59 protein-coding genes (1 of these 59 running past the window's edge) are annotated in these 57,671 nt (G+C 31.9%); 2 read left to right on the top strand and 57 right to left on the bottom strand.

The window, feature by feature from the left end:
* On the top strand, positions 1-1,202 hold the 3' portion of the coding sequence (murC, locus tag HNR33_RS16680; protein WP_429085380.1) for a UDP-N-acetylmuramate--L-alanine ligase. The gene continues 196 nt to the left of window position 1, outside the view; 1,202 of the gene's 1,398 nt are visible here — the last part of the coding sequence; its start codon lies off the left edge, out of view; its stop codon occupies positions 1,200-1,202.
* 11 nt (positions 1,203-1,213) lie between these two features.
* Here the strand turns inward: murC and HNR33_RS16675 are convergent, their stop codons facing one another.
* The 15 genes from HNR33_RS16675 to HNR33_RS16605 form a co-directional block, all read right to left on the bottom strand.
* Positions 1,214-2,203, bottom strand: a complete 990-nt coding sequence (locus HNR33_RS16675; protein ID WP_429085378.1) for an LCP family protein — start codon at positions 2,201-2,203, stop codon at positions 1,214-1,216.
* Positions 2,204-2,450: 247 nt separating this feature from the next.
* Positions 2,451-3,803, bottom strand: a complete 1,353-nt coding sequence (locus HNR33_RS16670) for a chloride channel protein (RefSeq protein WP_429085376.1) — start codon at positions 3,801-3,803, stop codon at positions 2,451-2,453.
* Between the two features lie 271 nt (positions 3,804-4,074).
* The gene (locus tag HNR33_RS16665; RefSeq protein WP_429085374.1) at positions 4,075-4,767 is read right to left on the bottom strand and encodes a hypothetical protein; all 693 of its coding nucleotides are present in this window, start codon (positions 4,765-4,767) and stop codon (positions 4,075-4,077) included.
* A 558-nt stretch (positions 4,768-5,325) separates the two neighbouring features.
* Positions 5,326-6,000 carry an AAA family ATPase gene (locus HNR33_RS16660; RefSeq protein ID WP_429085372.1) on the bottom strand — a complete coding sequence of 225 codons (675 nt, stop codon included), beginning with the start codon at positions 5,998-6,000 and terminating at the stop codon, positions 5,326-5,328.
* A 40-nt stretch (positions 6,001-6,040) separates the two neighbouring features.
* Positions 6,041-6,244 carry a GNAT family N-acetyltransferase gene (locus HNR33_RS16655; RefSeq protein ID WP_429085459.1) on the bottom strand — a complete coding sequence of 68 codons (204 nt, stop codon included), beginning with the start codon at positions 6,242-6,244 and terminating at the stop codon, positions 6,041-6,043.
* A 133-nt stretch (positions 6,245-6,377) separates the two neighbouring features.
* Positions 6,378-7,898 (bottom strand): serine hydrolase domain-containing protein, encoded by a 1,521-nt coding sequence (locus HNR33_RS16650; RefSeq protein ID WP_429085370.1) that lies wholly within the window; start codon positions 7,896-7,898, stop codon positions 6,378-6,380.
* 512 nt (positions 7,899-8,410) lie between these two features.
* Entirely contained in the window at positions 8,411-8,872 is a 462-nt protein-coding gene (locus tag HNR33_RS16645; RefSeq protein ID WP_429085368.1) for a pyridoxamine 5'-phosphate oxidase family protein, read from the bottom strand.
* Between the two features lie 81 nt (positions 8,873-8,953).
* The gene (locus HNR33_RS16640; RefSeq protein ID WP_429085366.1) at positions 8,954-9,907 is read right to left on the bottom strand and encodes a MerR family transcriptional regulator; all 954 of its coding nucleotides are present in this window, start codon (positions 9,905-9,907) and stop codon (positions 8,954-8,956) included.
* A 139-nt stretch (positions 9,908-10,046) separates the two neighbouring features.
* Positions 10,047-11,060 carry a phosphotransferase gene (locus HNR33_RS16635; RefSeq protein ID WP_429085365.1) on the bottom strand — a complete coding sequence of 338 codons (1,014 nt, stop codon included), beginning with the start codon at positions 11,058-11,060 and terminating at the stop codon, positions 10,047-10,049.
* Positions 11,061-11,311: 251 nt separating this feature from the next.
* Positions 11,312-11,503, bottom strand: a complete 192-nt coding sequence (locus HNR33_RS16630) for a hypothetical protein (RefSeq protein WP_429085363.1) — start codon at positions 11,501-11,503, stop codon at positions 11,312-11,314.
* A 98-nt stretch (positions 11,504-11,601) separates the two neighbouring features.
* A complete protein-coding gene (locus HNR33_RS16625; protein ID WP_429085361.1) occupies positions 11,602-12,087 on the bottom strand; it encodes a GNAT family N-acetyltransferase in 486 nt (161 codons plus the stop codon).
* Between the two features lie 160 nt (positions 12,088-12,247).
* Positions 12,248-13,363: a helix-turn-helix domain-containing protein gene (locus tag HNR33_RS16620; protein WP_429085359.1), complete on the bottom strand. Its 1,116-nt coding sequence runs from the start codon at positions 13,361-13,363 to the stop codon at positions 12,248-12,250.
* A 149-nt stretch (positions 13,364-13,512) separates the two neighbouring features.
* Entirely contained in the window at positions 13,513-14,139 is a 627-nt protein-coding gene (locus tag HNR33_RS16615) for a histidine phosphatase family protein (RefSeq protein ID WP_429085357.1), read from the bottom strand.
* Positions 14,140-14,347: 208 nt separating this feature from the next.
* The gene (locus HNR33_RS16610; RefSeq protein ID WP_429085356.1) at positions 14,348-14,725 is read right to left on the bottom strand and encodes a hypothetical protein; all 378 of its coding nucleotides are present in this window, start codon (positions 14,723-14,725) and stop codon (positions 14,348-14,350) included.
* A 94-nt stretch (positions 14,726-14,819) separates the two neighbouring features.
* Positions 14,820-16,010: a hypothetical protein gene (locus HNR33_RS16605; protein WP_429085354.1), complete on the bottom strand. Its 1,191-nt coding sequence runs from the start codon at positions 16,008-16,010 to the stop codon at positions 14,820-14,822.
* A 242-nt stretch (positions 16,011-16,252) separates the two neighbouring features.
* Between HNR33_RS16605 and HNR33_RS16600 the strand changes: the two genes are divergently transcribed.
* Positions 16,253-16,423: a hypothetical protein gene (locus HNR33_RS16600; RefSeq protein WP_429085353.1), complete on the top strand. Its 171-nt coding sequence runs from the start codon at positions 16,253-16,255 to the stop codon at positions 16,421-16,423.
* A 121-nt stretch (positions 16,424-16,544) separates the two neighbouring features.
* On the opposite strand, the gene HNR33_RS16595 is transcribed toward HNR33_RS16600, so the two are convergent.
* From HNR33_RS16595 to HNR33_RS16390, 42 genes are all read right to left on the bottom strand, one after another.
* Positions 16,545-17,423, bottom strand: coding sequence for a hypothetical protein (locus tag HNR33_RS16595; RefSeq protein WP_429085351.1), 879 nt, complete (start codon positions 17,421-17,423; stop codon positions 16,545-16,547).
* Positions 17,424-17,470: 47 nt separating this feature from the next.
* Positions 17,471-18,340 carry an NAD-dependent epimerase/dehydratase family protein gene (locus tag HNR33_RS16590; protein ID WP_429085349.1) on the bottom strand — a complete coding sequence of 290 codons (870 nt, stop codon included), beginning with the start codon at positions 18,338-18,340 and terminating at the stop codon, positions 17,471-17,473.
* 140 nt (positions 18,341-18,480) lie between these two features.
* On the bottom strand, positions 18,481-19,356 hold the full coding sequence (locus HNR33_RS16585; protein WP_429085347.1) for an aminoglycoside 6-adenylyltransferase: 876 nt from the start codon (positions 19,354-19,356) through the stop codon (positions 18,481-18,483).
* An 80-nt stretch (positions 19,357-19,436) separates the two neighbouring features.
* Positions 19,437-20,240 (bottom strand): APH(3') family aminoglycoside O-phosphotransferase, encoded by an 804-nt coding sequence (locus HNR33_RS16580; protein WP_429085345.1) that lies wholly within the window; start codon positions 20,238-20,240, stop codon positions 19,437-19,439.
* A 301-nt stretch (positions 20,241-20,541) separates the two neighbouring features.
* On the bottom strand, positions 20,542-21,288 hold the full coding sequence (locus HNR33_RS16575; RefSeq protein WP_429085344.1) for a hypothetical protein: 747 nt from the start codon (positions 21,286-21,288) through the stop codon (positions 20,542-20,544).
* A 309-nt stretch (positions 21,289-21,597) separates the two neighbouring features.
* Positions 21,598-22,440, bottom strand: a complete 843-nt coding sequence (locus HNR33_RS16570) for an AraC family transcriptional regulator (RefSeq protein WP_429085342.1) — start codon at positions 22,438-22,440, stop codon at positions 21,598-21,600.
* 338 nt (positions 22,441-22,778) lie between these two features.
* A complete protein-coding gene (locus HNR33_RS16565; RefSeq protein WP_429085340.1) occupies positions 22,779-23,186 on the bottom strand; it encodes a VOC family protein in 408 nt (135 codons plus the stop codon).
* Positions 23,187-23,334: 148 nt separating this feature from the next.
* Positions 23,335-24,231: a carbon-nitrogen hydrolase family protein gene (locus HNR33_RS16560; protein ID WP_429085338.1), complete on the bottom strand. Its 897-nt coding sequence runs from the start codon at positions 24,229-24,231 to the stop codon at positions 23,335-23,337.
* A 184-nt stretch (positions 24,232-24,415) separates the two neighbouring features.
* Complete coding sequence (locus HNR33_RS16555) at positions 24,416-24,925, bottom strand: HD domain-containing protein (protein ID WP_429085336.1); 510 nt, start codon at positions 24,923-24,925, stop codon at positions 24,416-24,418.
* 63 nt (positions 24,926-24,988) lie between these two features.
* The gene (locus tag HNR33_RS16550; RefSeq protein ID WP_429085334.1) at positions 24,989-25,324 is read right to left on the bottom strand and encodes a DUF6054 family protein; all 336 of its coding nucleotides are present in this window, start codon (positions 25,322-25,324) and stop codon (positions 24,989-24,991) included.
* Between the two features lie 669 nt (positions 25,325-25,993).
* On the bottom strand, positions 25,994-26,401 hold the full coding sequence (locus HNR33_RS16545; protein ID WP_429085332.1) for a hypothetical protein: 408 nt from the start codon (positions 26,399-26,401) through the stop codon (positions 25,994-25,996).
* Between the two features lie 265 nt (positions 26,402-26,666).
* The gene (locus HNR33_RS16540; RefSeq protein WP_429085330.1) at positions 26,667-27,113 is read right to left on the bottom strand and encodes a GNAT family N-acetyltransferase; all 447 of its coding nucleotides are present in this window, start codon (positions 27,111-27,113) and stop codon (positions 26,667-26,669) included.
* A 249-nt stretch (positions 27,114-27,362) separates the two neighbouring features.
* Entirely contained in the window at positions 27,363-27,911 is a 549-nt protein-coding gene (locus tag HNR33_RS16535) for a GNAT family N-acetyltransferase (RefSeq protein ID WP_429085328.1), read from the bottom strand.
* Positions 27,912-28,519: 608 nt separating this feature from the next.
* Positions 28,520-29,026, bottom strand: a complete 507-nt coding sequence (locus HNR33_RS16530; protein WP_429085326.1) for a GNAT family N-acetyltransferase — start codon at positions 29,024-29,026, stop codon at positions 28,520-28,522.
* Between the two features lie 224 nt (positions 29,027-29,250).
* Positions 29,251-30,222, bottom strand: a complete 972-nt coding sequence (locus HNR33_RS16525; protein WP_429085324.1) for an alpha/beta hydrolase family protein — start codon at positions 30,220-30,222, stop codon at positions 29,251-29,253.
* Positions 30,223-30,376: 154 nt separating this feature from the next.
* The gene (locus HNR33_RS16520) at positions 30,377-30,883 is read right to left on the bottom strand and encodes a hypothetical protein (RefSeq protein WP_429085322.1); all 507 of its coding nucleotides are present in this window, start codon (positions 30,881-30,883) and stop codon (positions 30,377-30,379) included.
* 319 nt (positions 30,884-31,202) lie between these two features.
* Positions 31,203-32,135, bottom strand: coding sequence for an amidohydrolase family protein (locus HNR33_RS16515; protein WP_429085321.1), 933 nt, complete (start codon positions 32,133-32,135; stop codon positions 31,203-31,205).
* Positions 32,136-32,492: 357 nt separating this feature from the next.
* Positions 32,493-33,389, bottom strand: coding sequence for a DUF3658 domain-containing protein (locus HNR33_RS16510; RefSeq protein WP_429085320.1), 897 nt, complete (start codon positions 33,387-33,389; stop codon positions 32,493-32,495).
* 487 nt (positions 33,390-33,876) lie between these two features.
* A complete protein-coding gene (locus tag HNR33_RS16505) occupies positions 33,877-34,710 on the bottom strand; it encodes an alpha/beta fold hydrolase (RefSeq protein ID WP_429085318.1) in 834 nt (277 codons plus the stop codon).
* A 542-nt stretch (positions 34,711-35,252) separates the two neighbouring features.
* Positions 35,253-35,765, bottom strand: a complete 513-nt coding sequence (locus HNR33_RS16500) for a cupin domain-containing protein (protein WP_429085316.1) — start codon at positions 35,763-35,765, stop codon at positions 35,253-35,255.
* A 254-nt stretch (positions 35,766-36,019) separates the two neighbouring features.
* On the bottom strand, positions 36,020-37,285 hold the full coding sequence (locus HNR33_RS16495) for an MFS transporter (RefSeq protein WP_429085314.1): 1,266 nt from the start codon (positions 37,283-37,285) through the stop codon (positions 36,020-36,022).
* Positions 37,286-37,551: 266 nt separating this feature from the next.
* Positions 37,552-38,757 (bottom strand): GNAT family N-acetyltransferase, encoded by a 1,206-nt coding sequence (locus tag HNR33_RS16490; RefSeq protein ID WP_429085312.1) that lies wholly within the window; start codon positions 38,755-38,757, stop codon positions 37,552-37,554.
* A gap of 371 nt (positions 38,758-39,128) precedes the next feature.
* Entirely contained in the window at positions 39,129-39,938 is an 810-nt protein-coding gene (gene nudC / locus HNR33_RS16485; RefSeq protein ID WP_429085311.1) for an NAD(+) diphosphatase, read from the bottom strand.
* A gap of 194 nt (positions 39,939-40,132) precedes the next feature.
* Positions 40,133-40,366 (bottom strand): hypothetical protein, encoded by a 234-nt coding sequence (locus HNR33_RS16480; protein WP_429085309.1) that lies wholly within the window; start codon positions 40,364-40,366, stop codon positions 40,133-40,135.
* A 418-nt stretch (positions 40,367-40,784) separates the two neighbouring features.
* Complete coding sequence (locus tag HNR33_RS16475) at positions 40,785-41,336, bottom strand: hypothetical protein (protein ID WP_429085307.1); 552 nt, start codon at positions 41,334-41,336, stop codon at positions 40,785-40,787.
* 222 nt (positions 41,337-41,558) lie between these two features.
* On the bottom strand, positions 41,559-42,632 hold the full coding sequence (locus HNR33_RS16470; protein ID WP_429085306.1) for a serine hydrolase domain-containing protein: 1,074 nt from the start codon (positions 42,630-42,632) through the stop codon (positions 41,559-41,561).
* A 415-nt stretch (positions 42,633-43,047) separates the two neighbouring features.
* A complete protein-coding gene (locus HNR33_RS16465) occupies positions 43,048-43,545 on the bottom strand; it encodes a hypothetical protein (RefSeq protein ID WP_429085305.1) in 498 nt (165 codons plus the stop codon).
* A 417-nt stretch (positions 43,546-43,962) separates the two neighbouring features.
* The gene (locus tag HNR33_RS16460; protein ID WP_429085303.1) at positions 43,963-44,916 is read right to left on the bottom strand and encodes an alpha/beta hydrolase; all 954 of its coding nucleotides are present in this window, start codon (positions 44,914-44,916) and stop codon (positions 43,963-43,965) included.
* Between the two features lie 198 nt (positions 44,917-45,114).
* Positions 45,115-45,771: a zinc dependent phospholipase C family protein gene (locus HNR33_RS16455; RefSeq protein ID WP_429085301.1), complete on the bottom strand. Its 657-nt coding sequence runs from the start codon at positions 45,769-45,771 to the stop codon at positions 45,115-45,117.
* A 261-nt stretch (positions 45,772-46,032) separates the two neighbouring features.
* Positions 46,033-46,971: an alpha/beta hydrolase gene (locus HNR33_RS16450; RefSeq protein ID WP_429085299.1), complete on the bottom strand. Its 939-nt coding sequence runs from the start codon at positions 46,969-46,971 to the stop codon at positions 46,033-46,035.
* 273 nt (positions 46,972-47,244) lie between these two features.
* Entirely contained in the window at positions 47,245-48,189 is a 945-nt protein-coding gene (locus HNR33_RS16445; RefSeq protein ID WP_429085297.1) for a hypothetical protein, read from the bottom strand.
* A gap of 159 nt (positions 48,190-48,348) precedes the next feature.
* On the bottom strand, positions 48,349-48,945 hold the full coding sequence (locus HNR33_RS16440) for a hypothetical protein (protein WP_429085296.1): 597 nt from the start codon (positions 48,943-48,945) through the stop codon (positions 48,349-48,351).
* Between the two features lie 262 nt (positions 48,946-49,207).
* Positions 49,208-49,627: a DUF3795 domain-containing protein gene (locus tag HNR33_RS16435; protein WP_429085294.1), complete on the bottom strand. Its 420-nt coding sequence runs from the start codon at positions 49,625-49,627 to the stop codon at positions 49,208-49,210.
* Positions 49,628-49,704: 77 nt separating this feature from the next.
* Positions 49,705-49,962 (bottom strand): DUF3788 family protein, encoded by a 258-nt coding sequence (locus tag HNR33_RS16430; protein WP_429085457.1) that lies wholly within the window; start codon positions 49,960-49,962, stop codon positions 49,705-49,707.
* A 585-nt stretch (positions 49,963-50,547) separates the two neighbouring features.
* Positions 50,548-50,757: a hypothetical protein gene (locus HNR33_RS16425; protein WP_429085292.1), complete on the bottom strand. Its 210-nt coding sequence runs from the start codon at positions 50,755-50,757 to the stop codon at positions 50,548-50,550.
* Between the two features lie 335 nt (positions 50,758-51,092).
* Positions 51,093-51,677, bottom strand: a complete 585-nt coding sequence (locus HNR33_RS16420; protein WP_429085290.1) for a type 1 glutamine amidotransferase family protein — start codon at positions 51,675-51,677, stop codon at positions 51,093-51,095.
* 485 nt (positions 51,678-52,162) lie between these two features.
* Positions 52,163-52,588 (bottom strand): DUF3795 domain-containing protein, encoded by a 426-nt coding sequence (locus tag HNR33_RS16415; protein ID WP_429085288.1) that lies wholly within the window; start codon positions 52,586-52,588, stop codon positions 52,163-52,165.
* A gap of 350 nt (positions 52,589-52,938) precedes the next feature.
* Positions 52,939-53,382, bottom strand: a complete 444-nt coding sequence (locus HNR33_RS16410) for an aminoacyl-tRNA deacylase (protein ID WP_429085286.1) — start codon at positions 53,380-53,382, stop codon at positions 52,939-52,941.
* A gap of 298 nt (positions 53,383-53,680) precedes the next feature.
* Entirely contained in the window at positions 53,681-54,736 is a 1,056-nt protein-coding gene (locus HNR33_RS16405) for an alpha/beta fold hydrolase (protein ID WP_429085284.1), read from the bottom strand.
* Between the two features lie 189 nt (positions 54,737-54,925).
* Complete coding sequence (locus HNR33_RS16400) at positions 54,926-55,549, bottom strand: HAD-IA family hydrolase (protein ID WP_429085282.1); 624 nt, start codon at positions 55,547-55,549, stop codon at positions 54,926-54,928.
* Positions 55,550-55,853: 304 nt separating this feature from the next.
* Complete coding sequence (locus HNR33_RS16395) at positions 55,854-56,690, bottom strand: hypothetical protein (RefSeq protein WP_429085280.1); 837 nt, start codon at positions 56,688-56,690, stop codon at positions 55,854-55,856.
* 396 nt (positions 56,691-57,086) lie between these two features.
* The coding region (locus tag HNR33_RS16390; RefSeq protein ID WP_429085278.1) for a hypothetical protein at positions 57,087-57,671 on the bottom strand (585 nt) is incomplete at its 5' end.

Here is a 57,671-nt window from a genome sequence, read left to right as displayed (position 1 = left end):
AAAATATATTAGGAGCAGACTTAATAGTTTACACTGATGCTATTAGTAAAGATAATCCTGAGTTTATTGAGGCAACTAGCAAAAATATTACTACAGTCGACAGAGGTACCTTTTTAGGTCAGTTAATGAAAGGCTATAAAAACTCAGTTGCTGTGTCTGGAACTCATGGAAAGACAACAACTACAGGAATGATATCCGTTATATTAGATGAGTCACCATTGCAGCCAACGATTCTACTAGGTGGTGAATTAGATCAAATTGGTGGCAATATTAAAATTGGAGATGGTGAATTATTAATTACAGAAGCATGTGAATACAAAGGTAATATCCTTAAGTTTTATGCAACAATAGGAGTTGTATTAAATATTGAAGCAGATCATTTGGATTATTATAAAAATCTTGATCATATTATAAGTACGTTCTCCGACTTTTCTAAGCTGATACCAAAAGATGGTTATATAATTGCTAATAGCGATGATACGAATGTTAAAAAAGCAATAGAAAGCTCAAATTGCAATATAGTTACTTTTGGTGTAGATAACAACAGTAATTATCAGGCTAGTAATATAAAGTTTATGACAAATGGCCTTCCATATTTCAAACTCACAATCAATGGCAATGAAACATACGATGTACAATTGGGTGTGATGGGCATGCACAATATATATAATTCACTAGCTGCTATTGCAACTACTCATATTTGTGGAGTACCTATAGAAAGTATTTTACAGTCTATTCAACACTACACTGGTACTCATCGAAGACAAGAATATAAAGGTATGATAAATGGTGTAAAAATAATTGATGATTATGCACATCATCCAACTGCGGTTAAGGCAACACTTTCTGCCATTAAAAATCTAACAACAAAAAAAGTTTGGTGCGTATTTCAACCTCATACTTATACTAGAACAAAGGCACTTCTAGAGGATTTTGGAGAGTCTTTTTATGATGCCGATAAGGTATTGGTTGCAGATATATATGCTGCTAGAGAAAAAGATACTGGACTTATTCACTCTAAACAACTTGTAGATATCCTAATAAAAAATGGTATTGATGCTACTTATTTTGAAAGTTTTAATTTGATTAGTGAATATTTAAAAAGTCATGTTACGGAAGGTGACATAGTACTTACAATGGGTGCTGGAGATATATACACAGTTGGAGAAATGATGTTAGAAAACAAAAATGCGGCCTGCTAGGCCGCATTTTTTTAGTTTTCAGTATTCTCTTCTATCTTCACATCATATAACTCCATCATCATATCTTTTATCTTATCAGGATTATGAGTAAAATATGACAACCTAGTTCCTTTTATCGTCTTGTACTCTCCATCTCCAGGTAAGGTAGTCATGCTTATATTTTCCATATCTATCCCCAAAGCGTTGGCTGCATAAACTAGTGCATCACTTAATCCAACATCTGTTTTTACGTAAGTAAAGCAAGCTTTTATTACATTAGGTAACTTTAAACTAAGAGATTTCTTTATAGCTGAAGCTACAAATTGTTGCTGAGCCTTTATTCTTCCTAAATCACCATCAGGATATCCTACTGTCATATCGTTATTATGTCTCCATCTTAGAAACTTTACAGCCTGTTTCCCATCTAGCACCTGTTTTCCCTTTGGAATGTCAATATATAATGGTGGTTGTCCAGCAGTTGTATCTCTATATTCCATATGGAATGGTACATTTACTTCTACCCCTCCAAGTGCATCAACAATCTTTGCTACTCCTTTATAGTCTACCATTACATAATGCTCAATAGGCACGTCCCCTAAAACTTTCTGCACTGCATTTTTAATACCATCTATACCATCATTTCCATAGACTGCATTGATCTTTCTAGCATCTGCACTTTCATGACCTTTTCTGTAATAATAAGTGTCTCTAGGTATTGATATCATATCCACCTTCTTAGACTTTGTATCAAAGCTAGCAAACATTATCGTGTCAGTTCTTGGTCCTTCCATACCAAGCAGCAAAAAGTTAACTCGCTTGCTTTTGCTTATTGCTCGCTGAAGCGGATCTTTGATTTCCTCTTCATCAGACTTGTTATCATCTTCTTTCCCACTAGCTGTATCTGCTGGATCTTTTTCAGCAGCTTCAGCATTATAAAATTTGACATAAGTAAACACTCCTGCACCAACTGCTAATATAAAGCATAAAAGTGCAACCGAAAAAACCTTTAAAAAATGCTTCAAAGCATACACCTACTTTCTACGTAAAGAATCATTACAAAAAACTTTTTAACACATAAGTCACCTATTATAATCATAATTTCATCTTAATCTAAGTTTTTGCTTTTCCAGTATTAATCATTATTATAACAAAACAGCAGGTAATAAAAGGTTAAAATTATATTACATTTTGGAGAATAATTATAAGAATTATATCATTTAATGGCTTTATTTTCAATAAAATAAAGAGTACTGTAAAGTACTCTCATCTTTATTCTGATTTATTAGCTATTCTATTTATATATTTCTTTGCCAAAATTCCTTTTCTAACAAGCCTAACCTTACCTACATCCTTTATCTCTTTATCTGTCTCAAAATCAATTGAAGGTGTCTTGCCTAATGCTAATATCTGACTTGGGTATACGCTTCTGTGTCCTACGGTTAAGTAGCTTACCACACATGCTATAGATGCAAGTGAAGCAACCTCTACACCAAAAAGCTCCATTGCCATAATGATTGCTGCAATTGGTGTATTTGCTGTAGCAGCCAAAAATGCAACCATTCCAATAGCAGAAAATAAGGCTATGTTGTTATTAATCAGCGTCCCCCATAGGTTACCAAATGTAGAACCTATATAAAATATTGGAGTTAATATCCCCCCACTACCTCCAGATCCCAATGTTACAGAAGTAGTAAACATCTTAGCTATAAAGGACATTGGTCTTACTTGCGTTCCTGCTAGTGAGTGGTCAATCACACCAGTACCTAATCCTATATAATCCTTTGTTCCTGTTAATATTACAACTAATACTAATATAATTCCTCCTATTATACCTTTTAGAGGTTTGTAAATTTTTATGTTCTTAATAAACTCTTCTATTATGTGAAGTACTCTAATAAATATCATAGCAACTAATCCAATAACTAGTCCAAATAAAACCATTCCTAAGAAACCTTTTATACTATTTTCATTATTAAAGTTAATTATATACTCAGGATATCCACCTAAGATAGCCTTATTTATCATTAGACTAACATATGAAGATATTAAAGATGGTAAAAATGCTAAGTACGAAAATCTGCCTACATATAATACTTCTGCTGCAAATATTGCTCCAGCTATTGGCGTACCAAAAACACCAGCAAAGCCAGCGCTAACACCGCATACTACGAATCTTTTTTTATCCATACCTGACAATTTGAACATATTTGCAAATGATGATGCTATTCCTGCTCCAATTTGAGCACAAGGGCCTTCTTTACCAGCAGAACCTCCTGATATCAGAGTTACAAGAGTTGCCATAAGCTTTACTGGTATAACTTTGATATCTATTTCTCCTGATTTCTTGTGCACTGCTTCTATAACTTTTTCTGTTCCGTGACCTTCAGCATCTGGAGCAAGCTTAATTATAAGATATGAACTTATAAAGAATGCTATAGGAATAAATAGATAGTAGTAGTCAATCTTAGTAAAGTTATTCTCTCCTATGTGTAATAAATAAAGGAAAAATGCTGTTGCGATACCGACCACGCCTCCAGCAAATACAGCTAGTACAGTCCACTTAGCTAAGCTACATAAAAGTATGCTGTACTCAAAAAAGTCTTGTTTGATCTTGTTCTTCATTAAACACCCTCCACACAAAGATAATTTTTTAACAATGTCCCACCTGTAATACGGCATAGCAAAACCTTTATCTAAACTATCTGTGTTTAAATAAAGGTTCTTTTTTTCAAGGTAAGAGCAAACGAACTATTCATATGTATACATTGTACCTTATTTATTTATTGTTTTCAATAATTTTCTATCTATTTCGACAATATTAATGTAAAAAAATAACTTGTTCCTATATATTTTATATATACTTATTGATGAAATTTTAATTTCATATAAAAAGCTAATCATGAAAATATAAAGATTTTAGTTCATTTTTAACCTTTTCAGTTCTTGTTTCTTTAGCCAACTTAGTAAATAGACTATGTAATTCTTCATAGTCTAAATCTTCGATTTGTATTATATCATCGTAGTCCATATTTGCATAAACAGAAAATTCATTTGCTATAGCCGTCAAATCACTGATATAGTCTTTAATTTCTTCTTCACTAGGTATATTATTCTTATCACTTCTTTGAAATGCTATAGTCCATTCTTGTAAAACACGTATATACGCCTCAAAAAAACTACTCGCATATCCATTTCCTATATAGTAATCATTGCTTGTTGATTTAAAATTATAGTATATAGAATAAGATCTTATACAAGACCTAGCTGCATCCAAGTTTTCTTCGGTTTTAATTAGAAATCTTATCTTTGAATTAATATCATCCGATCGTTCAACTACTTTCATATTAGTATGTGCGCCAGCTATATGATGCTTTGATAGTGAAACGATATTATGAAAGTAAGCATCTATTACTTTATTTCTTTTAACAAGTCCAGATGCTAAATAAACATTAATCGAAATTAATAATATTAATGCTATGATTAACATTCTATTCCTTCTGCTTAATTTATAATTGAGGTGAAAATAATAGTTTTCACTTTCACTGAATTTTGACGTTCCTAAGAATTCTTCGTTCTTATCTTCCATACAATAATCACCCCTATTGAATAGGTTCGCCATCCTTGGCTATGCCGAATATTAAATCAAACATTTCTCCTTGGCTTCTCATTTTTTACCTCATAAAGCATAAGTACCTTTTGTATCTATTTATTGAACACCTGCAATTTTATTCTTAGAGTCTAATAACTTATAACTGAAAGTTATTACTTAGCAATTTAATAAAAAAATATATCCAGCAGATAATCAATAAAACGAAAACTATTTTGTATGCTTTTTTACTTTTGAATTTCTCTACTGAATCTAAATACTTCTTCTTGAGCGAGAAAAAATAGTAGACATAAGCCACGTATTTTTTCAGAAAACCTAAGATTATCAAAAAACCTAAGATATAAGCCCAAAGAACAACTGCACTTAAGTAAATATAATTTGAGTTATGGGTATCTGAAATGATCAGGAAAAGCGTTACAGGTATTAACATAAATCCATAAAAAATCTGTAAAAATCCAAAGATGATTTCTTTCTTCATATTTTGAAACAGGTCATCATTTAGTCGTTTTAAAATTCCCATAACCTCATACTCTCCCCTTAATTCCTATGTGGTTTATTATAAATCCCTAAAAACCACTTTGTAAGCATTCTCTTTTGTCTGAAGAAATATAATATATCACTTAAATAATCTAATGTGCTTACACCATATCTAAATCTATCAACCTTCCTCATCATCCAGTTTCTATTATCAGGTACTAAATCAATACCACAAGCAGCAGCTATATGTTCAACAACTTCATCTATAGTCATGCTATCAGTAATGATATGTTCTTCAAACAAATCATCACTTAAACTATTAATACATCTCTCTATTTGTTGAGCTGCCCATGAATCCCTTCCATCCCCTCTTTTCTTCAATCTCTTCAACAAAGTTTCTTTGCTAGCCAATAATGAGAAATGCTTAATATTAATCCCTTTACGCTTTAGTTTTCCAATTACTTCATCGAAGTAAGCCTTATCAGTAATTGTCATAGGAACTATTACAATCCCGTCGTGCTCTCTACCGATATATTCAAGCATTTTATAATTAAATTCCCTCCACATAGGAAAATCTTGAAAATCACTTAACTTTAATTTAGAAGGAATGTTATCTCGAATAAAAAATCCAACCTCTTCAGGATCATAGACGTATGAATTTGGAATTCGTCTCATCAGTTCATGTGTAGTATGCGTTTTTCCACTTCCGAATGCTCCATTAACCCAAATTATCATTCAGTACCCCCCAAAATTCTGTCTTTACTAGCTCTTAAAATTAGTCTTGTCCATAGGTATGTTCTGCAAAACTGGCAACCTCAACAAAATTATTCTTTTCATATAATATTCTGGCATCAATATTTGATTTAACAACTCGAAGTCTTACATTTTTAATCGATTTGCTTTCAATCATATTTATAATACAGTGTGCTAATATATAAGTTCCATATCCCTTATTCTGAAATACCGGCTTGACATCAATATCAGCTATATAGTTCTATCCATTTATTATACAGTTAGAAATATAATAAAGCTATAATAATTGTTCCACATGAGTCGACCTTACTCAATTGAGATACACCTAATCTTCTGTTATATGAAGTCATCAGTTATCTTTATTTTACCTCTGTGTAGGGAAACAATGCTGAAAATAATAAAGTCAAGGCAAAAACAAAAACTGAAAGTCCAAGCCATTTATAAGCTATTGGAAATACTGAAGATATAAATAGATAATCTTGACTAATACACCATAAAAGAACTGACACCAGGATAATAGATAAACTACTTTGCAATATATGTAAGAAACGAGACTTCTTCGATAGTGGTGCAAACTTACGTCTGTCAGAAATAAGACCCTGTACTAATCTCCAAAGCTGCCACAATACAATAAACAAAATTATGCCTATCAAAGTCCATAGTACCTTTTGTCCCCAAATAATTTTACTCATTCCAACTGAAGAAAACCCATTCCATTTCGCCCAATCATTTAATATATAAGCAAAAAATGGCCAACTTCGCTGGCTATTAGTCAAAATAGCAATACCATCACCTGTTTCAGGAACAGCGTGAAAATGAGTCATTACGCCCCCGCCCTGACCCCCATTAGCAACTGCTTGCTTACCATTAGATAGAGTCTCAATGTAATACCCTAGTCCATATGAATCAAAGGCAAGACCATAGCCACCAATTTTTTTGACCATTGGAGTGTAGAGTTTATTTATATTTTGAGAAGTAAGCACCTCATGATCTGTATAAAAATAGTTTGACATTCCGGCACTAACAAAAGTAGCTATATCCTCTACACATGCAAAAAGCCCTCCGGAAGCTTTTTCAGGGTAAACATATACCTGTATAGGATTACCTTTTAAATCATAACCAACTGGTACTTCAGGTTTCAATTCTTCATTCCAAGTAAAACTAGATTTGTGCATCCCAAGTGGTATAAAAACCTCTTCTTCCATGTATTCTGCAAAATCACGACCTGTAACCTCTTCTATCAGTAACTCAAGTAAATTATATCCCGTATTTGAATATGAAAATGATAAACCAGGTTCTTGTACAAGAATAGCTTCTTCAGATAAACTTTCTTCTAAAGAAGGTACTTTTCCCTTTGGAGAATAACGTTCAAAAATATCCCCTAAAGGCATACCTGCGGTATGAATAAGCAACTGCCTTACTGTTATATTTTCCTCTGAAAATTCAGTTTCTGGGAATTCCCAGTTTCTTATGTGTTTCTCCACTGGGTCATCTAAACCTATCTTACCCTGTTCAACTAACTTCATTACTCCCCAAACAGTTACCGACTTAGAAATAGACTCTACCCGACAATAAGTATCAGTGGTCATCTTTCGCCCTTCTTCAAGATCAGCATAGCCATAAGCCTTAGACCACATGGTTTCACCCTTTTGAATAAGAGCAATATTGACTCCTGGAATACCATAATCTTTCATCAAAGTAGGAATACGTTCATCAAGATAGGTAGTGAACTCTTCTAAAGAAGCATATTTCTTAACATTCTCTGTTATATGATTTTTTAAAAGAGATATTACCAGTACAAAAGAGATTATTAGTACAACTAGTACTCTAACCCATAGTCTATTAATAAGATTTAATGAACCTACATTTTTAGTTCTCATATTATTCACACTCCACTAAATTACTAACTTTCTATAAATGCCACCTTACTCTATTTCTAGTCGTTCCCAATTTATCTTTGAACTCTTTTGTCCATAGCTTTATCACCTATAAAAAGTGCTGTTTCCTAAGACGATGTAAAATCAAATTACTGTATCACCACGTGGATTTCTTCAAGTCTTTATTGTTAGAAAAATACATAATTGTTCCTTTCTTTCCTCTATCTTTATTTCGTATCTCCTAAATAGACTTGCCTTTACATCTTTTCCTATCAATATAATATTCAACAGTATTTTCCAAATACCTTCTAGATGACTGCATTTAAATCTGCCATATAAAAAAGTCTTTGAACAATGTAATTTTACACTCTCAAAGACTGTACTAATCTTATTATTTTTTAACGATTCCAGTATTCACAGTTTTAACAAATATTTTCAAATCACCTTATTGAATAAATTAGTAACTTCTTTTATATCTATAATCTTTTGCATAATATGAATATCACTTCTTAATATTAGTGAGCTTTATACTTGCAAGTTCTAAATTTGCCTTCAATCCAAAATGTTGCCTCAATGGCTCTAAACCTTAATAAGTAACATTTAGGATCTTCAATCCCTTTCTTGAAGAAATTTCGATCGCAATCATCATCAAATTTTCTTTTCTCATCCATGTCAGTTACTATTTCAATATCACCAATTAGTGTGACGCTGTCACCACCAAGATAATAACAAACACTTGCTTTAGTATTATTTTCAAAATGAGTCGATTTCCCATTTAGATGAGACCTTTTTGACGTCATAAAATAAATTTCGGAAAATCCATTATTTCTTATTTTTGTTATAGCACATATACGTGGATATCCTTTTTCATTAACAGAAGCAAGTGTTACAACCGTACACTTTTCTAATAATTGAGAAGCCTTTTCTTCGATTTCTTTAATTCTTTCTTTTTGAATTTGGCTAGCTGTTTTTCCCATAGTTCTCCTCCCTTTGTTAAGTAGACTATATCTGTTTTCTTTAACACACTTAATATAGATATTTTGAAGTGCTACAATATTTTATTTTCGCTTTATAGGAGCTAATAAATCTAGTTGTTTATCTTCTACTCTTGTTTCACTTGAATTAAAGCTGTTATAGTCTATACATTCTTCGAGCAACCTACGGTCTGCTGCGGGATTCCAATCAATCTCATACTTTTGATTATTCTTTACCCATTCCCAGAGCTGCTGCCATCGTTCTTCAATTATTGGCAATTGAGTTGGAACTGCTGCAAACAGACCCCCTTCATATTCTTTTCTATAAAAAGGATTTGGTACTAATAAATTATTAGGTATTACTACCCACATTTCATATCCATAAACTGGATTGTTATCTTGTGGCTCCGGATTATTAAATCCAAAATGTCTGAATCCATTTTTTTCATGGAGTGAATTATCATAAATAAACTTGTTTACAATCTCTGCACAATCATCCTCTGGAGTAGTACTTTCAGCTCTGTAACAAGCTAACACCATTGGGGGTAACTTGACAATTCTTACATCACCAACTTTACTATAACTTGAATATCCTGACACAGTATCATCCCTTTCTGAGAGAGTGATTTGAAGCGCATTTATAAACTCCCGTATCGCTGTGTTGTTTGATACATCAATAGTCGTTAATAATTCCATTATATTGTTTTGTTTTTTTACTGATTTAATAATATGTTCTAGTACAATGCTTAAAGCCTGCAGTTCTTTAACTTCATGCCTTGTTTGACTTAAATGTTTTTGTAAAGTTATAATAGCATACGATAATTCATCTGATTCAAATATTTCTTGTATTAACTTAATCGGTAGCCTTAGTTTGCGAAGCATTAATATCTGTTTAATTCTAAAAATACTATTATCATCATAATATCGATATCCATTATCCATTCTAATGCTTTTTACAAGCCCAGAATCTTCCCAGTAATGTAAAGTCCGATTTGAAATATTGAACTGTGCAGCAATCTCTCCTATCTTTGTTGACATAAATGCATCCCCTTCTCTCATAATCAGTATATAGTCTTACCCAACGTTAAGGTCAAGCCAATTTTATATCGTTCATTTCTCGAGGTCGATGCTCGACCCCCAGTGAAGAGATGTATGTTGATCTATTGTTCTATTGTTATCAAATCTCATTATTTAGCCATTTTCCCAATTCAGAAATCATATTTGCATAATGACAAATGACGTTTATTGTTTCCATTACTTGAGCAGTCCCCATCTGCTGCTCTGCTTTATCTGTACATTCAATCCATAGAGACCGTTTTAAACTATATTCTAACCAGCCTAATTTGCCTAAAAAACCATTAATTAAGACCATTTTCCAATTTGCTTTTAGTTTTCCGTACGTCTTTCTATATCCATCTATAAAAGCTAGAAATCTTTCTTTGTCAATGTTTCCAGTTTCAGTTTCAGACCAGTAAAAAGCTGTTTCAGTTAGCTCTTGCATAGGATTTATATAGCCAGCTGCCTCCCAATCAATGATAATGGGATTGTCTTGGTTCCACATAACATTTTTAGGATCTAAATCTCTATGGCTGATAACCATATCTGATGCAAGTAGTCTTGCTGATTTATTTGCTTGTTCATTCCAATCATAAAGCTTATCAATGATTTCTAGCAGCAATTTGCCCCACATTGTATTATTTTGTTGTCCTTTTTGCAAATAGTAGTTCCAATCTATCAGCTGTTCATTATCTGACCAGTCATTAATTATACCTAGTTCTGAAAAATCCATCATATGTATATCCGCAAGAATAGTACCTATTTTTTCACAATGGACTATATTGATTTCATTTGATTTCAGACTTTTGCCATCTATCCAATCAAATACAAGATAAAATTGATTGTCTATTTCTTGCATGAAAGTGTCATTAAATTTTTTAGCTGGAAGGGCAGGTATATTATTTAAGGCAATATTGGCAATTCGCTCTGAATTTAGAAAATGCTGCATTGCTTCAGATTTAAGCATTATCTTAGGATTTAATGCTTTAATTGCATATTTTCCTTGTGTGGTTTCAATAGCATACATTCTGTGTAAAAGCCCACCCGATATCGCTTTAGGCACACCTACTATTTCACCAAGTTGCAAAATATTACACAATTTTTCAAACTGCAGATTATACTGTATATTACTCATTTTTTTGTACTCCCTTTTATATTTTACATGCATTATGAAACAATTCTTATACTACTATTATCGCTTATTTTTTATATCAGCAACAACGAAACCATTAACTGAGTAAACTTGGACCTCACTAGCCCCGGAATCTCAAATAGCTGTTTTAATATCTTCTGTTGTTACGTATGCTTTTCATGGTATGCCTTCAAACACCTTATTATCATTCAAGTTCAAGACTCTTTTTTAAGCTCTCACAATTTTTAATAAGTCTAGGTCTTAAATTTACTAAAACTCTCTATTTCAATATCACTAATTTCCTTTATCGTTCGGTAACTCTTTATAAAGGACTCTAATCCTAATTTTGCGTTTGCTTTGTCTAAATCATCTAGGTCACGCAAAGCATACACAATATCGATTATATAGTAAAAATACATTGAATCCTCAAAATCTATTGGTTTCATTGCTTCAATTTCTGAATTTATTCCTTTAGCTTCAGTAAAAATTACATTATCTCATTTAATAAGCCTGTTCTTTTTTACTTTGCATTAGGTGATTTTTTTCAAGATAAAATCATAACCCAAAACTCTATTTCACCAGTTCCCGATTTTCTTTTAAAGGAATTAACTTTCTTAAATCCTATCCTCTCGTATACTTTTATTGCACGTTTATTAAAAGCTGCTACAGTTAAACGAAACCTTTTTGCAGATAATTGATTTCGTGCGAATTCTAAACCACTGTTTAAAAAACCAAATCCTAATCCTTGTCCACACAAATTAGGCTTCATTCCAAGCCCAATGTCAGTAACATCTTTATCATCATAAACTCCAAATTGTCTGCCTACTGGAACTTGGGCTGATTCTCCAAAACAATAGTACCCTAAAAGATTATTTTCTCTGTCCGTAACTGAAAAATACGGATTATTAAGAAGCTCATCTATGCAGTCATCACTTTCATCCATGCTATAAATTGAATATGGCTCTTCATAAATCCATTTTGAAATTTGATTTGCCTCGTTATAATTTATTTGCTTTATATTTAGTTTCATGATTAACCCCCTTATAAACTCCTTCAAAAAAATTAACACAAGTGTCAATTTTACTATATCGTTCTATTATGCATTATCTTAAATTTTGCGTTATTATAAATATTTCCCTTTCCAGTAAAGAATATATTAAGAATGTATACTGCTTATCTGCTGGTCATGCTCATTTTCTACCGTATGTAATCAATAACCCAAGTACTTTTAAAAATGATTTTCTTTTTTCAGTATTTCTAAAATATTCTGATATTTTAGAATGCACTTTAATATAAGCTTCCGCATCAACTCTGTCAATCCCACGACTCATAAATAATTCAATAGTATTTTCTCTACTGGATATACTAAAAGATTCATCCCATCCATTAATTTCAATAAAATCTTGTACTTTCTCTTCGTAATCCTGCATATCGGGGTCTACATACATTACTTTATCATTCATACGAATGTCAATATCATGCAAGCCTAACTGTTGCATATAAAATGGTAATCTCATTCCAATTGCATAATCTCTCCCCTCACACTCCAATTCTTTCTTCCATACCTTATGAAAATCAAAGGATGTGCAAAGATAATCATAGCTAATGTCATCAATGTATAATCCATCATTTTCAAATTCTCTATTTACATCTACACAAACAACAAGACCGTCTTTCTTAATAGAATCAACCATTTTTTTCAATACTTCCATCGGTTTGTTCATATGCCGTAATCCAGCTTGACAGATAGCTATGTCATATTCTTTGTCTATTTCCAGAGAATATATGTCTGATACGATAAAATTTACATCGGACTCAGTATTATTAAAATTTAATTTAGCCTTATCAGTAAAATATTCGTTATCAATCCCCGTGTAGGTACTTCCCTTAGGCAAAAGCTCAAGTAACTTCGTTCCTAAGTAACCTTCTCCACACCTGAATTCAATAACATCAATTGGTGATTTCACATGCCAAACATTTTCTAAAAGAAATCTTAGATAGTCATTGTTCCAAAAGTATTTTCTATTTTTATAAAGCTTATCAGTTTTTCCATTCCAATTATCACGATTATCTGTGTTCCTTGGTATGTATGATTGCTGACGTAGTGGTTTTAGACCTAATAGTTCGTCTACAGAAACATTAAAATACTCAGCTATACTTGGCAATAAAGCAATGTCAGGCATTGTTGTACCGGTTTCCCATTTACTTACTGACTGGAAAGATACGCCCAACACATCTGCTAAATCCTGTTGACCTATTCCTTTATCTTTTCTCAATTCTGCAATTTTAAGTTTAACTGTTGTCATATATTGCCCCCCTTAAATTTAATAACTTAATGCTAACATAATCATTCAGTTAAACCAATAACGCAACATGCGAATTAACTCGCATATTAGTTGAGAAAACAAATTCTTACTTCATCTTACTAAAAAATAAGTACCCCATTTATTCCTTGTTATATTGCCTTCTCTTCAGCCTTATAATGTGATGTATCTCCTTTGAGTATAAATTTTCTGCTATCCTTTTTTATGTCTAAAATATTTAAACACGTAGAGTGCATAAAAGCTCCGCTCCAAAAATCCTTCAAGTCTTTATTTTCACAGTATGTAATCAATGCTTTTAAAACAACTGCATGAGTAACAACTAGTATGCTTTTTCCTTCATATTCTGAGATGATTTTTTCTACTTCATTACCTACTCTATTTAAAATTTGAGAAAATGTTTCTCCTCCTACAGGTTTATACAAATGAGGAAAATGCCAGAAATTTTTCTGCTCTTCTTCCCAAACTTTTTCAATCTCTGTATGCAACCTTCCTTCCCAATGACCAAGATAAATTTCTTTTAAGTTATCGTTAGGTATTATTTTTATATTTCTTTTGCCTCTAATTAATTTAGACGTTGCAATCGCTCTTCCACTTGAGCTAGAAATGATAACATCTATTTTTTCATCATTCAATCTTTCTCCAAGCCATTCTGCTTGTTTCTCACCTAATTCCGTAAGTTTTGAATCTTTTTGTCCTTGCATTCTACCCTCTAAATTCCATTCTGTTTGTCCATGTCTCGTTAAATATAGTTTTGTCATGATGTCCCCCTAAATAAAAGTTTCTTCAGACCAAATGCTTCTAAATCTAATATCGTAAGTATTTTTACAATGGTTTATAAAAAATGACTATATACTTTCACCCATATTCAAAGTTCTTCTCATAATGCAAAAATGGACCTTACCTACATAATTAATTATCAAAGATAATGCCATTCTCTTTTGTTCTCTTTAGGAAATTATCCTAAACCTATTCTTCATTCAACTCATACTTAATAAATATGTCATTGTACTTTGCATAGATTGTTCTTTCATTCTGTTTATTCCCGTATATCTCGGTTTTAATAGGCAATGTATTTGATACAAAGTAAGTTTTTCCTTTTACCATAGGCTCTGTCTGAGAAATCTCCTCTTCTACTTGCCCTAGTAGAACAAAATCTTCTGGTAAACTCTCTCTAGTATTTCCAGTATCTCCGTATACATGACTTTCTTTTGAAATCATAGGTTTATAATCCCACTGTTGTCCTTCAGCATCTTCGTTCCCAAGTTGCCGAACACATCCTGCACTTACAGTAGATAAAAGAATTGCACTAATAACAACCAGCAGTAAGTTTTGGAGCTTTTTCATATTAATTCACTCCTTTATTTTATGATTTACCATTCATCTCCAGGTATTCTCAAATAGAAGGTGAGTGCATTGTTAGCTGTAATAGCAATGTGCTTTACTCCTCTATATATATGCTTTGAAAAAATCTTCCTTGACCATCTATGTAGTTAGGTCTCTCAAAAAAATTCTTTTCTACAAGATATTCATTTATACTTCCAAATACTTGATGCCATAATTCATTTGCTATCTCTTTTATATCTACTTTATGTTTTATTGCTGACAATTCCTTATAATCATTATTTAATTTTTTGAATGTATTATCTATCTCATTTTCAATTATACATAAAATACAGTTAGATATTTCTTTTAATATACTAATATCATTTGCTTGAAAAACAGGAACTTTAAAAGAGATTTTTGATTTTTTATCTTCTCTGACATACCCTAATTCTTTAAGAAAATCAAATCTTTTTCTTTCCATTGGTGATAAATCACTAATACAAATATCTTCATTCAACACACGTTTTATCAGTATTGCACAGTTTTCACCCAACATTTGATTTTGTTGCTCTATTAATTTTATATAGCTAAGATTTAATTTATCATTATCTGTAGCATTTTTTAAACTTGAATTAACTTGCCTAAAAAATCTATAAAGATCTTCTCTATTTCCATTACCATCTCCAAAGCTATTAAATCTAATATTCTTAACCTTATAGTTATTACTGCTACACAGAATATTGTCACTAAAATCAAACATTTTTTCACTTTCTTCAAAACCTATTAATATATAATCTCTATGTCCAAGCTGCTCTTTTGAAATTTTAAATATTTCTCTAGTTCCAAAATATTCAATAGCGGTTCCATCAAATATGTAGTCACCAATAATATGGTATAGTAATCGCTCATAAGAAAAATATTTATGCGCACTTAGTTTTGATACTAATTGATGAAGCTTTTCCTTATTCATGATTACTAAATCACCAATTTTTTGCGCCGTTTTTTTTGAAAACTTATCTAATAAATGCAGGTCTTTCTCTAAAAAAACAGGAAAATTTATCGAATACCTATCATTTTTCACTAAAACCATATGTATTTTTTCCATAGCATTTAAAATATTCTCCAAGTATTTTAATTCACAATCTAATAACTTAGCAATATCATTTGCTTTCAATTCAAAAGGCTCAGAATGGGCAATTAGAAATAAAATCTCTGGTGTATTTTCTTTTGCAAATATATAAAACGGATTCAGTTCATCATATTGCCCACAATCTCCAAAATGAAATAATTCTATTTTACTAGTCAACACCTTCACTCCTTTTAACATACTACTTTACAAATCGATAAATACTATATTTTTCAGTCATATTATTTTTTAAAGCTACTAAATCCATTAAAATTATTACTTATTTCTAGATAATCTTTCTACTAGCTATAAGCTTCTTCTATGCCTTACATGTATTGGAGAATTGTATCCTTAACTATTCTCTCACAAATTGGTAATATCACTAGATTTCCTACTGAAAAATAACTTGGTGGAGTTGACCTATGTATCAGTTAATAACATTTAGAGTTTCTAATAATAACATATCAAAACGAGATTCAACATATCTTAGAAAAGCTTTATATCAAACTATGTTAGCTGGCATATATAAGAGGGATAGTGGATATGCAAATACTGTATTAAGAATTCGTTATGATAAAAAGATTATTGAATAAAATCCTTCTATGGTAACTTTCATTGTTACTTCTAGTATATTCTACTTTTTTTCAAAAAACCCTTGATAACCATTTGATGGTTTAGATGATGGTTGTTATGGGAACTTATTCTCTCGATATATCAATGTGAATCTAGTATTTTTCTTAGAGCTTTTTCTAACTCTCCATTATAAACAGCATTCAGAGACTTTTGAGCCCATTTAGGAAATTTAGACCTTTTATATGCAAATATCAAATTAACAAGGATTGATAGCCCATCGTCAATTATTTTCTCAGTTTCATCAATCTCACCATATTCTTTAATAAATACTTTTCCAGCCTCTTTTGATAATGATGAGCATACATTTCTAATGTCACTATATTTATAACCTATTCCCAGTAAATTATAGTCAAACATTATTGCCTCTTCTTTATCTTTACTAACTGCAAGATTAGTCCAATAGAAATCATTATAAGTCAGAGTTTCTTCAAGACTTCTAATTTTATTAGAGATAAGATCAAAGTTATGAAAGATTAAATTCCATACTGGGTTATCTATGGTATTAGAGCAGTTTCTTATTAAAGAGATATTTTCTTTTGTGATAACATCAATTTCCCTATAAAAATCTCTATCCTTTTCAGATAAATATTTTGCACTCTTATTGTGTAAATCTCTATACCAAGCTGCCAGTGCCTTTGCTACTTTAGTATCAAATAAATCCGATCCTTTTCCAAGTCTATATTTTTTGCTTTTTTCTAAATCCTCAAGTAATAGACTTCTATATGTATAAGCAAATATTTTAGCTGTTGGTATATTTAACTTCTTAAGAATAGAATAGTTGCTTATTTCTCTTGTATATTCCTCTTTCAAGAAATACTTGAGTACATAATATTTATTCTCATATATAACTCTAAATAAATAAATTCCATCTTTGTTTTGAATTTCATGCAAGTCAATATGACTATTTTCCGATAAACCAAGTTCAGCTAATTCTTTATAAACCTCTCCTATTATATTCATCTGTTTTCCCTTTCTTACTCTAATATCAATTACGTTTGCATAATATGCTAAATATCATTTGCAATCTTAATGTACTTGTCTAGTAAATCATATATCCAATCATTGAGTACTGAAAAATCAAATCCTATGCTTCTAGCTGTCTCTGTATTTATACTATAATTATCCTCACCATTATATGGTGCAGCATCTCCATCAGGTGTATAAATCGCTTTTATACCAGTTTTCTTTTCTATATATGCATCAATCTCACTAATTGATATTGTTCCATAGCTGCTTCCGTTGATGGTGCCACAAAACTCTTGTTCTGTAAGGTAGGCAAGAAACTTGCCCGCTTCATCAGAACAGATAAATCCAAGTTGCTTTTCTCTATTATCAACAAACATCGGTATACCTTTGACTATATGTTCTACATAAAAATACATCCTTTTTGTATAATCATCTTCACCAACAACAAATGGATATCGTACGGCTACAGCATTTTGGAATGAATAATTCTGAAATAATGCACACTCTGCTTGTCTCTTTATTTCATCATATGGAAAATCTCCTCTTGAACACCATTTCAAACTAGTGGCAATTGGATTGAATTCAGTCTCTTTTGTGTCAAAATGTTTGTTATAAACCGCAGCTGAGGAAACCATAATATAGCGTTTACATTTTACACTATCTAAAATATATCGTACGTCGTTTGAACAATATGCCAAATTATCACATACTACATCATAGCTTTTATTCTTAAATGCATTTAGTAGACTTCTAGGATTTGTACGTTCAACAATAATTCTTTTGACGCTATCTCCAAATTCATCTATAATTCGTCCTCTAGTAGCAATAGTTACTTGATGTCCTTTTCTAAGTAGTTCACGTACCATATGAATTCCAAAAAACCTTGTCCCACCTAAGACTAATATTTCCAATATAATTCCTCCTATAGTCCAAAATATCACCTAACGATTCTAGTAGTAGAAACGCTAATTTCAATACAATAACCTGTATCCCAAAATATACTCTTTAATGTCACGAACCTACCTTTACTATTGATGTGTTTTACTTTTATTTATATTTTTTGATTAAAATAATTGTTTTTTATTTTGATTACATACTCTGTCATATTGGTATCTTCACTTTGATTGTATGTGTATCCGAGGTGCTCGGAAACAATCATTGCGATAGTTCTAAACAATTCACATGCTTTAAACACTGCCGCCCATAAGTTGTTATACTCACTATCAGAATAAGTTTTTGAATACATTTCATAAAGCTCATTAGGCAGATACTTTTTAAAAAACTTTCCTTTCTTTCCTGCTGATACTGAGAAGTCTGTATTAATACCAATATACCATTCTATCATTTTCACAAGCATATCTCTCACAACAACATTAAACATCCACATAGCATAAGGTAATTCGTCTCTTGCAATACCCTTCACAACATTATTAAGGCACCACCAGAATTCATTGCAGCAGCCTGTGTACTGTGCCTCTGTTGGTTTTTTAACCCAATAATCTTCATCTGTAGCTGGTGGTATTTGAGGCAAACAATTATCTTTATCCAGAAGTGGAGCAATAAGCTTTTCTTTTGCATATTCTTCTAACATTTTTTCTTTAATTTCTATTCCCAAATCAATTCTATTACCATCTTTGAAGAGCATCAACCATGTATAAGAACGGCTAAAATCATGTTTTATACCAAAGGCAGCGTCAACTAAATCAGGTTCCTGAACCATAGCTATATCTCCAAATACAGAAATCCAATTCTTATTGTCGAGAAATGACTTAGTTTCGGTTACAACATACCCAATATCATAGTCTTGATAAATATCTTTTTTTACATTAGCGTTAACACGAGAGCCACTCATGTAAACTGCTCTAATACGCTCTTCCTCTTTAGCAACTTTAAGTATTAGATTGATCATTTCTTGTTCACTACGCAAAGTACCACCCCTTAAAATTTTTCAAAACGCATCTTTGTAAAAGCAAGTGTTGTCTGACATTTTGCTTCATTTATACAATTCTAAAACAATTCATCTAGCAAAATATAAAATTCTATTTTTGAATAATCTACATCTGTAATACCGTATTCTTTATAAAATAAATCATTCCACTTATCTGTTCCAAAATTATGTTCGAAACTACGTACTATTAATGCTATATCCTGATATCTATCGCTGATTCCTGCTCTTCCTAAATCTATAAATCCACTTAATTTGTTACCTGATAGTATTATATTGGGCATACAATAATCACCATGAGTAAAAACTAAATCTTCATTAGCCGGTCTCTTTTCTAAGACCATTTCAAATAATTGTTCACTTGACTTGCCTATATATTTTCTTTCAAAGCTATTTTCGTCTACTAATCCACAATTAATTCGCTCTTTTGCTTCATCAATCTTCTTATTAAGAGTACTATCAAATGGACAATCATATAAATTTACCTCATGAATTAATCTAAGAGACTTTGCCAGTGTTGTTACAACTTTAGCAGGCTTAGAGACATAATAATCATGCGCTGCATTTAACCCTCTTATTTCTGATATCAGTAAAAATTCTTTGCCATTAAATACATCATAATAAAATACCTGCGGAACAGGTATTTTATTCTCTAACCAAATTAAGATTTCTTTTTCTTTTTCCAGCAAATTGTCCTTACAATTATTTACTTTTAAATAAGCATTTTCTCCGTTTGAAATGCCTTCAAGAAAAAATATTTCTGAACTTGAACAACCGATAATATCTTTTTCCCACCTTGCATCCCCTATTATGGAGCTTAACCTATATGACAGATTAATAAAGTTTCCTCTATAAACTTCGTTCATATTCAAATAGCCTCCTACCAAAACTCTAGCAATAATAGAAATAAAATGAAATACAGCATTCTGAGGCTTAGCAACATTGGTCTTTTCCTATGTTGTTTCCTTCTTATGTAGCTAAGACCTTATTATACATTGTTTGTAAAACTTTCTTAATCTTCTCCAACTTTATTCATGATTATTAATAATTTTCTTTATTCGTGGTTTCAATATAATAAAAATATACTTTTTTTCTAACGTACTTCTCTACATCAGTAGATGAGACATTATTTATGTGATAAGAGAGTACGTTATTAATTAGTTCAATTTACTCTAAAAAGGCCATTGGGCAGTTAGCAATGCACTTGCCACAAACATCGCAAAAACCCACCTTGTTTAGAAAATCAGCATTATTCAGCAAATGATCATGGCAAGCAAATGGTTCAAAGGAATCAATCTTCAATGCATGAACAGGACAGGTCTTTATGCATAATAGGCAGCTTCCGTTTTTATTATAAAGACAACGTTCTGGTGCAGAAGCTACAGACGGCTCCAGCACAGCAGAAGTCAAAACAGTGCAGAAACGGCCAGCAGATCCTTTTTCTGTAATCAGCAGTCGATTAGCACCAAATCTACCGAGTCCTGAGATTGCTGCTGCACTACGATGCGACCACATTGATTGTAGTTTTTCTGGATCATAAGTGTGAGTAGCTGCGATAAGCATAGCTGAAAATCCCTGTTCTTTTAAATAATCCGCAACCTTCTGACCGATCGTGTCAAAAAGGTCATTAACAACTAAATAAGCTTCACCCCATATTGCAGAAACAGGCTCCTCATTTTTGGCTGATTTAGTAACCATCTGGGTAAACGGCACAAAAAAGGAAATGACTGATTTGGCATCAGGTAAAAGTTCAATGGGGTCACAATGCCAATCGCCAATAATCGTTTTAAGCATATGGTACTTTTCATCTTCTGCCGAAGAAAATGCACAGATTGGCTCACGAAATAAATCTGGACGATTGGCTTTCTCCACTTGTTCTCGAATTAAATAGACGATGTTTTCAGTAATGTTCATAGCAATAGCCCCCTAGTTTTTTGCATTTTTATATTTTATGTGCTATGAAAAGATAAATAATCTTAATTCGTGATATTGTACAACTATGAATAAAACTACGTAATCATCCCTATCAAACTCGCACATAGCTCCATAGTAATGCACTATCTGTCATCTAACGGGCCGCTTATCCAACGTCCATGAGTTGCTACCCGCAGAGCCCTTTTCAGCAGGCAGTATTGTGATCCGTGATATGCTAATTTTCATTACATTTTCACATAATAAAGAAAATGAAGTAACTTAATCAAGAATCATGCTCATAACACATACTTACTCTTTAACTACCGGAATCCAAATTTCAATATAATAATCATCAGAATCGACATCACCGCTAAAGTATTTTTCCATAGTAGGTAGTGTTGCCTGTTTATAAATGCTTTGAGGCAAGAATTCCCCATATATTCTACCCCAAGTATTTCCGAGTGTTGGATTTATTGGACCTATAGATTCAAAAACTAACCAAGTAGATTTAGGGACTACAACAGTTTTCATACTCTCAATACACTCATGATTTGTTTCAATGCCAACCATATAATCATTCTTACCTTCATCGTTGTAGCCGAAACACATGCCTAGAGTATAGGCGTTTACACCTATTTCAAGTAGCTTATCAATAGTACCATCTTTTTTACACTTATCCCAAAACTGTGGTATTATATTGTTTTCCAATGATGAAGTTACGATTTTCCCAGCTGTCTTAAAACTATCTCTTTCAACAACACGATAATTCATTTCTACATCCCCTTTTATTGTAAGTGTAAAGGTCAGGCGAGGATAGGATTTTAACTTAATATTTTGTTGTTTGGCAGTTGTAGGTGTAATGCCATGTATTTTTTTGAAAGCAACACAAAAAGCATCTGATGACTCATACCCATATTTAACCGCAACATCTATTACTTTACAGTCTGTAGATTGTAATTCAAAAGCTGCCATTGTCAGCTTTCTCCTGCGAATGTATTCTGAAAGCGTAATTCCTGTCATTAATGAGAATGCTCTTTGAAATGAACCAACAGGACACACAGCAATTTCCCCTATTACTTCATAATTTATTTCGTCATTAAGATGCTCTTCTATGTAGCTGATGACTTCATTAAGACGATCAATCCATTCCATCAATACCCTTCCTTCCAATTAAATTATAGAGGAAATATATTTATTATTCCCGTCATTTATCAAACCAAAAAAGACGGTATATATTTACTATAAAAAATATCCATTATATAAATATTATTTGATTTGTAGTTATAAACAAATGCGAATTTTAACTATCCCTCAAAATATTACTGGTAAAGCTTCTCATTCAGCGGATATGTAAGTAATTCGTTAAACGTCTTTATTTTCAATAAATTATCACTTATCAGTTAATTTATATTAAACCATTATATTTAATAATTAAGCCAACTTAAATAACTAATCAATATGAAATGCTCAATATATCACTGAGTTTTATATTATTTAATAACGAAGGAATCCCAGTCGTTTTCTCTTGCCCACTTTAAACGATCATCTATAGTATTATAATGTAATTCTAATTTATGGCCATCAGGATCAAGAAAATAAAAAGAATCACCTTCTGATGTATTCTCTTTAAATGTCTTCACACCTGCTTTTTCAAGTCGTTTTTTTAATTTATAGTACTCTGTTGAAAGTACATTAAATGCAATGTGTGTATAATCTGAATTAAATTTAAATTTAGTTTTTTTATCTACATTTAAAGCGACCCATATATTCCCAGCCATTAAATATGCTCCTCTATCCCAATGTGCTACTAATTTTAACCCTAATAACTCCGAATAAAAATTTATAGATGTTTCTAAATCACTCACTGCAAAAGTAATATGATTTATTCCAGTTATCATAGACCCTATATCTCCTTTAACAGAATTTTAATTTAATAAATTATTACTAAAAAAAGAAATTCAGTCCAATTTCACTTAACGCTCTCGCATTCCAAATACCCTTGAGTCCGTTTCACGAAGCGAATAAGAATGAGAACTAAAATCATATTCAGTATGTACGTACAAATGGTTCTCTTACTTCATCACTTAATAATTCTGAATATGCTTTAATCTTTCTAAATGTGTTCCCCATCATCTCGTGGCTACGATAATCCCTTAGCTTGTCTATATCAAATTCCGCTATAAGTATACCTTCTGTTATACCTCCTGCAAGGACAATTGTATTATCTATTGGCTTTCCGCTTTTATCCCACACTATTGGACTAAACGCACATGAACAACCAGCATTTTCTCCTGGAATATTTGCCATTACAACTCCAATCATATTTTCATAGGCTCTTGTAGACAATGCTTGAATTCGTGCAGGCATTGTTTCACAATCATTTGGGACTAAGATTATTTCTGCACCCTTTAACATAAGAATTCTTGCACTTTCTGGGTATTCCCTGTCATAACAAATCATAATTCCTATTTTGATTCCATCAAATTCACATACACTAAATTCGTCTCCACTCTCTAGCATTCTTTCATCTGCAAAATCACAAGTGTGTACTTTACTATATTTCATAATAATTTCTCCATATTTATCAATTACAAAGGCTGTGTTGCACGGCCTGGCCTTGCCTTTTGTATAGCCTGTTATAACTACACCAATATTTAATTCTTCTGCAATCTTACAAAATGATTTAATATATGTACTGTTATCTTCTAACGCCAAATTACTCCACTCTTTATACATAGGCAGTTGAACTATTTCTTCTAGAGATAAAGTTTTATCAACATCAGGAAATTCATAGCCAGTTATCCAACATTCTGGAAATAGAACAATATCTGCTCCAAGCTTTTTTGCTTCTCTAACAATATCCAATCCTTTTTCCGTATTAATTTTACAATCATAAGAATCTCGTTTCTCCTGCACTATCGCAATTTTAAATAAGTGCTTCATAGAATAATCCCCCTCGTATACTTTCTCACGTTAAATGAAAATAATCCTTATTTCAGCTTATAACACTAATCTGCTAAAACTTTCTCAGGAATTACACCTAACGTTTTTAGTAATCACTTCACTCAAAATTACTTTGCCAAAGCTTTTATAGTCAAAGATATTTAAAGATTATTTTCAATTGAAGTTAAAGAGCATTCATGTAAGCATTACTAATTCCGAACTCTTTAAGCAAGTTTAAATATCTCAGCATTTCTTTTTCTTTTACGGGAAATGCTGTATTATAAAGGTTATGTTGAAATACATCGGCATCTTTCAATATTTCATCGAATTTTGAATGGATTTTATCTTTATCACTATGATTATATACTGCAGAACAAATTAATTCTGTTTCTTCTTCCGTAGTCAATTTCAATTCCTTCAAAATACACCTTGCTAGATCAGCTCCATTATGCGCGTGATTTTTTCTAACCATAGTTTTATAACAATATAAATCATGCAGCATACCTGCCATTATAGCAAGTTCACTATTTCCCCCTCTTTTTATTGCAATCATCGCACAATATTGGGCAACTCCATAAAGATGAATATATGCACATCTACGTTCTTCAACATCTTGCATGTTTAGCAATATTACATCTATGTATTCTCTAAGCTTTTCAATTCTATTCGTATCTTCACTCCCAGCTGATATCATAAGTTATTTTTATATTCACATATCAATGGAACATAAATTCATATACATAATATAAATTTTCTATCATATAATATATTTTTTTAATACTTCAGGAACAATATTGGCAAAGCTTTCAGATGCTCCCCAATCAAAAGTAAATAATCCCTTTCCTCCACCACCACTAATATAATGCACTCTTGTTACATCTTCTAAGCTATCTATTATAACTGTTAGAGTTAATCTGTTCCCTGCCCTATAATAATGTTTATCAAATACCATTACTACGCACTTCTTATTGTCCAAGCTATTAATCTCGTATCGGTCTAGCAATTCTCCCGTAATGCTACCATTAACAACTTCCTCATGTATTATATTAACTGTTTCCTCAATGGATGTAGACACCCTTAATGTATTTCCCATTTTCCGTCCTCCTTTAATATTTACTTACATATAAATATAACATTATTATTAAGCCTTAACAGTATACTTAAAAATTTGAATTCAGATACACATGATGCTAGAAATACGTCATAAATCACATCAAGAATATACTACTTATCTTTACAGTTTCTCTTTTTTATGTAATTTACTACTAAGCATACAATAAAAGATATAAACAATATTAGAACCAAGGTATTTAGAATTTGAAATAAAAATACTTTTATATTTGGGTTTACATCTATAGATACATTCACAATGCTAAGTGGAGTAACATATTTATGTACTATATATTTTTATAGGACATCAGTAGTTTAATGTTACTCTAAGTATTACAATTTCTACCTAAAGTTTGAATCAAACATAATATATTCTAATCTTTCAAACCCTCCATGTTGGATATGCCAATTATATTTAAACCCACATTTCTCCACCAAATTAATTGATGATATGTTATATAGATCAATATCTTCTACAATTTTGATAAACCTAATAAGTCAAATCCATGTTTAACTAGAATTTGTGCTATATCGCATTCTAACCCTTGTCCCCAGTACGCTTTATCTACAGTATAAAAATGTTTATATTTCCGCCATTTATTTAATGTTTCCTAATTTCATTTCTTTGGTGCAAAATGAACATTTCATCAAATCACATTCTTTTTAATTTTTCATAAATATCCTCATCTAATAAAAACATGTCTTGAATTAAAAATTCACCTTCTCTATTTCGAGTAACTTTTATCATTAAGATATTACCATTGGCATATTCTATAGCAATATAATTTTTTATGCTATATTGTCTTCCTATTGCTGGTTTAATTGTTTCAAAGGTGTCTATTAAATAATCTTGATCTTCAGGTAATAACTCTGGTGTAAGAAATACCATGTCATTGCTATTTGCTGCAATTGCTATTGCACTGGATAATCTAGAAATATAATTAGTATTACTTTCCATTTTTTTGAATTTGCTATATAAAAATGAATTTAATGCAAGTAATAATAATACAAGTATTATAAGAGCATTAAAAGTTACTTCACGCCATTTAATATTTTTCACAAGCTTATCTCCTTATATAAAAATCCATTTAAGTTGTTTTATGAAAGACTTAATATAAATACAGATTATCAAAAATTATTCTACTGCTATGCAACATCTTGCTTTTTGTCAAGCAGACTCCTAAGGAACAACCCCGATATCACCAGTCATTTCTTATAACATTATCGCACTTAAGACCTTCGTGAGCCTATCTAGACTTAGCTTAATAAAGAAATGTGCTTTGATTCTTTGCTTGGTACTTTTAGAATTTTCCGAGGTAACAATATTACTTAAACATTTTAATACACCATGTTTTATAATCATGTCTTTTATAAAAATTAATAATACTATCCATATCTTTTGTTGATGAATAAATTAAAGACCTCTCAATTCCATTTTCTTTAGCTACCTCTAATATTTTATCTAATAAAAAACTACCTAGCCCTGTGCCTCTACTATTTAATGAGACATAAACATCATCTACTTCAATGTAAAGTTGCCCACTATCTATAATAGCCATATTCTCTGCTTTATGAATTGTTCCATAGATAAATCCAACAATCTCATACTTTGATTCAGCAACGAAGAAATATTTACCAAGTTTTGTTTCTAAATAATTCTTATCTGCAGGAACAAACCCATGAGTTATCTCTTCTGTAGCCCATTGCTTCTGTAAATGCACTACATCCTCTAAATCATTATATGTACATTCTCTAATAACTAGATCTTCCATAGTATCCTCCATCACTTAATTCACATTTTTCAACAATTGCATCTCAATAAAACCCATCTAAAAACTTTTATGCAATCATTCTTTTACTCTAGGTTTACATACGGCATTCTTGACATCTCTGACATCGAGACACTTAGAGTGAAGTTAGTATTGCAGGTATGGTGTATCTACTTTTCTTATGCACCCTTACATGAATATTAGTGTTATATGAGTTAATGACCCATTCATCATCAATAATTCTTCGTAAAGTTATAAATATAGCGACTTACTTAATACCACACTCTTATAATTTGTTTCATGCCATTGAATAGTTTCCACATACCTGTACTCTCTTTTTTTATAAAAACCAATTAAATGATGCGCTGTTTCAGCAGTATCTAATGCAATCTCTGTCACATTCTTTATCTTTCTAGCCTCTTCTTCAACAATATCCATCATTTTACTTCCAATTCCGTATTTCTGAAGCTCAGGTGCAACAGCAAACTGTCCAATCTTAGCTACAAAATCCTTATTATACCAACTACTTGTGTCCGAAGGTTTTGGACTATACAGAGATATTGTAGAAACAATCTTATTCTTATACATACCTATGTAACATTTATAGGCATTCCTTATTCTTTTTAATGTTATACTGTTATCCTGTGTAGTTGCCACATATTTAAGTCCCATGTCAGCTAAAATCTTATAAGACCTATGAAGAAGATGTGTTAATTCTTCAATTGAATCATCACTTGAAAATGAACGAAACTCCATATGTTCACTGTCATTAAAATTATGATAATATAAATTTCTTTGCATCATATAATTTCTCCTTTAATATATGTATTTTTTGAAGTGACCTATGCCTTTCTCTTAAAACTATAAAAATTTAACCTCTTATAGTTTCTAACATAGCCTTCCGAAAAATATGGCAAACTAAATTCACTCATTTAAAATTCTCCTAGTAATTCTAAGATTTCTTAATTAATGGGTCCCTTATATTTTACAGACCGTTTTGTGTCTCTGACGTTTTCCAAACCATGCATTTGCATGTAAGACGTATTGTGAGTTTTCCGAAGGCTTAACCCATATTATCCACAACGAGTAGGAGTGCTTTGTTAAGCGAAATTACGTCAAATGACTCTAGCAAACCCCTTAATTCTTTTTGCGTAATATAATTGCTTGGTAATGTAAATCCGGATTATCTTGTTTAACTACTTCAAAATCAATAATTTCAAAATATTCTTCAAATATGCTCTTTATTGTATTATCATCATAAAAAGAAAAGAACCTTTTTGGTATATAATGTTTTAAGACTTAGCGCTACCTCGGTCTTTCTCTATAATATTTCTTTCCTATATTTCTAAAGTTCTATTATAAGATGTGGCAATATTCGCCACTACTTTAGTACATTAAATATAATCTAATTACTTCAATCTTTTTAAATATAAATCATGCGGTTCTTCAAAATATACAGGATTATTATTAATATCTAAATAATGATGATCATAATGTTGCTGCTTTATTAACTCGTTAAATCCCCACGAGTTGTACATACTCTTCAATTTCTCGTGATTTTCATTGTCAATACCAATCGTAACTTCATAAAACCCTTTCTCTTTTAACCTGCCCAAAGCAGCCTTCATTAACTTACTTGCTAACCCCTGCCCTCTAAACTGTTCCTCAATCCTAAACGCACATAAGTATGCTCGATTAACTCCATCAGCCTCATCAGCATCCTCTGAGTTCCAGAATATGTATAATTCACCTATCAACTTTTTTTCTTTTATGCTTTCTACAGCCCAAAATTCGATATTTCCACTAGTTATACCATTAACAAAATATTTATAAGTAGGAGAATCACTATATTCCCATAGTTTCTTCATCTCTTCTACTGTAGCAATTCGTACATGTATTTCAACCACCTCTTTCATACCTTCACACCTATAGCATTTAATGCTTAAATAAAATCCTTTATCCTCTACGGCCTCAGAAAACTACCTCTATATTATCATGTATTATAACGTTTTTGAATTCACGAAGTTCATTAGTATTATTTAGACTTAGCTTAGTAAATGAATTTGAGAAGAGCATCAGAGAAAACAGTAACTCTTGTTATCTGAAAGCTGGGTACACTTCATAATTAACTATTAATATTTTAATTCATATTCTTTATAAAAAATTCTTTAGCTTCCTTAAAAGATTTTAAAGTTGGACGATGACCAACACCCTTATATACTTTAAATTTCGCATCTATTTCAACTTCTTTGTAAATTTTCTCAGCATACTCCCAACGTTTTATAGGCTCATATCCAAATAATTTGTTTATTAACTTCTCATCTTCATTATCATAACTATCGTCATATGGAACTGAGTCATTAGTATCATTTTCACCTAAAAATAAAAATTGTGGTACATTTTTATAGGTATCCAAATCAAATTGCGCTCCAGTTATTTTATAAAAATCTCCTATTCCAATAGGATATCTCAAGAGCTTGCCCTGCCATTCCTTTACTGGTGCTATTGGCCAACCACCAGGAGAACCAACTACCGATGCTAAAACTCTATCAGGATGTAATAAAGTAAATCTATTTGTAAACATTCCACTTGCAGAAAACCCCCACATTAATACCTTTTTATTAATTTTCCATTTTTCATTTCTTCCTCTTACTTCATCTATCATTGCAATAAGTTGTAAATCAAGTCTTTGTAGCTCTTTAATATCAGTTACCATAACATCTCTATCAAGCGCATGTGTATAAATCAAAAACTCCTTTTGTGGTCGTGGAAATATAGGAACTAATATAATAGTATTTAAATCTCCAAACATTATATGACCTACCAATGCATGAAATATTGAATACATTTCATGCCGTGACATATTATCAGAAACCCCCATAGAATTATTAGGTAAAACTAATATATTAACATTCTCACCTTTTTCTAATTTTTGCTTGACTCCATTAGAAATATAGACATAGTAAGGCCAGTAATATTTACCCCCTTCACTAGGATTATACTTCTTTAATTTTGTTATAAAATTAACCAAATATATAGTTGAACAAACTAGTATCAACACTAAAATAATCGAAATAATTTTAAGTGTTTTTTTGAATATACTTTTTTTCAAAAGAATTACCTCCCCCTCAATCTAAAATACCCCTCTTCTCTAACTGGGTACCATTAATTTCGCCCAGTTTTTCATATAACATTCTTACAGTTTCCCATGTCCTACACACTTTATGTAGGACATGGGAAGCTGCATGTCAAACGTAGTTCCTTTATCATCTAATATCATTAAGACCTTCCATTTTAGCTTTAGCTTCTTGTTCATTTTCAGCTGGCGCTACAAATATAATATCTGTATCTTTAAACTTTTCTCTCATTTCTTTTGAATATCCCCACAATTCTTCAAAGTCTCTTGAAATATGTATCCTTCCTGTCGTTTCAAGATAACCCTTATTTATACTTGTACCATAAACGATTAGAGGTTTTCTTCTAATTTTTGATTTAATTCCTTCTAATCTCATTTTTAAATTTCCTGGAAGTGCAGAGTTAACATCCATACTTGCATCAGCTAATATATTTCTCCCACTAAAAACATTATCAGACATAAAATTACGTGATAATTTCCCTTTAAGATGTATTGTAATCTGTTTATTTGTGTTACCCTCATCATTATATAAAGTATAGCCTTTATAGCTTTTATCAAAATTTATAGGAACCTTATAAACTACCATTATTATTAAAAATACAGCTGTCACAATCCTAGCAACACTTTTCTTTCCCATGTTATCTCCTCAGAATGTTTATATCTTTTCAGTCCTAAAAAAATACTAGATTTTCACCATTGTGCATGATGTCTTCGTACTTGTGGCGCCTTCAAACTGGACCTTATAGGAATACTGTCTTGGTTTAGCTTGGCTTTCAGTGAGAAAGTATGGTGGACACTGCCAAAGCTTGTACCCTAGTACACCCTTGCGAAAATGCCATGTTAGGCGATGGATTCTGTCCTACAAAGCTAAGAGTAAATAGAAGCTACACTCCTTTAAGCATTGTATTTACTTGTACTAATTATAAAAATGTGAATAGCTTACACTTTACTCTCAATTACATAAGTCCATTTTTTCGGATCTCATTTAACTCATAAGCAGTAAAAACATTTGCTTTATAAAAATCTAAAAACATTTGAGATATACTTACATCAAAGATTAAAATGTCATCAGTATTGATTGTTACTTTTACACCATCATCAAATAAAGTTCGAATAGGATGAGTTTTGTAATCTTGTGATCTGCTAAGAATAATATTACTCGCTGGACAGATATTCAGAGTAATATTATTATCGGCTAACCATCTAGTAGTACTTTTGCATTTCGCCGCCGCTATACCATGCTGGACTTCATTTAGTTCTAGCTCTTCTACTGCTTCTCTAACAGAGTCTGCATCACCAAATTCTCCCGCATGAGCACGTAATTTCATACCATATGATTTTGCTAAACGATATAATGGCTTAAATTTATCTATTGGTTGTGCAAATTCATTTCCACATATATCAATTGATTGATAGAAATTCATATTAAAATATTCATCGCATAAATGAAGTATAGAATCTACATTAATACCTCTATCTAATGATAGTTCGGGAATAAATTCAATTTCTGGCGCAATTTCTTTATGAATACTGGAAATGACCTTTATAAAATTAGATAAATTATCATAAAGAGTTTCTTCCCCCAGTCCAAAACTCAAAATAAGCTTAGTAACACCATCATTTTTTGCTTGCTCAAAAGCACCTTTAATTCGTACTTCATAACCATCTGTCCCCTGACAATGGCATCTAATATTTTTTTTATACCACGATTGCATATCATCAAGATCTATAAACTTACGATTCAAACGTGGAATTTGAACCCCTGCCCACTTTTCAATAAAGCGTACATTTCCCCCCCTTGGTGCATGATTATGAATATCTCCTTTAGAAATTTTTTTAATACTCTCAATGTCATGCTTCTCTAAAGCTTTAATAAAATTAGCTTCCATTTAAACTCTCCTTTTCATCTAACTAAACCAACCTAACTATTAGATGTTCACTAAAAGCTTGTCTAAAATAGCCTGTCCAAACACGTAGTTACATCGAGCCTGTTTCTTAACGCCCCATGTCTGTAACGTCTCTGAGCCGAACTAACAAAGCCCTTCTCCTTGGTAGTGCTTGCCACCAGGTAAAGGTACGTGGTACACCTACTTCGTGCTCACTCTATAAAGCAATACTGCATACCTTTGGTTCCCTCACCCTTGTGCAGAAACATTGTTACACGATGGGTCGAGCCCGCAAAAGCAAGAACAGTAAGCATGTTTCAATCTCAAATTCCCTCCTATTCGTAATACTCATTAGCTTTACTATGAATTAACTTTTTTCAATATCTTGCGATAATCAAATTCATTATCTGAAATAACTTTCAATTCTCCGTTCGTAATCATGTTCCTTATACGGTGTGCAATCCACCAATCACTGACACTAAGCTGATGTCTGCCAAGTACCTCTCCTATAAGGCGTGCCATAATAAACTCTTCTTCTGGTATGTTTAGGCGAATAAAATAATCATAAAAATCTTCGGCTACGCTTGTTAGTTTTCCATTTATAACTGCACGAATGGGGGCGTTTTGCCCTTGAAGCTCTACCCATTCTGATGCTATGAATTTTCGTTCAAGCTGTGAAATTTCAGCTTCAAGTGGTAGAAATTGATAAAACTTTCCCGGAGCAACTTCGCCCCAAGATGAATACGAAATAACTGTATCGTTTTTCTGAGTTTGATATTTGGGTAATTTTATTGCTGTTACTTTACAGTTATATTCTTTTAAAACAGAATTTAAAAAATAAAATCCACACATGGAATAAGGTGCATCACTATACCATATACGAACATGCTCACCGTTTTTAGCGCTGTCATTAAGCTTTTGTAGACCAGCAAGATTTTCTTCCCAATAATTTGCAAATATCTTTTCCTCTCTCTCTTGATTTTCAAATGGATTTTTAAACATTTCAAAAAGTAACTTTTTTCGTTCTTCACTAGTGGTATCTTTTGAAATATCTCCAATATCAAGACAGAACGAAACACCTATTACTTCCTTTGAGTTTCCGCCTAATGCCTCACCCTCAAAGTGTTCTTCAAACTCCTTTTTGCTTAGAGGTACCCCAATATAACCAATAGCACCACCTATTATATTTTCCTTTTTATAGTTTTTAGCAACCTTCATAGAACCTTTTGTGCTGTCGCTAAATACCACTTCAACCATTTATACCACCACCTATTATATAAATCATCCGCACTTCGCACTTTAAAACTATTACGAATCAATGCTCTGTAAAGCATAACCCATTTATAAAACGTGTCAGGACTCCACGTCAATTGTTCAACCTATCGTGTAACATTTCGCATGACAGATGCCACTGAACCCCTTTAGTGGGTGATGTGGTGTGTGCTGCATACTTTCCCACTATGAAAAATACCATGTGGGACCTCGCTGACTTTCTATCTACTCTTAAAGCATTACGTTACTGTAATACCTCCAAGACTCGATACAAGCGATTGGCTAAGTCTTCCCCTGACAGGATTCACACCCGCTTGAATGTACGTCATTGCCAGAACGACCTTGAGTGCTTTATTATACGTAGTTTTAGTCACTACACTTTAATCAGAAGTCTAATTCAGTTGACTTTAAATTAATTTCGTACTATATGAAAATTGCATACTAACATGTTAACCTATAATAAGCTTTAACTTTATACTGCTTCAATAAACTCCTTAACAATTGACTTGAATTCTTCGTTATTCTCAAAGTATAACATGTGTTTCCCTTGTATAATTTTAATCTTTTTATTAGGAAACATAAAATTTTTGTAATGACTTGGCCCAACAGCAAAATCCTTATCCCCAGTTATAACAAGTACAGGAACAGTTATTTCTTTTGTAAGCTCAAAATAATTTTCAAAATACTCTTTGTTGTTAAAAGCCTGATTTGCCATAGTTGCATTAAAATTATCTATCTGATTACTTACCTCATTTAGCCTTAAAAAATTTTTATAATCTTTATACTGGAGTTTATAAAATATATCTTTTTCAATAAGTTTGCTAACAATATATTGCCACTTTTCTAAATCATAATTATATTCTGTAGGCTGCAACTCTTCATTAAATAATAGATTCGCTCCATAAACTATTTGACTGGCAAAAGAATCTTCCATATTAAGAGTCGCATTTAATAAAATGAGCTTATCTACAAAATTTTGATATTTGTAAACATAGTTTGTGGCAATAATTCCTCCAAATGAATGTGCCATTACTATCCATTTGGATATTCCTAATTTTTCCCTTATTTCTTCAATATCCTCTATTACTCTCTTTATAGAATAATCATCACTGCTTGTTCCTTCTGATCTTGCACTTCCCCTTTGATCAAAATATGTTATTTGCATAAATTTTTCTAAAGAATTGCCACCTAATACTTCGAAATCAAGACTACCTTCTCCTGGCCCGCCATGAATAAATATACAAGGTATTCCCTCTCCTGACTGTTTTACATATATATTAACTCTATCATTCATCTCTATATACATTTATTTATCCCCTTATCATTTTACTATTTTATAAGATTGAGTCTCAATAAAAAAACAATTTGGTTGTTGTATTACTGAATAAAACAATTTATCCCGCTCTTCAACTTTCCTTTTTCGATTACCCCAAGAGTATGATTTGTCGGGGATATGTACAACTTCATCAAGTGATTTATAAGGAATATTTAATGATTCAGACAACTTTTTTGCAAGTGTAGATTTTCCACTGGAAACTGAACCGACAATATATATTTTCATATCTTAATACTTCATTCTTATATAAATAATCTATATTTAGTTTTATTTTATAATGCAAAAAACTTACTTAAGGATTTCCACTAATGTCCTGTGTTCACGACGTTCCAGCGCCTTAGAAGAAGGCGTTCATACTTTGACAAGGGCTAATGCGACGTGCTTAGGTGATGGAGTATATTAAGGGCGCTTACCGTAGAGGAATACCTTACCTGTGATCAATGTGGACACATTGTTAAATGATGTTGCCAATACTATTTCCTAAGCAACCTATCGTGACATAAATAAGACGCCTATATTTCGTCCAAAGTATTATCTTTGTAATTGCTCCATCTCTCTTCAATATTCTCTTCTCCTTCAAAATAATCTACTTGATTATTTTGAAGGAATATTTCTCTGAATGGAAGTATATTTACTTTGCCAGAGTCAGGATACTCACATATATCAATATCTTTTTTTGTTCTTATATCAAGATATGAACAAATATCATCTGTATGATTATACAATTGATGAGCACCCATATGTCCTTTTTCAAAAAATACTATATCTCCACTTCTTAGTTCTTTAAATCCTTTTAAAGTTCTAAGCATTACTCTTCCGCTTAAGATAACAAACAACTCCTCAGCATTTCTATGAAAATGATAAGGATAAGAATACTTTCCACTATTAAGCAGTTTAATATCAAAGACCAAGTCATCTGACTTTGCAAGATGAGATAGGTTTTCGCTCTTATGCCATGAAAACTCATCTATTGGAGATTGACTAAACTTAAATTTTAGTTCTTTTTCATTAAAAATACTTGGCAATAATCTCCTCCCCCTTCTTGTAAACAAGTAAACAATGTAACCTTTCTTCCTAAACTAATTATTACAACACATAATCTACTACTACATCTTTTAATCCAAAGAAATGCTCCAAAAAGTATTGTCAATGCCATTTAAAGTTTTTACTATCATTGCATGACCCACATGTTTTTCATGGACTGTCTGCAAATAGCATGATATAAGACCTTAACTATTCATAATAATAAAACATCTAGCCCTAATGAAAATAATTTATCTTACAAACTATCAATTAATTGTTTTACAGGTTTCATAAATCCTAAAGCAAAGAATAATATAAGTATAATACTAAATCCAACTGAAATTATTATGCTTATTGAAATGAATTCTGCTAATATTCCACCTATTACCATTGCCATAGGAATAAGTAACGATGATAGAGCTCTTCTAAAACCAAATACTTTTCCTCGCATGTCCTCTGAAACTGCCGCTTGCATACTTGATTGAAGTATTGAATTAACAACAGCTACGGAAAGACCGTTAATAAATAATAAGGTTATAATAATAAAATAGTTGGGAACGTGTGGAAGTATTCCCATAGCCAAACCACTAGTTAATCCTCCAACAGTAAAAATTAATGACTTCTTAATATTACTCAATTCAACAATAGACAAGATTAAGAATCTTAAAAACATTCCTCCAGTTGAGAATGCCATTGCTACCCCGTATCTCTCAGGTCCAAGATATTGCTTTGAATTAAACAATGGGAGCAATAAAGTAATACCCATAACAGCAAAGAAGTTAAGAAAAGCAATAGTTATATATAAATACTTTATACCTGTATAACTCTTTACATAATTGAACCCTGATTTTAAATCTTCAAAAAAATTAACATTATTTATATCCCTTTTCTTATTTGGAATCTTTATAAACAGCTCAGTGCAAGCTGAAAAAATATAACTTATACCATTTATTAAAAACATAATAGGTGCACCTATTATTTGAAAAATAAATCCTCCTGCAGTTTTTCCTATAATATCTGTGCCAGTGCTAGCTAAAGAAAAAGCTGAATTAGCTTTTACAAGCTTATCCTTTGGTACTAAGTCAGGAATAGATGATTGTACAGCTGGATTAAAGAAAGAACCGCAGATTCCAAGAACTATTCCACCCAAGAGTACCATCCAAATCTGAATAAAATTCATGATTGCTGCTACACCAACAAAACTTATTACTATCCCTCTTATAACATCTGTTATAATAAGTATATTTTTCCGATTATGTCGATCTACATATGTACCAGCAATGGGTGACAAAAACACTCTTGGAATAACTGCTGTTGCCATTAATATTCCCATCAAACCAGTAGACCCTGTTTTAGCTAATATCCAGAATCCTAAGGCTATATCATATACTGAATCTCCAAAATTAGAAACCAATTGACCTTGCCATAGTAATATAAAATTCAGATTCCATAATTTACTTTTGGTTTCAATTGTCTTCTTTGTTTTAGAATTATTAGATTCAACATTTACGTTGTTGGCCATCTTTTCTCTCCTTGTAACTTATTTAAATAATATGATTATCTCACTTTTTCTGTCTACTATGCTAAAATGTCTTCCATGCTGTATCAGTTGCAGTTTCGTCTTTACCCTATTTTGATTTACTCTAAATCAATCATCACATTACTAAAATTGTTTTCCATATTAATTACATATTTTTAAAAAATTGCGAATTAAAAATGCTCTTCCATCTATTTTAGAACAGTATGGGATAAAAGAGTATTACTCGCTATGCACAACGAATTAATACTTTAGAAATAATATGGATTATAAAAAAACTTTTTAGGGAACCATTCATCTAATATTTTTTTATCCTTTGAATTTGATAGGACAATCCACTCCCTAAATTCTAATTCTTCTACGGAGTGTACACCATATAGAAGTGCTGTAAGCCCTCTTATATCCATCTTTACATGTGATTTTACACTCTTACATTTACTCATTTTTAGTTTATTATTAACAGATTCCAGTTTATAAACACCATTATTCCAATGACAATACTCATCATGTAATTCTAAAACAATCTCGCCTTCTAAATTCACTTTGATATCATTCATTGCTTCTACTGCTTCAATAATCCTTACCATCCATGGATTGTTATTAATCTTTACTTCAAAAGGTCTCGTTGGATCACATAACCACCCAAAGAAATTAACGCCATACGGAATTCTTAACTCTATATGTGAGAATTGATTTTTATGCTTTGCAAAATATCTGAATAACATCACTCTGCTTTCTATGTTTTTCCAATACATTTCTGCCACAAAAATTCTTCCATTTTCTCCAGAGCCTATTTTAATATATTTTGCTGCTGCCATAATATTATTATTATTCTTTATGAATACTACAATTACACCACCATGATCTTCTTTCCAATATTCACTAGACATATCATTAAGAAAAACAAGTCCATGATGTTCCAATAAATCAAGTTCAAATTTAAATTCCTCAAATTCATCTTGTACATCAATAGCCCTTACCCTCTTTTCTTCCCATTCACCTCCTATTTTCGATACATCTCCTAAATAATGAGAAAATCCATCAAGAGAAATTTTAACTAACAAGTTGTCATTTGTACCAACATAGCCAAAAGCACTATAAAAGCTTTCTTTAAAAGGATGTAACAAACTAACAGATTGCTTCTTTTCTTTCATATCTAAAAATGCTGCTTTTGTTAATTCCTTTACATATCCATGTAAACGGTGTTCAGGAAAAGTAGCTACATGAGAGACTCCTCCCATCTTCTTAATTGTACCTCTTACTGATTGATTAAAAGTATAGTTCCTTATCATAGATACTAATTTTTCACCTTCAAACATTCCTAATATTTCATCAGGTGTATAAAATGATAATTCATCTTTTGATGGCACACTATCAGTCCATTGACGGCCTGTACAATAGACATGTAATTCTCTTACTTGCTCAAGATTATTAGCTTTTATTTTTTTAACTTTCATAGTTTTATTCTCCTAGCATAAAGTTAATTGTTTTTTGAATAAAAGATTTTTAATATAGTGGAATTCCAAGTCTTCTCTATTTTCTAATAGGAATGGTGTCCAGATTTTTATGTTGTTCTGTATATCAACGAGTATATAAAAACAATATCCATAGATAAAATCGACTCTCTCCAGATGCTTGTTTTTTGTAAAAAGCACGTACATTTTCCATCCATTCTTGATTATTTGTGATCCTTCCCCACTTTTCATCTCCAACACATAAATAGCTTTTCTTTTTCATGTAGCTATTATAATTATTCCTAACATGGACTTAAGCAGGTGCAAGAGTCCCCATCATCATAAAGCCACAGTGTTACTTAACTAAATTATAGTTATGATTTCTTTCGAAACTCGAGTATATAATCAATTATAATTCTTGCAAAGCTCAACTTATATTCTGGTATATTGGGTAAATCATCTAACGAAAACCAATCAGCTGCTTCTATTTCATCATTGTCTATTTCTATTTCTCCAGATGAATACTCAGCTATGAATCCAAGCATAAGTTTATTAGGAAAGGGCCATGGATGACTACCAAAATATTTAATGTTCTTTATATCAATTCCAACCTCTTCTTTGACTTCTCTTTTAACACACGTCTCTATAAACTCTCCTGGATCAACATGCCCAGATATAAGACTATACATATTAGGTGTAAAGTGAGGTGAACGTGCTAAAAGAATTTTATCATCATTTAAAATAGCAACTATTATAGCCGGAGTTATCCGCGGATAAATAATATATCCACAATTTAAACATTCTATATAAGCTTTTTTAGGCTCTATCTGTACTTTTTTTCCACAACAACTACAATATTTATTTTTATTTAACCAATTTAATAAATGTAAGGCACGTAAAGTAAGTAAAAATATATTTTCAGCAACTTCCCCATATATTTCCCCCACATCTTTTGAGAAATAACCTTGAATCTTATCTTTAGTAGATATATCTGTAGCATAATAATCACTACCATCTACTGTACCTATATATATCATTTCAGAATTATTAATTCCAAGCTTTTCAACTTCACTAATTAATAGAAACTCAGTATAATCTTCATGTTCTTTAAATATAATTTCATCTTTGTAAAATAAAAAACAATATGAATTTATGCTATATTCATTGATATTCGTATCATTCATTTGAGTTACCTCCATCAATACTAAAATTTTAGAAACAGATTCCTTTTTTACCTACTGCGGTCTTCCAAAATAATAGAAATCATTACCTGAAATAAATTCCTCAATCATATTACAACATACCTGTTTTTTTCATTATTCATAAAATCACCTATGTATCCATTACCCTAATTTTTTAACTCACCAAAATTTCGACCTCAGAAAGCCACACTGAAATTGAGGTGTCTTGTTTGAACTTGAATAAATAACTTCTGCCCCTTGACTCGCCCATATACCAAGTCTTCCATTAGAATGCCTACTGGAACACAAGGCATAAAGCCATGTATTGACAGATCGTTATTTATTACTTGATGAACTCTTCCTTCACTTGCCTTTCCTGACGCATTTTTATGCACTAAAATAGTTCCATGAATAAATATTAGTATTTTCATCAGTATCCTCTTATTAAATCTTAATCATATTAGTATAAAATTTATCCAATATTTTCATATGCAACGATATTTGAATTTTTTGAATATTTTCTTTCTGATAACGTCTAGCTTGCCGAAGTCTCCCATCGTTACAGGAGTTTAGAAAAGTTTACATAGCTCTTACGTTAGTTTTCCTAAACTTCGACTAGGTTATCTGGGGCATTTGGGTGTAGCGATAGCGAAACCGGCAAGGTGCTACTAGTGGTAGTGGCATATTTGCACTACTCTTTATTCGTTGACTATCCGCATCAGATTTTTTTGTTTTTGTTCGTCACATAAGAAGAAAGTGATGATGCTTCTCATCTATAATCCTTCATATGATATAAACGATGACATGCATCAATTAGTAAACTAATAAATATACTGCTATTTCGCGTTTCTATTTAATAATGTTTCTACCCTTATCATAAAAGTTGTATTTCGCATCAAGTCCACCATCCAAATCCTCAAAAAAGCTAATAGATGGATTATTAGTAACTTCTTTTATTTGTATTTCTCCATTTTCATTTATTCGTTCTATCCTAGCAAGCTGAGAATTATTACTGATGATAACTAATTGTCTAGGCTGTGAAAAATCTCCTAATTTAAACTGAGAAAACTCATACACTATAATATCATCTATTTCTTTAGCAATTTTGTCTGGATCAATAACATTAACAAGTTTATAGTTGCCTTTTTTATTCATTTCAAAAAGAGCAAAGCCAAATTCTTCATATTTCTGTTCATCTTCTATTAAATAGCCAACTAATCTATAATCATCAACAACATCCATGTTATATGCGATAACTGTTTCTTTAGCTTTAATCTGTTTTGAAATCATTTTTTCCATTGAAGCAATATCATTTTGGGGACGAGACATATTTAATATGAAAATGCACACTATCAGAATAAAAATTGAAAGTATTGAAAAAGTCAACTTCTTGCTCTTCACAAAATAACCCCCACAAATTATGAATTTTGTTTACTTCTCTTAATTCAACAAATATGTCATGAATAACTTCTAGGATATATTCTCTATCTTTGCAATGCTCTTTTATCAAAAAATACCTCAAATACAACCCCAATATTATCATTTCCTATAACGCTTCAAGAAGCCCCAATATTTTACATGTTTTCAGTAAAATATTAGGACTTCTCTGTTATATGAAGTGCTTTATAACCTACTTTTTATAATCATATCGTGAATATCCCATCCTAAAGAACCTGCACACCAACCTTGATTTCCTAATATTGCAACATCGATATTAAGGGATGGATAATAATATAATCTACAACTAACTCCATATTCTTCTCCAGTATGTCCTCCACGAATTACATTGTTGTCTTTGTCTAAAATAAACCAATTTGCATATCCATATTTCCAAATATAATCTCTGAAGCCGTTTGAACCTTCATCCAATACATGTGGTGTTAGAATCTTCTTAGTCATATCTTCTCCTAGTATTTCTCTACTTCTTAAAGATTGTATAAAATGTATAAGGTCAGATGCAGTTGATGTTGCTCCACCATCAGAAGCCGCTGTAGGAGTCGCTGTGTAAATATTTCTCTTCCAAAGAATTATGTTACCTTCTTTATCTTCTACAGGCTCATATCCTTCTGCAACATTGTCATATACTTCGTCCAAGCTTATAAAATCTGTATTCTTCATGTTTAGTTTGGAAAATATGTTCTTTCTTACATAATCAAAGTATGTTACTCCTGATGCTTTCTCTATAACAAGCCCTAGTAAAATATACCCAGCTCCATTATATTGGAACTTTTCTCCTACTTTGTACTTAGGTTCATCATAAGCAAATAGTTGAATATAATCAGATAAGGTCTTAACAGTATAAATAGGTTTTTCAGACCAAAGTTTCTCCCATTCATCATCACTTCCATTTTCATCGAAATAATCAGATATACCTGATGTATGTGTTAACAAACTATGTATAGTTACTTCTTCAGGTATTTTTGTATCCTCTAAGCTAAGGTACTTAACAATACTTGTGTCAAGATCAAATTTGCCCTTTTCTATTAGTTGCATAATAGCTAATGCTGTAAACATTTTTGATATAGAACCTATTCTGAACCGTGTTTCTAGTGAATTTTTAATGCGCCAACTTCTATTTGCATATCCATATGACCCAGAAAATATTTCTTCATCTCCTTTTTTTATTAAAACAACGCCACTAAATTCATTATTATTACTTTTTTTACCAAGTAATCTTATAAGTTCTTCTTTAAACATATTTACTTCCCCCTCTTTTATTCTTAGCATTTCGTATAACGCTTAACATCTCCGAACCCTCTAAACTTAGCCCACAGACCCATTCTTGGCAAGCGGTGCTTGCACCAGGTGAAGATGTGTGTGATAGATTTGTCGTAGAGCTCTATACGCCCAAACGGATGGAGATTGTTATACGATGATTCAAAAGTTACCTTATTTTTTTACTTATATATTCGATGATTTCTCTTTTTCAGGGATAAAAAACGTTTTGTCTTCAACTTGCTCTCGATTTTTCAAGGCATCCAAATATGTTGGATCATTAATACCAAATACTCCTATGGAAATCATTCCACATATTTTAACTCCCTCTTTATCTTATTTAATGTTAAATCAACTTGGGATTTTTTGAAAAAATATAGCGACCATGAAACTATGATTAAAAAATAGGAATGTATATATCCATATAATGGACACCATTTAAATCATACTCTTCTTCAAAAGCAATTCTATTTTCCCATGTAGTAGTTTTATATTTTCCACTATTTACGAACTCCATAAGTATTTCGTATCCTTTTGGTATTTTAACAAATGAATTACTATGGGGATCAGTTACCTTTAACGTTGCATAAGCATCTTCATTTATGTATGTAATCTCAACTCCATCACATTTTGCTTCAAAACCCTCAGGAATAATATATGCACTTACATAACCACGAAGTCCAAACTGTTCTGCTTGTTGCTTAGATATAAACGGAAAATCCCATCCTATTCTCCTTGGCTTGTAATCCTTCAAATCTAATAACCCACTATTTTTTGCCCAGTTATCCATGTAAGAAATTGCATCATGCTCTGGATTGGCACTAATAATAACATATCTTGCAATTCTCATCTTTGGCACTGTAACTATCTTGATTTCACCATAAATACTCTCCATTTAATTCACCTCCTAAAATTTAATTTGTTGTGATATAAAATAAACTCTTTTTAAAATTTTTTAATCTCTTATAAAATCCAGACCAAAATATATTCAGCTAAGGCAACGCGTAAATTTCTGGTTCTGTCGTGTAACGAACCAGTATTTTCGACGCCTCTGAATCAACCCCTAAGGGGGAATGCCCACTCAGCGAGGCTTTACTCTCGGTAAAGGGATGTGGCGCGTCAGGCTTCATGCTCATCTTACAGAGTTCTACTACTTGCCTTGCTTCCTGCACCCTTGCGCAGAAACATTGTTACACGACGGACCGAGACCTGCAAAGACAAGAATATCAAGGATGCTGCGGTCTTGAATTTCCTATTATTCGCATTATAACAAGAATATGAAATAATTCAGCTACACACTATGCTAATAATCTTATTTTGAAAATTCATCAGTGAACAAACGTACTTCGTCTATATAGCGTCTCTTCTCATCCCAAAATGAAAAAAGGTGTTCAGAGCTTTCAAATGTAATAAGCCTTTTGTTTAAATGAGGAATGCTTGCATAGAGTTCCTCACCCATATAATAAGAACATTTATTGTCTTTTTTGCTATGCATAACAAGAGTAGGGATACTGCTGGCACCTATTTGTTTGACTATATTAACATCTGAATACCTGTAACCATATATAAACTTGCAAAATTCACTTCCAAGATTAGTCAGTGCTTTTGAAGGAAGCGGGACCTTTGCTTTTGAAATTTCCCAATATATTTCCTCATGCATTCCGCTAAATGCACTGTCAATTACAGCAAAGTTTAAATACTGACTTGAGTGTTCTGTTCCTAAATAATAGCCAATAGTAGCTGCTCCCATAGATTGTCCCAAAGCCCCAATCATTGAACCGTTTGATTTTTGATATGTAAAATCAACCACATCCCGTAAATCAAGGCTTTCAAGGTATCCAAAAGTAACAGTATTGGCGGTATTCTTTCCATGCGCACGCTGGTCATACAGAACCACATTCCAACCTTGATCTAAAAATATCTCAGCTATCGGATACATTGCTACATGGTTTGATTCATGCCAATGAACAAGAATTATCGTATTATTTTCATAGTTTCCCTTCGCGCATATATATGTAACCGGAATAATATGTCCTTGAGTTGAAGTCAAGGCATATTGTTCTACTTTAGATTTCCATTTCTTATTGAATGAATCGAGAGAATATCCGGCGTCTTTAAAATACAAATCTACAATTTCATTCGTACGATTTTCAGACATTTGAGAAGGTAAATATGCGAGTAAAAAACCGCATAAACTGATAGACGCCATTAGGATTGCCAAGCCTAATATTAATGTTTTTATAGATTTCTTTTTTATGTCAATCACCCCTCCCGCTCAACATAGATTATATAGATATTCGTTAATTCGTAGCTTATAACCAATGAAAATCAATATTCTGTAAAGCCTAACCCACTCATAAACCACATCAGGATGTCGCCTCAATTGTTCGGTCTGTTTTGTAACGTTTTGAATTTGGGACGCCTTTGAGCTCTGTCAAATAGCGAAAGCGAAAAGGACATATAGCTAATCGTTTTCGTATAAAAGCTCTTTAATATACTGAGATTCTGAGGTAATAAATTCTCGTATATTAGAAAGCGTAACATATTTATTAAAGGATACGTCTACATATTCCCTGTTTAGAAATTGACTATATAAAATAGAATGTTTCATTTTATTTATTTCATCAGCCACTACAACATTTGGAATATCATATCCGATTGAATCCTCAAGAATTTCCCATATTTCTTTTTGTTGGAAATTCAATAAGTATAGTGCATAATCCATAGCATATGATTCTTCATGATAAATACTCCCAATACCTTTTTCTAAGCCTTCTCTATTTTCTAATAAGAATGGTGTCCAGATTTTTATGTTGTTCTGTATATCGGCAAGTATATGACAACAATATCCATAAATAAAATCGACTTCTTCCAGATACTTATTTTTCTGTAAAAAAGCAATTACATTTTGTATCCATTCTTGATTATTTGTAATCCTTCCCCATTTTTCATCTCCAACACATAAATGACTTTTCTTTTTCATGTCACTATTATAATTATCCCTAAAATGAACTGAATCAGGTGCAAGCGCACCAAGCATGAAGTCACAAGGTTTCTTTATTTGTGGTGTATTACTTAATATGTTATGTGCAATATATAAATGAGTCATTGCAAAAGGCATTTTTTCTATCCCCCATCTTACCTAAATTTAAATAATATTAATTCACAAAATAATACTAAGGCGAATTTTTAAAGTATGTTTATTGTAGAAATTTCAGAATTAGGACTTTGAAGCTCTACCTCCATATTGTCATTGCGCCTAGCAGTTCGTGTTTGCGACGTCCTTGATCTGTGTCCAAAAGAAATGCCTCCTTGGTGGTGCTTGTACCCAGCGGAAGGATGTAATGGTTTGCGTGTATTATATCATCAATATCTTTCAATTCTATTTATTTCTGATTTTTATAATCATTTCTTCAATGATATTTTCGATTTTCTCTGTGCTATCATGTAATATAGAAAGGTGATCTGTATTTTCAACAATAATTAATTTACTATTATTTGAAAGCTTTAACAAACTATTTTGTGACATTTCCCACCCAGGTAATTCTTGCATAGATTTATCAGCAGCAAATAACACTAATGGTGTATCCCCAAAATCTAATTGACCATACATTTTTTCAGCAGTTGCTTTCAGTGAATAACCTTCCTTTATAACCATGTCGTTTAATATGTTTTTGTACGTCATGGCTTTATCAATTGATTTTACTTCTTTATTCATACTATTTAACCTATTATTTAACATTGGTATTAATTCAGAATCTAAAACTATCCTTAAAAACCCTATTTTATTTAATACTTTTATCCCTTGAACTTCAAAATCAGAAATTGAAGCCTCAGAATGATAAAGGTGTTTATATGGACTTGTCCCATCAACTAAAACTATACCCTCTACCTCATCTGGATACTTATGTGTATAAAGCAACACCTCCATAGCACCCATTGAATGAGCTACAAACAAGTATGGTGGTTTTTCTCCTGATTTATTAAGTAGTCTGCGCAAATCTTCTACTATTTGTTCAGTATCTCTTGAAGTAGATGATTGCTCACTCCACCCATAACCTGGTCTTTCATATACACTGGTTCGAGTTATAGTAGACAGCTTTGATTGAATATTTGAGAATTCAGTATAGGCTGATGGTGTACCACTACCACAAGTCATAACTATTGTAGGTGAGCTATTGATATCACCAATACTATAAATATGCATTTTATGCCCATCTATTTCTATAAGCTTTCCAGGGGGATTAAACTTATGTTCTTCTACTTTTATTAATATTTGATTATATACAGCAATAGATAAAATCAATAAAAAGATACTCATTAAGATATATCGCTTTAATTTTTTTCTTTTGCTATTTTTAGAAAGTGTATTCATAATTTCTCCTTACACGCTTTTTATTTTGCTAATTTTTGCTCTCCGCTATGCTTATATCACTAAAAATAGTTCAGTCATGCAAAACATAGTTAATTCTGTCGCCTAACGCTTCGGATTAGCAATGTCTCTGAACCGGACTCCCGAAGCTCTTCTCTATGGCGGAGCTTTGCTCCTGGTGAAGAAATGTCTGCCAATCTACTATTAGATGATGTAGATTTTTTATTCCTCAAAAAATAGCTGTATTCTTCCATCCTGTTCCTTTACTATTCCTTTATTCGTTAATTGTTGTATTCCCTCATCCTTATTTTCTTTAGATATATAATAATATGTATTTTCTCCTATAGAATTAATTACTTCATTATTTAAATCAGCTTCAAACCCTTTAATAATTTTGATTTTATCATCGTCTACTTCTAGAATTAGGTATATGTATCCTAACTCCAAAGATAAGTTATAATCTTTTACCCATAACCTAAGCATTAATTGATTAGTACCATTACCTTTAAAATCTTTTATTTCTAACATACATGTATTTGCTACACTTATATTCTTTCCTGTTAAAAGCTCTTCCTTCTTACATTCACTTAAATTCTTAATAACATCATTTACATCAATTACTACTTCTAATGAATCTTGAATTAAAATTATTAGTTGCTCATTATCAAATTTACAACCTACTAGTATATTATCTTCTTCAAAAACTACTTCCATATTGCGTTCTTTTTTATCACATCTAATAATATGGAATGGTATCCATTGACCTGGTCCTCCACAATAAATAATCGAGTAATATACCACAATATATTTAGAATGATTATCTTCGTACAAAATATTAAATTGTGGCATTTTATCATAACATATGTTCTTCTTAATTAAAATTTTGCTATTATTATCCTTATACCCTAGATATAAGGATTCGTTTTCAATATATAACATATTCTCTGTATCACTAAATATCACTCTCTTGTTTACTTCATTCTCATTCATATCATTAAAATTATTTTTACTCTTTATTTTATTGATATTTTGTGGTTTCTTATATTCTTCTTTTATAATTACTGTTTCTAAATTCTTGTTAGATAGAGAATAACATCTATATATAATACCTGCGATTAAAAAACAAATAATACCAAATATAGTTGTATTTTTTATGCTTTTATGCACTTTTACTACCCCTCCTGTAGGCCATTAGCAGATGTTTCTGAATATTCCTCCTATAAACTTTCAGACCTAGCAAAAAAACTATGTCATCTAACGTTCCCGCTGTTTGAAAATAGTGTATTATGTCAAGTTATCTACATAAGCCTAGACACCTAAGCTAACTTACTCAAAAAATACCTTTAATATTAGCCCCCAATCTGATGCTTTTACTTCATCCTCTATACTTCCTCCAGTACTAATATAAGAACCTTTTTGTGCAGTCAGACCCCATACGATAATCTCTTCATCATCAGTTACATTGAGTTCTTCATATATCTCAATAGGTCCATAACTACAGTCTTCATCAAATCTATCTATATATTTTGTGGAACCGATGTAACCATTATCTTCACTAATAACGGTTTTCATTATCATAAAATTTGATCTTTCTAAATCAGTTCCAGTGATTTCTTTCAAAGAAATACTCACTTCACCATCGAATTTATTATTATCAACAAACTTTGAACTTGCATTATGAGATTCTTTTATCCTTCCATTTTCCCATATCTCGTATTTAAGGCATATACTCTTTTTATTCCCTATGTATTTAACCTTTGCACTTCCTGTTATCATATCAAAATGAGGTGCTAATTTTATGGCATCACCTTCGAAAAGCTTACTTGGCTCCACTTTAACATAATTCTCGTAAGCATTGCTCTCTTTAGTACATCCTACTATTAAGAATGATGTAATTAGAATAAGACAAATTATCTTCTTCATAACAATCCCTCCAAATAACCCAATTCTAAAAAGACCCCAAAGTATTACTCTGAAATATAGCGATAATTTCACATAACTTTCTGCATGGGAAACGCTTTAAAAGCTTACTTAGCCAGACCTAGATTAGTCTTTGAAATGTATGCTGGTCTACTCCAGAGCTTGATCCTCTCCAGTACGAACTCCCATGCGATGTTATGTGAAGTTCCCTGGCTGCAAAACTTGATTCTATAAAGGCTGTCCAACTTCTATCGTATAAATTTTATTATTTATTCTTTTTATATTCCTTTAATCTAGTCATATTATCATAAGCTAATAAATAATTATTATATTCGTCTTCGCAGAAGGTACTTCCCAGTTTTTCTTTTGCTTCTTGAAATGAAAGACCTTTTCGTTCATTAAAAATTTCACATGGAAACTCAATACATTCCCCGCAATTATCAACTTGTTTTTCAATTACACACTTGCGAACTGGGCAATTCATATCTATACGTTTAGCATTCTCTTTACTACATCTACATCCATCGCAATATATTTCCTCTGCTGATATATTAAGATCATAATATTTATTCCAAACATTACTTAACATTTCTCTTTCATCGTTATCTTTTATATTAGGAACATAAGCTTTACACAAATCACACCTGTACCCACACATTGTTATTTTCTCCATTATTAATCTCATACCTTTCTTTTTGGTTTTTTCTTAATTATTATCAATCTCTTTACATCTTCAACTAAATTCATATCAAAAACATTAATTCATAACCATTTACCATCATGATACTGACGAATACTAGTGTACAACTCAATAATTTCAGAAGAAAATTCTTTATACGATAACTCAAAATTTTCTCTTTCTGCCTTCCTCGATATAACAAGTGCAGTAAACTGTCCATTTTTTGTATGAAAAGCACATAGCGGTTTCCCGCTTCTACGATACTTTACTTCCCAAATCCCACACTTTCTCCCTTCATCCCATACTGGGGTAATTTCATGATTTAACTCTATAAATTCAATAAGTTCATTCTAAGCTTCCATTGCAGTCTCTCCTAATAGAGATTCAATTTGTTCTACAGTAGGAATTATTCACTCATTACGAAATCTCCTCTTTTTTTGTACTATTCGGAATATTTAAGGCAACACTCTATAAATATGTGATATAACGCTGCAACACGAACAGGGAATTTCACATAATGTGACCGTGTTTACGACGCCTTCGAACTGGACTCTAAAGGAATACTTCCTTGGCGGAACTTCGCTCCCAGTAAGAAGGTGTAGCGCTCACTGACCTAGACTTTTCCTCCCTGGAGCTCCCTTGCACAGATATATTGTTAGATAATGTAGGTTCCTTTCCGGGGAAATCATCACGATGCTTTTCTTCACAATCTCACTAATATCAATAACTTGAACATGCACATGTATTTTAGAATTTTTACAAGTTTATGTTTCTGAATACCAAGTAGAAAATACACAATCACGTCCACCTGTAGCATGGGTCTCAATTATATCCATATGGCAAACCTTATTGGGAAATACAAATTGATAAACGCTGTATAACGTTCCTTGACAACACCTACACCAAGTGGTTGATTCTGGTTTATCTCATCCACCTTTAACTGCAAAGCAACCACAAGAATTTTTAACTCCCATATAAGTAATTAGTTTTCCATCTATAAATTCTACCTTTCTTCCAATTCGAGGTCTACCACTTAAAAAATCTGCAAGAATCTCTTTTCCCTTACCTTTTCCTACAAAAAGGTCAATTTGCTTCACAAGTCTTTCACAGTGTTTTTTTATATTATCAAGTTCCATAATATTAATCCTCCCACAATAAAAAATTAACTTTTATTTTATATAGCATTATAGCATTTTGGTAAGCTCCAGAGAATTGCCCACCTATAATCTGACCATAATATACGACCTTTTGCAGCCTATGTCATCTAACGTTTTAGATTTGAGACGCCTTTGCGCCCGGTTAAGTGGCAAAAAGGTGTGTAGCAACCTACTCCGAAGGCTCGATCCTACCGCTACGAACTCAAATCCCTTGTTATGTTCTGTGGCAATTGCCTAACCACCTTTATTGTAATGATTTGTTGCTAGATAGTAGAAATTTGCGAGACATTCTACCGTTAGATTTTGTGCACAATCTAACGGATGGCACCATTTTTAAAGTTGTCATACCATTGATCGATTTCTTCATCGCTATCTATTTTTAGTATTTTAAATATGTGATAAGCAAATTCGACAGCGGCGGTTTCATTTGCTGTGATAAAACACTTATCAACGACTACTTGAGCAGGCACATAAAGTGATTGCCCATTGTAATTTTTTTGCTTTTGAAACAACTCTAAAGAATCTCCTGTATGTTTTACCTTGTCAAGGAAGCCATGCTTGCATAAAAAAAGAGTTGCTCCACATATGGCGGCAATAGGAATATCTAACTTTACAGCACTTTGAATAAATTCTGCAATTTCATCATAATCGTTTTCTTCCCAAGAAAGACCTCCAGGCAGAATAATCATAGCAAGGTTATCAAAATTTTGATAATTACCTATACAATAATCAACTTCTGCTTTAATACCACCCATCGATACTTTTGGAATGGTATCAATGGAAATAGTTTTTACCATATAGTTTGAAAAAGAATTTGCAACTGCAATAGCATAACCTGCTTCCCAATCACACCAACGATCTGTTAATAAAAATAATACCTCATTTTTGTTGTTCGACATAATTATCCCCCTTCAATATCATACCAATATTATTAATTCGCCATTAATTACAGAAGCAACGCTTAATCCTACTAAAAAAAGTAAACAAATTTCTGCTTAAATAGCAAAGCCTTCAAATTATGACTTCGAAGCCCAGCACCGATATTGCCATTGCACATAACGTCTTGATGCTGCTGACGTGCACATCATTCCGCTTTTTTGTGCATGTTGGTAGCATTTTGTTAGATGATGTTGCGTATGGAAGCTACCGTTATCTCCAGTTCAATATTTTATTCTTGAGATATATGAAGAATACAAAACAATTCAACTACACATTATTCATATAATCTCAACTTGAAATTAGAATTTAGCTACTTCTTCTTGCTTGTTTTCTTATTAAGCTTTAACAAAATACTCCGTTTCACTGCCATAGTTTTGAACAGATTTGTTGCAAGGGTAGCTTTTTCTTTTAGTGTTAGATTGTCTGATCCTGTTTCAGATGCAATTTACTCCACTACAGCTTTTACATCTTTTAATTCCAGAAGATTAACAGCTATACAGAAAAAACTTTTTCGTCGCCCATCGTTAAAGTTCGCCAATAAATATTTTAAAATTTCTATTTTCTCATCAAGTTCAGATTGATAGACATCTATTCCTATTTTCTGAACTTTATCAAAATCCTTTAACTGATTACGATGAGTAATAAACGAGTCAAACTCATCTATACCATCATATTTTTCACAAGGATACTCATCACACAAATAGCAGTATTCAATTCCACCACGTTCTTGGCTGCACCTTGCAATTACACATGATTGATTTCCTTCTCCACCTCCACAACCAGGACAATAATTACCCAAATGCATTGAACACAGTCCACAGTTTAAACCGCAAAGTGAGAATAAAGTATTACACCTCTTGAAGTTTTTCACTTGTACATCCTCCTGTTAAATTCCTTTTTATCTTATAAGATTATATAAATAATCTTTAATTTGCAATTTTGTAACTAGTACGCACTGTCAGCTAACGGCTCGCACTGTCGACGTTTCAGCCACTTAGCGCGACTTCGCTTAGTGGGTGGAATGTGTGCGGTGCTACTCCATTGCCCTTCTCTACCGCACAAATGGTAGTGCATTGTTAAGTAAAGTCCGACTACAACTACGCTCTCGTTAGCACTAAACCTAAAACTTCTCTTTAATTTTTAGCTATTCTACCATATATAAATTACATACCTAGAGCTAAGAAAAAGCTCTATATAAGATGTCATTACCAATTCTAATTCCTAAATTTGTGCAATTACATCATTTAGTTCTTTTAATGCTTTAGGATTAATTTTCAAAGTACAGTTGTTATTTCCTATTCCACCATAAACATATGTATACTGGAATAGATCAGAATCTATTATAGTTGGTAGATTGTACCCTACTAAAGGAACTGTTCCAATGCTAAAACCAGTTACTTCTTCAACTTCACTTTTTTTAGCTAAACCTTTTATATTTAAACCTAATTTTTCTCCTAACTCATTAAAATTAATTCTACCTTTATTCCCAGATACAATTAATGCAATAAATCCTTTATCTGTTGATAAAATCAATGTTGGAGCAGTTTGCCCTATTTCTATACCAAAATAATTTGCTCCTTCTTGCGCTGAATGAATAGTATTTTCATGTTTAATTAATTCATAGTCAAATTTACTTCTATTTAATAATGATATCAATTTTTCCATATTTTCACCTCTTAACTTATAATATTCTTCAAATCTATTTCAGTAATCCAGACTATAGTCTTAATAATCAGCTACTACAAATCAGTTAAACAATATAATTACTTTTGATTACCACTTTCTTTCATAGGATTTCACTTAACGTTTCGTATTTCTGACGTCTCTGAATCGAACCCTCAACGCCCTTCTTCCTGGTGGTGCTTGCACCCGGTGAAGAGATGAGCGTAGCGAACGGAAATATTTTGTTAGGTGCTGTTGTCCAATCATTCATCCGGCTTGCATTTTTCTCAATCTTGACATATTATTTTGTTTCTTTATATATCTCCATCATAATCTCAGCAAATTTTTTTTCTTCAACTAGATGAGGTTCATGTGCAGACTCTTCAAACCAATAAAAATTCTTTTTTGGTGCTTGTATATTGTTAAAGAATTCCTCAACTAATACTGATGGTGTGTTATAATCATATCGTCCTGCACAAAAATAAACTGGTACATCAAACTCTTTATACTTTTCTCTAAAATCAGCTTTTTCACGATTAGTAAATAATGTTTCTATTGAAAATCTGTTGCCTTGCAAAAACTTAATACCATCAATCCAAGAATATTCTGGTGAGATTACTATTCCTTTTATTATTTCATTTAATGTAATTACTTCTAATTCAAATCCACCATATTCTTTCAACCACTTTCTCTGAACAAATGTATCTATTTTACTATTTTTGTACGGTGGTTCACCTATCGCTTTTAATTCTTTAAGAGCTTTTTTATTATCTTCTTCAAGAGCTTTTTTAACTACATAATTATATGATAACTTTTCTCCTTCAACATCATCTACGACTTGTCCTATGCCAACATAAGCAATTACTTTTTCAGGTGCATTTTTAATTGTTTCTATTCCTAACACTGTTCCCCAAGAATGTCCAACTATGTACACTTTTTCTTTATCAAACCTGTCACATAAATAATCTATTAATTCTAACGTATCATTTTCTAATTGTTTTTGATTCATAGTCTCTCTATTAATATTAGTTGAAAATGATTTCCCTGAACCTCTTTGATCCCAATTGACCACCACAAAATTTTGTTCCAGTTGACTTTGAAATCTTCTAGCATAACTCATAAACGGATAACCAGGCCCACCATGAAGAAACAATATTATAGGATTATCTCTATTTACACCTCTTATCATAATGCTTTGATTAATGCCTCCAATTTTAATTGAGGATAGCTCAGCAATACTATTCTTTACTACTCTAAAATTAGTATCTCTTATCTTAGGTGTATAAGTAGGGAAAAAAATAAAACCTAAAAGTAGTATAATAATTAATATTATTTTTTTCTTGTGTTTTAATACCATAATATGATTGCCTCCCATTTTATGTTTTGACCCTGAAGAAATACTCCGATATGATAGGGCAATATCTTATAACGTCTTGCACTTCAGACGCTTTCGAAGTATGAGAAAGTGTGTGAAGGGAACTGGAGTGCTTTATTAGGTGATGTCTCCACTCGGAAACAACCATCAAGCCAGAAACAGTTTATTCTTCTAAATACCAATAATATTTAATAGTTCTATAAAGTTAGTTATTGTATAATCAGCAATTTTACTATCGCTAACCTTTTGATTTGAAAAGAAACAAGCATCAATTCCAGCATTCTTTGCAGATAATAAATCTATATCCCTATCACCTATCATTAAAGCTTCATGTTTTCTGATATGGTACTTATCTATAAGATATAAAATGGCTTCTGGATCTGGTTTTCTTTTAAAGTTATTTTCTTTTGTTATAAGATCACTAAAATATCCATATATCTCAAATTTCTTCAAAAAATCTATAGCTGATTTTCCTCTGTGTGTAAATAAATAATTATTTCTTTTCTCTAATGAAATTCTTTTACATATGTCTTCAATATCCAAGAATGGTTTAATATGATTTTTTTCGTCTTCTTTTCTATAAGAATTATATCTGGTTATAAATTCTTCACTTATCTCATATTTGTTTTGACAGTACTCAATTAAGTGAGTTGCAGATACTTTCATTAATGACATAACTCTTTCAGTAGATTCATTAATACCCTCATCTTTTAATGCTCTAATAAATGACTTAGTCATAACAGGGTAAGTATTAAATAATGTTCCATCAAAATCCCAAATAATATGCTCGTACAATTTGTGTTCTCTCCTTGTTTTGAATTTTACTCTAGAGTGGGGATATCAACTAACGTTCCGTATTTACGACGTCACTGAACCGGAGACCCGCAGAGCACTTCTTCCTGGCGGTGCTTGCACCCGGTAAAGGAATGTGCGTAGCGAACGGAAATATATTGTTAGGTGCTGTAATCTACGGAAGTTCCCATTAGCCATAAATTATTTTCAACTCTCATAGATGTTATTATTTTATTAACTATCACTGACTCTATATTTTCATTGCCTCTATATTCATATATTACTATTAACAAACATAATTCTCTCCTTACAATTTATTTATGCCAACAAATGATATTGTTCCACCATCCATTAAATAAAGATTATCATCATTTATAGTCATATTCCAACTTGCTTTTTCTATTGTTCTATACAAAGAATGATTAGCTGTATCCCAAATTTTCATCTCGCCACACGGAACACTTGCAGTAATGATGTAATCTTTCCATGCTCCTACTAGGTAGAACATTTTTTTATGACAGTTTTTATATCTGTCAATACTGTTACGAATTTCTTTATCCATAATTACAAATGATAAATCCTGTGATGCAGTATATATGTTGTTTTTTGTAAGTAGCATGCTCTTTAAATTCTTCTTATGTATTTTCGTATGTTGAACCAACTTAAAGGATGTTTTATCAATTTTGAGCAATTCACCATTTACATTTCCTGCATATATGAAATCCTCTGATTTTATTGTCCATATACTGCTATCAGAAACATTATAGTATTTCACCTGGTTTGTTTCTTTGTTGATGACTGCTAATGGACCATTTCTTATTCCTGCATAAAGATTGCTATCATCAGAACAAATACCACATATATCAGAGGTCAAGTCATTACCAAGCTGCCATTCATTAATAATTGTCAGAGTATCAGTATCAATCTTATAACATGTGCAAAACTCCCTAAAAAACATAAATTTACCATCAATAATAAAATCTCTAGACTTTCCATTCTTAGGAAACACTTCTTTTGTAGCCATCACTTTAGTGGTGTTTTTATCAACTTTTATGATGTTTTTATCCGAACAAACATAAATGATATCATCTTCTATTTTCATCATGTTATTTATACCGTTTGTTTCAAAAATGCTTCTAAACATAATAATCCCCCCAATTAAATTAGATATTTGTGCTTGGTAATTAAAAATAGTAGATTATTGCACCTAACGTCTCTGTGTTTACGACGTCCCTGAACCGGACCTAAAGGTAGACCGTCTTGGCGGAGCTCCGCTCCCGGTGAAGGGATGTGGTGCCTGACGGGCTTCCCTATGCTCTAGGATTAAGGTTACTGACCTTGCCCCCAGCACCCCTGCGTAAACACTATGTTATCTGCTGTCCCGTGTCATCGAATCTATTATATCCACATCACCTTTTTTATTTTTTAATGTTTCATTTTATAAAGAATACAAAATAACTCAACTGAACATTATTCATCATCTTAACTACAAATTGAAATTTGTCGTGCTTATGCTTGAAAGGCGCAATGAATAAAATGTTTATTTCTTTTGCAAGCATGACAATTCTTGATCAAACCATGTTTCAATGTCATCTCGTATATCTAAAACAGAATCATCTAACGATATGGGAAGTCCACGGCAACCGCCATCACAATGACGGATTTCTCTTTTTCTGCCGCAGCCATATCCCTTTGCAATCAGTTCCTGCAAAATTGGAGGAAACGTTTTGATGGTATCAGTGTATTCCTGCGTCTTTGTCGATTTCACATTGATATGATAGCCGTTGTTGAGAGAAGCGTTAATTCCCCATAAATCTTTCCGTTTATAACAATACTTGATATAGATATGAAACCCTTTTACTTCCACAACGCAGGTAAGTCCTTTATCTAGATAGCGCTGATGCAGTTGCAGAATGAAATCCTGCACATCTGCGGATAAAGGCTTTATCGTATCCTGCACGATGGAAAGCACATCGGTTTCATCTTTTTTCAATACCCTGTAATCACAGCGCAAAAAAACATCCTGGTTGACGAGGGTGCCATGGTCTATTTCGGCGATTGCCATGACCTTCAGGCCTGTCAGCATAGTGGGGTTATCTGGATATGTAATCTTTATGGTTTTGAT

The sequence above is a fragment of the Brassicibacter mesophilus genome (assembly GCF_050433385.1).
GTDB lineage: Bacteria > Bacillota > Clostridia > Tissierellales > Proteiniboraceae > Brassicibacter > Brassicibacter mesophilus.
The sequence above is the reverse complement of the archived record's forward strand: the minus strand, read 5'-3'. Positions and strand labels throughout refer to the sequence as shown.

What these genes read in the sequence shown, in the direction of transcription:
- HNR33_RS16670 (WP_429085376.1), bottom strand. Translation starts at nt 3,803, where the DNA reads ATGAAGAACAAGATCAAACAAGACTTTTTTGAGTACAGCATACTTTTA.
- HNR33_RS16665 (WP_429085374.1), bottom strand. Translation starts at nt 4,767, where the DNA reads ATGGAAGATAAGAACGAAGAATTCTTAGGAACGTCAAAATTCAGTGAA.
- HNR33_RS16660 (WP_429085372.1), bottom strand. Translation starts at nt 6,000, where the DNA reads ATGATAATTTGGGTTAATGGAGCATTCGGAAGTGGAAAAACGCATACT.
- HNR33_RS16650 (WP_429085370.1), bottom strand. Translation starts at nt 7,898, where the DNA reads ATGAGAACTAAAAATGTAGGTTCATTAAATCTTATTAATAGACTATGG.
- HNR33_RS16645 (WP_429085368.1), bottom strand. Translation starts at nt 8,872, where the DNA reads ATGGGAAAAACAGCTAGCCAAATTCAAAAAGAAAGAATTAAAGAAATC.
- HNR33_RS16640 (WP_429085366.1), bottom strand. Translation starts at nt 9,907, where the DNA reads ATGTCAACAAAGATAGGAGAGATTGCTGCACAGTTCAATATTTCAAAT.
- HNR33_RS16635 (WP_429085365.1), bottom strand. Translation starts at nt 11,060, where the DNA reads ATGAGTAATATACAGTATAATCTGCAGTTTGAAAAATTGTGTAATATT.
- HNR33_RS16630 (WP_429085363.1), bottom strand. Translation starts at nt 11,503, where the DNA reads ATGAAACCAATAGATTTTGAGGATTCAATGTATTTTTACTATATAATC.
- HNR33_RS16625 (WP_429085361.1), bottom strand. Translation starts at nt 12,087, where the DNA reads ATGAAACTAAATATAAAGCAAATAAATTATAACGAGGCAAATCAAATT.
- HNR33_RS16620 (WP_429085359.1), bottom strand. Translation starts at nt 13,363, where the DNA reads ATGACAACAGTTAAACTTAAAATTGCAGAATTGAGAAAAGATAAAGGA.
- HNR33_RS16615 (WP_429085357.1), bottom strand. Translation starts at nt 14,139, where the DNA reads ATGACAAAACTATATTTAACGAGACATGGACAAACAGAATGGAATTTA.
- HNR33_RS16610 (WP_429085356.1), bottom strand. Translation starts at nt 14,725, where the DNA reads ATGAAAAAGCTCCAAAACTTACTGCTGGTTGTTATTAGTGCAATTCTT.
- HNR33_RS16600 (WP_429085353.1), top strand. Translation starts at nt 16,253, where the DNA reads ATGTATCAGTTAATAACATTTAGAGTTTCTAATAATAACATATCAAAA.
- HNR33_RS16595 (WP_429085351.1), bottom strand. Translation starts at nt 17,423, where the DNA reads ATGAATATAATAGGAGAGGTTTATAAAGAATTAGCTGAACTTGGTTTA.
- HNR33_RS16580 (WP_429085345.1), bottom strand. Translation starts at nt 20,240, where the DNA reads ATGAACGAAGTTTATAGAGGAAACTTTATTAATCTGTCATATAGGTTA.
- HNR33_RS16575 (WP_429085344.1), bottom strand. Translation starts at nt 21,288, where the DNA reads ATGAACATTACTGAAAACATCGTCTATTTAATTCGAGAACAAGTGGAG.
- HNR33_RS16570 (WP_429085342.1), bottom strand. Translation starts at nt 22,440, where the DNA reads ATGGAATGGATTGATCGTCTTAATGAAGTCATCAGCTACATAGAAGAG.
- HNR33_RS16565 (WP_429085340.1), bottom strand. Translation starts at nt 23,186, where the DNA reads ATGATAACTGGAATAAATCATATTACTTTTGCAGTGAGTGATTTAGAA.
- HNR33_RS16560 (WP_429085338.1), bottom strand. Translation starts at nt 24,231, where the DNA reads ATGAAGCACTTATTTAAAATTGCGATAGTGCAGGAGAAACGAGATTCT.
- HNR33_RS16555 (WP_429085336.1), bottom strand. Translation starts at nt 24,925, where the DNA reads ATGATATCAGCTGGGAGTGAAGATACGAATAGAATTGAAAAGCTTAGA.
- HNR33_RS16550 (WP_429085334.1), bottom strand. Translation starts at nt 25,324, where the DNA reads ATGGGAAATACATTAAGGGTGTCTACATCCATTGAGGAAACAGTTAAT.
- HNR33_RS16540 (WP_429085330.1), bottom strand. Translation starts at nt 27,113, where the DNA reads ATGGAAGATCTAGTTATTAGAGAATGTACATATAATGATTTAGAGGAT.
- HNR33_RS16535 (WP_429085328.1), bottom strand. Translation starts at nt 27,911, where the DNA reads ATGCAAAGAAATTTATATTATCATAATTTTAATGACAGTGAACATATG.
- HNR33_RS16530 (WP_429085326.1), bottom strand. Translation starts at nt 29,026, where the DNA reads ATGAAAGAGGTGGTTGAAATACATGTACGAATTGCTACAGTAGAAGAG.
- HNR33_RS16520 (WP_429085322.1), bottom strand. Translation starts at nt 30,883, where the DNA reads ATGGGAAAGAAAAGTGTTGCTAGGATTGTGACAGCTGTATTTTTAATA.
- HNR33_RS16515 (WP_429085321.1), bottom strand. Translation starts at nt 32,135, where the DNA reads ATGGAAGCTAATTTTATTAAAGCTTTAGAGAAGCATGACATTGAGAGT.
- HNR33_RS16510 (WP_429085320.1), bottom strand. Translation starts at nt 33,389, where the DNA reads ATGGTTGAAGTGGTATTTAGCGACAGCACAAAAGGTTCTATGAAGGTT.
- HNR33_RS16505 (WP_429085318.1), bottom strand. Translation starts at nt 34,710, where the DNA reads ATGTATATAGAGATGAATGATAGAGTTAATATATATGTAAAACAGTCA.
- HNR33_RS16495 (WP_429085314.1), bottom strand. Translation starts at nt 37,285, where the DNA reads ATGGCCAACAACGTAAATGTTGAATCTAATAATTCTAAAACAAAGAAG.
- HNR33_RS16490 (WP_429085312.1), bottom strand. Translation starts at nt 38,757, where the DNA reads ATGAAAGTTAAAAAAATAAAAGCTAATAATCTTGAGCAAGTAAGAGAA.
- nudC (WP_429085311.1), bottom strand. Translation starts at nt 39,938, where the DNA reads ATGAATGATACGAATATCAATGAATATAGCATAAATTCATATTGTTTT.
- HNR33_RS16480 (WP_429085309.1), bottom strand. Translation starts at nt 40,366, where the DNA reads ATGAAAATACTAATATTTATTCATGGAACTATTTTAGTGCATAAAAAT.
- HNR33_RS16470 (WP_429085306.1), bottom strand. Translation starts at nt 42,632, where the DNA reads ATGTTTAAAGAAGAACTTATAAGATTACTTGGTAAAAAAAGTAATAAT.
- HNR33_RS16465 (WP_429085305.1), bottom strand. Translation starts at nt 43,545, where the DNA reads ATGGAGAGTATTTATGGTGAAATCAAGATAGTTACAGTGCCAAAGATG.
- HNR33_RS16455 (WP_429085301.1), bottom strand. Translation starts at nt 45,771, where the DNA reads ATGCCTTTTGCAATGACTCATTTATATATTGCACATAACATATTAAGT.
- HNR33_RS16450 (WP_429085299.1), bottom strand. Translation starts at nt 46,971, where the DNA reads ATGAGTATCTTTTTATTGATTTTATCTATTGCTGTATATAATCAAATA.
- HNR33_RS16440 (WP_429085296.1), bottom strand. Translation starts at nt 48,945, where the DNA reads ATGAAGAAGATAATTTGTCTTATTCTAATTACATCATTCTTAATAGTA.
- HNR33_RS16435 (WP_429085294.1), bottom strand. Translation starts at nt 49,627, where the DNA reads ATGAGATTAATAATGGAGAAAATAACAATGTGTGGGTACAGGTGTGAT.
- HNR33_RS16425 (WP_429085292.1), bottom strand. Translation starts at nt 50,757, where the DNA reads ATGGAACTTGATAATATAAAAAAACACTGTGAAAGACTTGTGAAGCAA.
- HNR33_RS16420 (WP_429085290.1), bottom strand. Translation starts at nt 51,677, where the DNA reads ATGTCGAACAACAAAAATGAGGTATTATTTTTATTAACAGATCGTTGG.
- HNR33_RS16410 (WP_429085286.1), bottom strand. Translation starts at nt 53,382, where the DNA reads ATGGAAAAATTGATATCATTATTAAATAGAAGTAAATTTGACTATGAA.
- HNR33_RS16405 (WP_429085284.1), bottom strand. Translation starts at nt 54,736, where the DNA reads ATGGTATTAAAACACAAGAAAAAAATAATATTAATTATTATACTACTT.
- HNR33_RS16395 (WP_429085280.1), bottom strand. Translation starts at nt 56,690, where the DNA reads ATGTTTAGAAGCATTTTTGAAACAAACGGTATAAATAACATGATGAAA.